The organism is Enterobacter cloacae complex sp. 397G4 (assembly GCF_050031515.1).
GTDB classification, from domain to species: Bacteria; Pseudomonadota; Gammaproteobacteria; order Enterobacterales; family Enterobacteriaceae; genus Enterobacter; species Enterobacter hormaechei_C.
In genome coordinates, this window is record NZ_JBLGWE010000004.1 from 1 (window position 1) to 50,551 (window position 50,551).

Genomic DNA, 50,551 nt, shown 5'->3' on the forward strand with positions numbered 1-50,551 from the left:
GCATATACAGTATAAAGAATCAGTTTTATTCTTCAACACACTGTTTATTATGTTGTAACTACTCCCTACCTTCAGGTTCATGGTTCATTTTGTTAACGGTCTGTTGCTTCACAGCTTTGCTGATAGTCGCCCGGCTACAACCCAGCACTTTTTGAATCTGGCTCCAGGAGCTGCCGCTCGCAATCAGCCTGTTTATGGCGTCATAGCGAGACTGATTAACCTGGCGGCCTTTATACTTCCCTTCCCTTTTCGCCCTGGCGATCCCCTGCTGCTGCCGTTCCCGGCGCTGTTCATAGTCTCGCCTGGCGACGGCGGCCAGCATATCCAGCAACATATCGTTTATGGCCGAAAACATTCGGCTGTCAAAATCATTGTGACCCGATGCGAGCCAGGTTGTCGGAACGTTGACGGCCACAACCCGGATATCTTTCTGCCGGATCATTTTCTTCAGTGTGTTCCAGTCCTCCCCTACCAGGCGTGAAAGCCTGTCCACATCCTCTACCAGCAAGATATCGTTTTGCTGACAATCTTTCAGGAGCCGGAACAACTCAGGGCGTTCAAGCTTAGAACCTGATTCATTTTCAATGTAGTAGTTACAGATGCTCAGGCCGCGCTCGATGGCGAAGGTATTTATCGTGTCCAGGGCGCGTGTTGCATCCTGTTCAGTCGTGGATGCGCGTAAGTAAGCTCTGACAAAGCCTTTCGGTACTGTTTGAGTCATTATAGGGAACCAGTTCATTTTGAGTTAACCAGACACACCCATACAGTACCCATTTCAGTTGGTTCAGGGAAGGCACACTCAAAAAGAACCAGCAAACAGACCCCAGCCCTATAGTGACAACGTCACACTAAAAATTTACAACATAAAGATGATGTAAAGACACACCAAGATTTACACCATAAAGCGCACATAAAGACACAGCAACATTTACCATGTAAAGACACCATAAAGATAAATATATCTTTATTTGTGCTTTACATGGTAAAGCCATTGCATTATAAAGACACTGTAAAGACAAAAGTATCTTTACGAAAAACACACCATGTAAAGACATTCATATCTTTACATGAGCTTTACAACATAAAGAGAGGGATTCTGAAATGGGTAAAATCTTGCTTGTCGTATCAGATAAAGGTGGGGTAGGCAAAAGCACCTACGTGGCTAACACAGGCTCAATGCTGGTCAACAAAGGTAAGTCGGTAATTATCCTGAAGACAGATAAAAACCACGATCTGTTGAGCTGGAACGAAAAGCGGACAGATAACGGCTTACTCACTATCCCGGTTCACGCAGCTTACGGAAACGTCAGCAACGAAATTAAGCGCCTTAGTAAGCTGTGTGAAGTTCTCATTGTCGATTGCCCCGGCCACGACAGCCAGGAGTTCCGTAGCGCCCTGACAGTATCAGATATCGTGGTGACACTGGTTAAGCCGTCCTCTGATTTCGAAAGCGAAACACTGACCAGTGTTACAGAGAAAATCCGCACCGCTCAGAAAGCTAACGCAGCTCTGGAACCGTGGGTGCTGTTCACCAGAATCAACTCAGCGAAACCCCGCCACAGAAAAGCGGCCATTGATCTGGATAAATTACTGCGTTCGGACAACATCTGGATTCAACCTCTGAAAACCCGGATATCCGAGCTGGATGTGTATGAAAGCGCCTGTAATGAAGGGGCAGGGGTACATGACGTTAGCCGGGCATCGAGCCTTTCAACAGCGAAAGCACAGATTGAACTTGTGGCACAGGAAATTGGCATTTTATAGAAATATCAACAATATTCATCGAAATCTTTACATTGTAAATACACCATAAAGATACTATGATATTTACAATTAATGCATACCGTACAAGGGGAAATTTTCATGGCTTTAAAACTAAACCGCCCGAACATCGATGAATCTCAGCAACCAGCAACAAACGCAGAAACCGCGCGTTTTATCTCCGGCGCTACCAGAGCGCCTGTAGCGGGTAAACCAAAGTTGATGAACTTCAGACTGCCAGCGTACTTTGAGGAGATCCTGGAAGCGGAGGCGCAGAGAACAGGCCAGAGCAAGACAACCGTTCTAAAGGCAGCGCTGGCCGCATTCGATAACCTGGAGGAGAACCTGAAAAACCACTGGCTGCTTGAATCTGCAAAATTAGGGTAGCGTTATGGCTAAGAAAAAGAGATATGTTGTGATGGTTAGAGATAAACCAAATACAGCGGCAATCAGCGATTATTAGCCTGGTTAGTATGGTTCGCTAACAGGCATAATAAGGCCGTTGCCTATGACTGCGGAGAATGGATTGTCGAACCATCACATTGGTTAAGAATTGGAAATCCAAAATAGAAAGAAACCTAAGGAAAGAAAAATGTTCATATTCAGATATATTAAAACTCTTATTAATATCTACTTGTTATACATCCAACCGATATTGGGGATGTTCCTTATAGGTATAGGCTTATGGGGGTTCTATGCACCTGATGAGGGAACTTGTACTAATCTCAATATTGAGTTATGCGCTGTATCAGCTATTGATGTTCTGAAGCCTGCTATTTTTGTATTTTTAGGCATTATTACCGTTGCCGGATGGTACTTTACCGAACTTCAGCCGAAGCTAAGGGGGGAGGGCAAGTATATGAAGGTAAAAACAGGTGTAAAACCGGAAGATTTCGTTAAGTAAAAACCGAGCCTAAAGACGTTAACCGTGGGGGATTTATGAATAAATCATGGCTTGAACAACAGGTGCAAAATGAAAAATTAAAAAAAGTACAGGAAGAGAAAAAAGATGGCACTATCCAAAAAGGATTGTACAGGGTTCGTATAAAAGACAAATACAGGTGGGATTTGTGGGAAAATGATTTCAGAGTTGTTATTGCTTATTCGAAAGATGATGCAGAGCTAAAATTTACAGAAATGACAGGTTTTAATGAGCATTACTATATAGAAAGCATTGAAAAAATAGTGCTTTCAGATATAGAAAAAATCTTACTGGAAAACTGAAAAGATAGTTATCCAGAGGTTTAGTTAAATAATGGCGTCAGTTTTTCAACCAGTAGCAGATCGCTTAAACCGTCTAAAGAAACAACTTCTATACCAGAATCAACAAGTGAATCAACTCCACATACTTCACCGAAGCCGATAACCATAATCGGCTTTCGGTCTATCAAATCAAAAATCACCAAAGGCAATATTACACTGTTAATCGCTTCAAACTCCTGAAAAAACATTTCAGAGCCGTATTCGCTGGCAGGAAAAAGAATCTCACTTAATCTCAAACCATAAAAAATATGGTAGTGTTCTTTAAGGTTATCCTTTAAAATATTAACAGCCTTAGAATATTTTTCGTTAATAAACTCTTTAACCTGATATTTCATAACTCTCTCCAACAAGAACCGACTGTAGGTCACCGGGCAAACGTTGCGGAATGGCGTCAGAGACGTCATTTTGCGGCGTTTGCCCTATCCTGCATCGCAGTGAAAAGAACTCGCCTCGTGCGCTATGATTAACCGATGATAAAAGGCTGAAAGAAGCACTGCAAGCCGACTGGATAACATTGTTGCTTCACGGCTGATCATCATTGGTTGCCTCAGTGCTAGTGTGCTTTGCATCAGGAACCAGAAGACGATACCACGGCATTTTTTTGTTAAGCAGCTCCATCAGGGGAGTGGCAAACAAACTCAATCCCCACAGCGTTACGATTACTGGAATCGTGAAATTTTGCGGCGTCCAGAACTGGCGCTCAAGGTGGAACCATGTAACAACACAGAGCATTCCACCAATCCAGAAAATAGCTTTACTGAAAGCCCCCAGGACTGCCAGAGAAATAACAGAGACTAAATGCAGTGCGCCAGCCGTAGCAAGACGTAGATAAAACCAGAACCATTTAGCGTGCCGGATAACCGGGTTACCGTTCGTTTCTCGCAATCGTTTTTTACGTTCCCGGATGATTTCTTTTTTCAGCTTACTTCGTTCGGCTCCCTGCGGAAACTCATATATTTTAGCCATGTTTTGCCTCACTTATTCTTTTTTGGTGGAACGACTTTGTCAAACTCCTCTAAAAATGCCATATCATCTTCCGAAAAGGATGAGGATTTTTCATTTATACTAAACTCAAATCTAAGCATGTGAGCCATTCTCCCTTTTTTCCCAACAACAGAGAAAGATAACTGATTTATTTCCGTTTTCTCAATTATCTCATTAATGCTTTTATTGATAACATCACGAACAAAAAATGAGTATTTAGGATACTTATATTTCTTCTCCCCTTCCTCAATAGTATAAAGTCCCATTTCCTCTTTTAAATCATCCACGGATATATCAAAAGATTTTTTTGAACTATTCTGACTGTAATATTTCCTAATGACTTGATAAAGGTTTGTTGAGTTTACACTGTTCAACAACACAACTGATTTCAATACCTGAGTGGTATATCTATTTTCAGAACCAATCAACTTAGAAAAATATCGCTTAGCTGTATTTGTGAATTTTATCCGTACAGTTGCAAGATGATCGTAATAGGCACAGAATTCTGTTAAGTTTAAATCCAAGCGATCAGGTATTTTATTCTTAGATGATAGTATCCCAAGTTCATCAGCCAAATTTTTTAAATCATCTCTGTTTAAAACTAACGTAGTTGAAGAAAGAACTTTAGCTCCCTCTTTCAGAGCTGCATAAGAGGCATATTTATCTAAAGAAGTAGCTTTTGAAAAAAAGTCAGCATCAACCTCCAAAATATCATCATCTAACATTTCCTTTGTATCAATCTGGCAAAGAGCCAGAAAAAGCACTCTTTTTGCTGAAAGGGAAAGGGATGCAAGAGTTACCCCAACTTCATTTCTATGTCTAACTTTCGTTAATCCCGTTACTGTCTTCACGATAAGCCTCATATAACCTTTCCTATGTAGGCAAATCATAACCCCACAAAGGTTGTAATTCAAGACAACAATACAACCTTTAATTAAAAAACCTCTCACCTTTAGATATGAAGATCTGAGGATCTTCATATCTAAAGATAGCAACAACCGCATGTTTCACTTGATGTTCAGTCAAACTGTGGAAACCGTTAAAAATCTTCTCACCTTACGTGAAAAATCCTCTCATCTTTAGTGAAAAATCTAACTACCTTAACTTAAAAATCTTCTCACCTTACGTGAAAAATCCTCTCACCTTACGTGAAAAATCCTCTCACCTTTAGCAATTTTTTTCCATAATTTTCAGGTAATTGAAGCGAGCTAAGTTTTTAAGTTTTTAAGATCAAGAAGAAAATATAAGGCTTTTAATGCACAGCGTCTGTGGATAACTCAGCATAAATCCAGAGGATAGATCCGTCTGGCCTCCCTGAGCACTGCACCACCAAAAATTGAGCAAATATTAACCTTAGCGCGTAAGTGCTCTATTGAAACCCCGTGGAAATTCCGCTTCCTCGCTCACTCGCGGGCTTCGCCCTGTCGTTCGGTTGCGGCGAGCGGTGTAATCTCTCTAAAAGATCCAGACGGGATCCTTTTCCGATCCAATTCTTAAATGCTCTCAAAAGCCCTCAGAGGCGTTTTAACCGCTTTAACCCGGTCATGGTTCAACGGAGCGGGTAAAATGCGCTTAGAACGTCATACAGCTCGTTTTTAACCTGATCCCTAATCAGGGGGTATAACAGAGGCGGCCAAAAAATCCGGCCTTGCTCGTCAGAGTATCTACCGCGCATTATCCCCGAACGGAAACCCGACCATCACAACACTTGCACAGCTTGCAGCAGTAGCCGGGTTACAGTTCACTCTCAGTAAGCCCAACCACTAACCTTTCAGACAAGCCCCTCATACCGGGGGGATTATTTCTTACGCCAGCAAAATTTCACGACCGGCGAGGATGGCCAAGTGTTTTTTGCTGGCAATTTTCGTGCAGCAGCTGGCGCCCGGATTCATTTTTTGCTGTCAGGCATCAATCGGTTTCAGCAACCCGCCCCGTAATTCGCTGCTAACGCATCTCATAACGCGCAGATACAGCGCCCCGCGCCAGTGTTTCACACTGACCCGGCGTACCGTTCGCAAGCTCACGCGCTAACTGCGACAGGCTAAACATCGTCTGATAGTCAGAAATTGGCCTGGCAGGGGTGAGGGGGGTTATCGCTCTCATTCGGGCTTGTTGGTTCGCCAGTCCTGGCGAACGTCTCCGGCGCGATGTTACGACAGCGCATTATGTAACTACAGTTCGCGCCTCTTTCGGAAATCCCTTCATGCGCGGTAAAGCAATATACATCTTTATGTAATCTTTACAATGTAAAGCATTAAAAATGATTCCATAACCATCATTTGATGGTATAATGAATTTGTTGGTTGGGAATGGTTCCCTGCCAGATTCCAGAAGCCCACACGGGCGGGAGCGAAAAATGAATATTCAGGAAGCATTAAACGTTTTTGGTTTATCCGGTGATCTGACTGAAAAGGACATCAAGGCGGCATACAAAAAAGCGGCTTTAAAATATCATCCAGACCGCAATCCATTGGGTGCCGAGCTGATGAAAGCAGTAAATGCTGCGTTTGATTTTCTCATGGCTAACATTGATAAAATCAATCAGTTTCAAAGCACTGATGAAAACGCACGTTACAACTACGGTGAAGATCTGGAAAAAGTTCTGAATACGCTTTCCGGCCTTACAGGGATTGTCTATGAAGTTATTGGTAATTGGGTCTGGATTAGCGGAGAAACTAAAGAACACAAAGACATTTTAAAGGAAATGGGCTGTAAGTGGGCATCTAAGAAAAAACAATGGTTTTACCGTCCTGAAGAACACAAAAGCCGCTGGAACCGTAAAGAACACAGCATTGAAGAAATTCGTGAAATGTATGGTACAGCGGGTAAACGTAAGGCGTCAGGCTGGACACGTGTAGAAGCAAGCGCATAACCGGAATGGGGGCGAAAGCCCCCTAGAACATGGCAAAGATTGATTCGGAGACACGTTGATGAAAAACAAGACCATAACGGAAGCGGAGCTGATAAACATTTTTGAAAGTTACGGAGCCTACATTTGCCCGGATGAGATCGAAGTTACAGCCAAAGAATGCAATGAAAATGGTTCAGTCTTGCACCGTGGCTTAAACGCAGAAGGATGGGCGCATCTTTTTGCGAAGGAAGAAGCATATCAGCAGGAATGCGAAGCCCAGGAAGCTGCAAGTGATGATGGACACTTTGATGAATAGTCTTAAAACTGCCGTAATTCGATTTACGGCTTTTTTATTGAGTTCAAAAGGCTGAATCGATGAAAGAACAGAAAAATTTCTTTGAACGGTATAAACCGGTGTTTGAAATCGTTTGTCGAATCCTGGGGAACGGCTGGCGTGTAAATCTGCTCGATGATTGCCAGTACAGGATTAAGCTAACCTCACCTGATTTTAAAAATTACTCTATACATATTCGAATGGAGAAAGGAAGGTTAGTTATCATTGGAAGCGTAGATAGTCGCAGCTGGAGAAGTCCTTACCATACTTGCACAGTATCGCCAGAGCGTAACCCTGTAGAAATCGCCGCCGATATTGAAAAGAAAATCCTGTCGGATGCTTTAGATAATGTAGATATGGCGCGAGAGTATGAACAACAGTTACAGCAAAAACGCGAGAAAAAACTGATCCTGAAAGGAATGCTATCTCGTTTAGTGCATCTTGAAAGCTGGCATGGGACATTGACCGGGTTTAAAGTTGAGAATGGGTTAGATGGTAACGTATCAGAACGGGGCGACGGATATGAAATGGTAATTCGTGGCCTGAGTGTAGATCAGCTCATAAAGGTAGCGGGGTTTATTAAACAGCTATGAGGCAAAAAATGAATGAAGTCCTGAGCGACAGGAAAAACAAAGGTAATGTAACATACAGGATTGTTGTGTCTGAAGATGCAACACGTTTGTTTATTGAACTTGAAAAACTGATGAAGGTACGCTCTAAAGAAGCGGATAAAAAAACAACTAAAAAGATTGTTTTCCAAAAATCATTTTATTACGAAGAATTCTCGAACGTTAAAGATGAAATTGATGATCCAATTTTATTGAAATTCTATACAGATACTATTGTGAAGGTACAAAATCATGAGTTTTAAGCCAACACCTGAAGAGGTGAAACAAGCACGTATTAAAGCTGGCTTTACGCAGCAGGAAGCCGCTGAACGGTTTGGTTTTACGTTATCAGCCTGGCAAGCCAAAGAAACATCCGGTAAAACGTCTCGTGGTTTAGCCGCTGGTACGTATGAATTACTTTTGCTCCTGGCTGATGAACATCCAGATTACCAGCTCGTTAAGAGAGAAAAAAATCAGGATAAAGTGACTAAATAAATTGCATTACCATCATATGATGGTATAATTTATTTGTAGGTCGGGAATAGTTCCTTACCATGATCCAGTAGCCCAAACGGGCGGGAGACTAAAATGAACACGTATGTTATCACTTTCCAGGCTTTAAACACTAAGAAAGAAAAAATCACCTGCTCTGCTTTTGTCCATTCAGAAACTCTCTTCCTTGCCGTTCATTCTTTCGAAGATAAAAATCGCGGTCGTGGTTATGTTATCACGTCTGTTAGTGAATTGTTGTCCGAGGAACTGACGGCGAAAAATTCCCTCAAGAAAAATATTAACTTTTGGTTTAATGAGTGTGGTTTAAGTAAATCTGAGGTTATAAACGAAGTAATTAACTGGAAGAATTTCGCATATACCCTTAAAGAACTGGAGGAAGCCAAAAATGAAGCGATAAGAGAACTGCGGAGTTAATCAATTAGGGGTGGTATCAGGTTGTGGAGGCAACCTGATACCGTGACACTCAATTCCCTCGCGAGGAATATAAAATGTCGGAACGCATGTTATCAGCAATACAGACTGTTGAAAAGGGTGGGCGTCCGGTTTTTCCCTTGATGCCATTCTCTGCTTTTCCTGAGTACATGGCATTACTCAGAAAAGCCCTGGAAAAGAAAGAAACAAAAGCACTGATAGAAAAACAGGAGGTGCTATGAAAAAACAGGAGTTTTTAGATTTTATCAGTGCAGAACAGAGGCGGGGAGCTGTCCGGTTTTCGCTGGGATTTAACAGCAAAGGGGAAATTGTATTGCACTGGACTAACGAGGCCGGGTTAAGAGTCTGGAGTATACTAAGCGGTAACAGGGGAAAAAGTCCCAGCCGGGCAAACCGGGAAAGAATGAGTAACCTCCGCCGCTGGCTCCATGATGCCCGGCAGGGCATGGAAGGCGACACACCAGAGGCAGAATAAAATTCCCGTTCCTGAATCGCCGAAGCCCTCCCGTTTACGGGAGGTGCTTTTTTTGTATATTCCGTAAAACAGCGCTCGCGCCCCCTGCCAGGCCATTCGCGTAGCGAATTTATTTCCGCCCAAGTTAGCCGCGAATCCGTTGTCTCCGGTCGCAGACGCACCAGATCACAGCCACGATAGCCTTTCATTTTTTGCATTTCGATGGACGCTGAAGCACAATTTATGTGTGGAGGTAGTTCACTGCGATGCAGGATAGGGCAAACGCCGCAAAATGACGTCTCTGACGCCATTCCGCAACGTTTGCCCGGTGACCTACAGTCGGTTCTTGTTGGAGAGTTTTATGAAAAAAGTTCAATTCAGGATTGAAGAAAGCCAACATGATGATCTACTTGATTGTCTTAAAACACTTTATCCAGATGAACCGGGTTTAACCGTGGCAAAAGGAATGAAGCTGCTTGCCAATGCTTTACTGAAAAGCAAGGTTAAAAATGAAGATGTTAATGTGTCAAAAGACAATGATGATTTTATCAAAACCACAATGTATTTGACAGGGAAACAAAGAACTTTAATAGAGAAAGCGGCTCATCGTCATGGCTGGAATTTATCCAGAGAATGTCGTTATCGAATCCAGACGACACTTGAAAATGAACTTGATTTTTTCGATCAGGAACTTCTGGTGATGAATCGTTGCCGTAATGCAATAGATAAAATAGGGCGAAACTTTCATTATATTATCGTTAATGATAATGCCAGAGTACTTGATAAAGATGGGTTCTATCAGGACGCTGAGCGGTTGAGTTCAGAGATAATGAGTCTCAAAAGTGAGTTTGAAAACTACATTATGTTATGCAAAGGGCGAACTGTTTCTAACAAGGTTGAGGTGTAATCATGGGCGTTTATGTTGACAAGGAATTCAGGGTTAAGCGTAAGTCCTCTGAAGCTGGCCGCAAGTCTGCTTTCGCCCATAAAGTTAAAAATGGTGGTAAAAACTATCAACGCAACGTTCAGGAACGTATCAACCGCAAGGGTGCCAGTAAGGAGGTTGTTGTCAAAATCTCAGGAGGTGCGATTACCCGGCAGGGAGTTCGAAACAGTATTGACTATATGAGCCGGGAGTCAGAGCTGCCAGTGATGAGTGAAAGCGGTCAGGTATGGAAAGGTGATGAGATTCAGGAGGCTAAAGAGCACATGATAGATCGTGCTAATGACCCTCAAAATGTTTTCGATGATAAAGGTAAGGAAAATAAAAAAGTAACCCAAAATATTGTGTTTTCACCGCCTGTATCAGCAAAGGTAAAACCTGAAGATCTGCTTGAGTCTGTCAGGAAAACGATGAACAAGAAGTACCCAAATCATCGTTTTGTGCTTGGCTATCATAACGACAAAAAAGAACATCCACACGTGCATGTCGTTTTTCGTATTCGTGATAATGACGGTAAACGAGCTGATATCAGGAAAAAAGATTTACGGGAAATTCGTACAGGTTTTTGTGAAGAGCTGAAGATGAAGGGCTATGACGTTAAAGCCACTCATAAGCAGCAGCATGGACTTAACCAGTCTATTAAAGATGCGCACAAAACAGCGCCAAAACGACAGAAGGGCGTTTATGAGGTTGTTGATGTTGGCTACGACCATTATCAGAACGATAAAACCAAACCAAAGCAGCATTTCATAAAGCTTAAGACACTGAACAAGGGCGTGGAGAAAACATATTGGGGGGCTGATTTTGGTGAGTTAACCACTCGCGAGAACGTTAAGAAAGGTGATCTTGTTAAGCTGAAGAAGTTAGGACAAAAGGAGGTGAAAATCCCTGCACTTGATAAGAACGGTGTACAGCATGGCTGGAAGACTGCACACAGGAATGAGTGGCAGCTAGAGAACCTGGGGGTTAAGGGCATAGACAGAATCTCTTCATCCAGTAAAGAGCTGGTGCTGAACAGCGCGGAGATGATTAAGAAACAGCAACTCCAGATGAGAAATTTCTCGCAAATAAAACAGTCGATGATTCAAAGCGAACAGAAAGTGAAAATCGGAATTCGTTTAGGATAATTCATACTCTCCGGTAACTTATTGATTAAGATCGATTTATTTATCTTGTTAGCAGAGTTTTTGTAAAAAGTAACTAGCGGTAAAAAATTTAGTTAACTTGACTATAAAATAAGCGCATGGTGATCAATCGATCTGCTTTTTTGTTATCAAATAGCATATGTATCTAGATATAAATAAAATACAAGCACAAACAAAATGAAATGTGTCGTAAATGCGATCTAAAGATCTGCTTGTGTGGTTGAACGCAGCACATGTAGCTGATAAAGTTTTTATGAGATGTAAATTTGTCCTTTTGTTTTTTTTCTCTGATTCGGGGTCATCCGAGTCGAGAGAGCGCCTGAAAGGAAAAACTATGGAATGGTATGTTTTGCAATTCACCACTACGAGATTTGCAGCAGTTTTTGCTCATCTCGAACGCCTGAACTTCTCTTACTTCTGTCCTATGGAGACTGAAAGGTATCGTCGCCCGGATAAGATAATTTCATATCGAGAAAGACGTTTGCCGCTTTTTCCCGGTTATCTTTTTATCCAGGCAGATTTTGAAGAGGTTCATTCCACTACAATAACTGCTATCCCTTACGTACAACGCTTTATCTCATTTGGCGGTGAGCCTTTACCTGTACCAGAAGATGTGATGGCGGAGCTTTTGTACAGACAATCACATACAACAGCTCAGGCAAATCTTTTAAGGAAATCAATTCCACACGATTTTGCTGAAATTCTACTCATGGATAATCCGCAGCAAAGAAGTATGGCTTTCATCCACTACATCACAGAGAGAAGCTTAACCCACAAAATGAAACGGAAGAAAAATGACTGCTACCCGAAAAAAAACCGCAACGAGACGCAAGCCCCAACGTAATACACTCTACCTGCCCTCAGCTTCTCGTGAGGAACTGGATAAAATTGCTCTGGAGATTGGCTATCGCAGGGGGCGACGTATTTCAAGCTCTGGTGTTGTCCAGTACCTCATAAAAAAATATTCCAGCCAGGCTATTGAGGAGCTGATAAACGAAGACGATGAAGACGATGACGACTTCGATGACTAACCATTCAGTCTAAACTTTCCGCGCTGTTCTGGCCGGGAGAAAATCATGTTATCTACTACTGCTTTTGCGGCGCTTGCTTTGCAATGCGCGGCCAGCGTTCATCCCGATACTGCGCATGAAGTTGCAAGGGTTGAATCTGGTTTTAACCCATATGCTATTGCCGAGATAATACCGAAGGTTGAACGTAAGCCCGGTGACAAAGGCGTAGTGTCCTACTTTCCCAAAACTAAGGAGGCTGCACTCCAGATCGTAAATCAAATTGAATCACGAAATCATCGTTACTCAGTCGGTCTTATGCAAATAACGAGTACGAATTTTGCAAACTTCAATACAACCGCTGAGAAAATGTTTGACCCCTGCGAAAATCTCAAGGTTTCAGAGCAAATTTTGGTGGATTGTTATAAACGTGGTGGCGATATTTTACGTGGCCTGAGTTGCTATTATTCCGGCAATCCAGAAACAGGAACTAAACCTGAATCAGATTTTAATAACACCAGTTATATACAGCGCATAGGGTTTAATCCGCCTGATAACAAAAAAAACTGGGTGGTTCCTTCAGTTAAAGATGCAATCAGAAAGGAGAATGTAACACAGAATATCAAACCTAAAGAAGTTACCGTATATCCCCAATATGCCATGCGTGGCACTGTTTTAGATGAAAAGGAAACAAACGATGTTAAAACTCAATAAACGTTATTTAACTCTTTCTGTATTTATGGCTGCATTGATGCTTTGTGTAGCAGAACCCGCCTTTGCTGATGATGTATCCACTAAAACAACTGGCTTCTTGCAGAAGATTATCGATTTTCTGACGGATATCCGTAAGCCAGCAATCACCATCATTGCGCTGGTAATTGGTTATATCGCTATCTTCTCACGCCAGCATGCAGCGTGGATTACGCCTTTAATTATCGGGATTATCATCTTTATTGTTGCGCCATATCTGCCTGACTGGTTAGCGTAATATGTAATAAAAGGGGGCGTAAAAATGAGTACCGTTTTTAAAGGGCTGACACGCCCCGCTTTGATTAGGGGGCTGGGCGTTCCGCTCTACCCCTTTCTTGGAATGTGCGTTATCTGCGTTTTGCTTGGTGTCTGGATTCATGAGGCTATGTATGCCCTCATCCTCCCTGGCTGGTATGCCATCAAGCGAGTTACGAAGATAGATGAACGCTTTTTTGACCTGCTTTATCTGCGAATGCAAATCAAAGGTAATCCTCTGGCAAACAAGCGCTTCAATGCCGTCCATTATGCGGGGAGTTCGTACGACGCAGTCGATATATCGAAAGTGGACAATTTTATGAAGCTTAAAGACCAGTCTTCTCTTGAAGAGTTAATCCCGTATTCATCACACATCACTGATAACCTCATTGTTACCAGAAACCATGATCTACTGGCGACCTGGCAGATTGACGGAGCTTATTTTGAATGTGTAGATGAAGCGGATCTAGCCTTGCTTACTGACCAGCTCAATACGCTGATACGTAGTTTTGATGGGAAACCCGTTACCTTTTATACGCATCGTATTCGGGTTAGAAAAGAAGTGCGACCTGTATTTGACAGCAAGATCCCATTCGTCAACAGAGTGATGAACGATTATTACGAATCGCTTTCGGCGGCTGAGTATTTTGAAAACAAATTATACTTAACCGTATGCTATAAACCGTTCAGCGCTGAAGATAAAGTGACGCATTTTCTTTCAAGGAAAAAGGGTAATAAAAATATCTTCGAAGAACCCATTAATGATATGAATGAAATATGTGGCAGATTGAGCACCTATCTCTCCCGGTTTCATTCCCGTCGTCTTGGGTTATATGAAGAAAATAATATAGTTTATTCAGAACAGCTTACGCTGTTCCAGAAACTGCTATCCGGGCGCTGGCAGAAAGTCAGAGTCACCAATAGTCCGTTTTATACATACCTGGGTGGTAAAGACCTGTTCTTTGGTAACGATGCTGGACAAATCACTGCCTCTGACCATGCCCGGTACTTTCGTTGCATCGAGATCAAGGACTACTTTCAGGAAACGGATGCCGGAATTTTTGATGCACTGATGTATCTCCCGGTTGAGTATGTACAGACTTCCTCTTTAACTCCGATAGACAAGCAGTCTGCAATCAAGGCGCTGGATGATCAGATCGACAAACTCGAAATGACCGATGATGCCGCTAAATCCTTGCTCGCTGATTTGAAAGTTGGTCTCGATATGGTCTCCAGCGGCTATATTTCTTTCGGGAAAAGTCACCAGACACTGATTGTTTACGCAGATTCGCCGGAGCGTCTGGTGAAGGACACCAATATTGTAACGACGACCCTGGAGGATTTAGGGCTGATCGTAACCTATTCAACCTTGAGTCTTGGCGCAGCGTATTTTGCTCAGTTACCTGGTAACTACACGTTACGGCCACGCCTGAGTTCTATCAGCAGTCTGAACTTTGCCGAAATGGAAAGCTTCCATAATTTCTTTACGGGCAAGGAGAAAGGAAATACCTGGGGTAACAACCTTATCACCCTGGGCGGCTCAGGAAATGATATTTATAACCTGAACTATCACATGACTACCGAGCATCAAAATTACTTCGGTAAAAACCCCACGCTGGGGCATACCGAAATTCTTGGTACGTCAAACGTGGGTAAAACGGTAGTGATGATGACTAAGGCTTTCGCCGCCCAGCAGTTCGGAACGCCGGAGTCTTTTCCACCTGAGAGGAAATTAAAGAAGTTAACTACAGTATTTTTCGACAAAGATCGGGCAGCGGAACCCGGTATACGTTCAATGGGAGGTGCTTACTTTCGGGTGAAAGAAGGAGAGCCGACTGGCTGGAACCCTGCGGCTTTGCCACCAACCAAACGAAATATTTCCTTTATGAAAGACCTGGTGAGGCTACTTTGTACGCTTAACAGTGAGCCGCTTGATGATTACCAGAACCGCCTGATTTCTGATGCCGTTGAGCGCCTGATGCAGAGGTCAAACCGCTCTTATCCGATCAGTAAGTTGCGACCACTCATTCTGGAGCCTGATGATACTGAAACCCGGCGGCATGGGCTTAAAGCACGCCTGAATGCCTGGGTGCAGGGAGGGGAATTTGGCTGGGTGTTTGATAACCCGGACGATACGTTTGATGTGGACAACCTGGACGTTTTCGGTATAGACGGAACGGAGTTTCTGGATAACAAAGTACTTTCCAGCGCCGCTTCATTCTATCTCATCTACCGTGTCACCATGCTGGCTGATGGCCGCCGACTCCTTATCTACATGGATGAGTTCTGGCAATGGATTAACAACGAAGCGTTCAGAGATTTTGTTTATAACAAACTCAAAACCGCGCGTAAGCTGGATATGGTGCTTGTCGTAGCGACACAATCGCCGGATGAACTAATTAAATCACCTATCGCGGCTGCCGTTCGTGAGCAGTGCGCAACACATATTTATCTGGCGAACCCCAAAGCGAAACGTAGTGAGTACGTAGACGAGTTGGAAGTGAGAGAACTTTATTTTGACAAAATTAAAGCCATTGACCCGTTATCTCGTCAGTTCCTGGTCGTCAAAAACCCACAGAGGAAGGGGGAAAGTGATGATTTTGCGGCTTTCGCAAGACTGGATTTGGGAAAAGCGGCGTATTACCTACCGGTTCTCAGCGCATCGAAACCCCAGCTTGAACTGTTCGATGAAATCTGGAAAGAGGGTATGAAGCCGGAAGAGTGGCTTGATACCTATCTGGAACGTGCAAACCTGATTTAAGGAATCCCTATGAAAAAGCATATCGTTGCGGCACTTATCGCCTCTGTTACGGTTATTTCTGGTGCTCAGGCTGGTGTTCCCGTTGCCATTGATGCAAACCCTGAATGGGCTGTCGAAGCGCAGCGCTGGACAGAACGCCTCAAACAGTGGCAGGACACCGTGAACCACTACCAGAAACAGATTAATGCCTATAAGCAGGAGCTGCTGACCAAAACGGGCATTCGTGATGTTCAGGGACTGGTGCAGTCTGCGCAATCTGTCAGTAAGGAGCTGGAGAATATTTACGACCAGGGGAACTCCTTCATTGATGATTACATTAAGAACCCGGAAGCCACCCTGTCTGAGCAAGCCAGATCACTACTGGCCGATTATAAGGTGACAAACACCTGTAAGGGGCTGGGATATACGGGCGACCTGGTGCGGGGCTGTGAAGCCTCGTTCCTGTCCCAACTGGCGGGGATCGAGTACGGCAATAAGCTGGAAAGTAAACTGCGTGAAGATAATCAGGAAATGGCCGACCTTATCGACCAGGTGAAGAACGCCCAGGACACGAAAGCCACGCAGGACGCGACAAACGCTGTATCTCTGGCAAGCCTGAAATTTAACAAGCTCAAATTTCAGTATGAAATGTATCGCGATAAGCAGCGCGATCTTGCAGAATACAAGGAGAAAATGTTACAGGCTGCTTTCCAGGAGAAACAATTAGGGGCTGTTAATAAAGAAACTCCAGTTGTTGATTATAAGGCAGCATTTGAGCAGCAGAGTTATGAAATGAACTGAGGGGGCATTTTGAAAAAATATGGATTAGTTGCGGCGTTGGGGCTTACATTCTTTCTTACCGGGTGTGAAGAGGTTAAATCTGTAGACTGGTGGCAGTCTCACGTAGACGATGCAACGAAAAAAGTAGCTGAATGCAAAAAGTCTGGGAGTGATAGCGAAAATTGTAAAAACGCTAAGGAAGGTTTGTTTAGGTATAAGCAATTACATCCTAAGCATGTTGACTATAAAGATGCATTCAAAAATGTATTGGGTAAAGATGGAAGTTAAAAGGAGCCACTATGGCAACTTCTAGGTATTTCCAGGCCGCTCATGACGTTATTGTTAAAACTCTTGACCAGTCTTTGACTGGTCAGTTAGATAACTTTTCTTCAATAGCGTCTCAGTTGGGTAAGTATGGTATTTCCATTTATATATTGTGGTATGCTTATACCACAATAGTTGGGAAGCAAAAAACCGCAGTGCAGGATTTTTTATGGAATCTATGTCGATTCTGGTTAATTCTTGTTTTTGTCAAAAATATGGGGGGGTGGTTAGATAGTGCAACTCAGGCCATTGATGGGCTGAAGGAAACATTTGCAGGAGGTGATCCTTGGAAATGGGTTGACGAGCTTTGGGAGAAAGTTCAGCAGGTAGCTGCATATCTTATGTCCAAAGATACTTCGAAGTATGTGAAAACAGATGGGGCAATCGCATCTTTATTAACATATGCTGGAGGGATAATTGCATTATTGCTAACTTCAATAGTTTATCTCGCCGCCGAAGTTACTATTAAGATACTTACTATTACCGCGCCGTTGTTTATTATTTGTCTTTCATTTGGTTTTTTAAGGCAGATGTTTAATAGCTGGCTTCAGTTAATATTTAGCTCATGCTTCATATTCTTGTTTTGTGGACTGGCAATTAAAGCGGGAATGACGTTCCTTAATGGCATTCTGACAATCTCGATAGCTAACGCAGATGAATTAAATCTGATATCAACAGGTGCTCAGGCCGGGGTTGCAGGTGCATTTATGGCCTGGATTATCTGGCAAGCCAAAACCTATGCTTCCCAGCTCGCAGGGGTAGGTGTTGAAGGCGCGATGCAAGGGGCAGCCGCAATGGGGATTGGTGCTGGCGTGTTCGGCGCTTCCCGTATGGGGCGTAATCTGCTTGGTATGGGTAAAAATGCAGGGATTGGCGCATGGAAAGGCGTTCGCCGTCAGGATGGAGGGTTCAACCAGTCTCCTGGTGTATCCGGTAAGTTGGGGAATCTGACCGGGCAGGGCGTTAATATTGGCGCTAAGAGGCTTCGCCAGGCTGCGATAGATGCGGCGAAAAAGAAATATGGAGGTTAACCGATTTATTATTTAAATCTGTCAACTCTGAGTATTCCGCAGTAAATATTCACTCCTCTATTTAGGTTCTCACATTATGAAACTACTTATCACGGCTATCGTGACGCTTTGCCTTGTCGGATGCCAGGCGTCACATAAACAACCTCCGGTATCCGGAAAAAGCGAACCTGTTAATTCAGCAGAGGTAATGCGCAATGGGGTTTAAACTCTCAGGATTAAAACTTCCCGGTTTTAACAAGAAAAAAGAAGTAACAGACTCTTCAACTACTTTTGAAGAGAAAAATGTATTGATGCAGGAGAAAATGAACCGCATTTATAAATTCGGTGGTATTGCAGGAATTGCCGTAGGTGTGTTGTCTCTGCTGGCACTGAATGGAGCGCTACCGTTAAAGAGTACGGTTGTCGAAGCTTATCTTATTAATGGTGTCACTGGCGTTGCTGAAAGACTGACTTCTGTTAAAAAAGAAAACCTCTCTGAAAATGAAGCGCTGGCGAAATACTTCATTACTCAGTATGTGAAGCGTCGTGAAGGGTATAACTATTTCAGTCTCCAGCATGATTATGATTATGTTCTGTTATACAGCGCTGAGAATGTGGCGACGGATTACAACGCTTTAATCAACGGCAACCAGTCACCAAAGGTTATTTATAATAAAGCGGAAAAAACCGCATCTGTTCAGGATAATCCGTCCGTGATTATCAGTCCGTCATCCCGGCGCGATGATAAGGATATGGGAGCATATATCCGGTTTAAATTAACCATTCGAAATGTCGCGACAGGCCAGGATGATTATGAATACTGGAACGTCCGGTTGACCTACCGTATTGAACCACAGGTCGAAATGGCATCGGGTGACCGAAACAATAACCCGCTTAAATTCGTTGTAACGAGCTATGTACGCGATAAAGAAGTGAAAGGGTGAAAACTATGAAAATGAATAAAGGAGCGCTAATTGTGGCGCTTCTGTTGGTGTCGCACGTCTGCCATGCAGCCGTTACGCCAGCAGCCAGCCGTTTTGATCCCCGTAATCAGATTGTCAGTTATAACCCGCAAAACACGACAGTCATAAACAGTGCGGTTGGCTATACAACCACACTGGTATTTGACGAGGATGAAACGGTCATCAGTGCCAGAACCGGCTTTCCCCAGGGCTGGGAAGTGAACAAAGAAGATAACCTGGTGTATCTCGAAGTGAAGCCCGTCAAACAGACCGTACAGAAGAACAGTACCGATGACAATGGCAACCAGTCTTCAGAGGTGGTCAGTGTAGCCCTTGATCCTGAAAACGACCTGGAACGCTGGCGAACAAACCTGTTTGTTCGCACAACAAAACGTAATTACAGCATGGAGCTGAACGCCCGAACGTTCCGGCAGCCGGATAAGATCGCGTTTGTTGTTAATTACCAGTACCCGCAGGAACGCCGGAAGGAGCAAGCCGAAATCGAGAAGAAACGGATTGAGGCTCTTAACAAGCGGCAGGAGGAGCAGGCAATCAACCGTTCTCTTGAAAATGCGAAGTCGCCCAAGAACTGGGATTACTGGAAGCGGGTAGCTGACGGCAGCCAGTCAATCAGCCCGGATTATGCGTATGACGATGGCCGCTATACCTGGTTTGGCTTCAGCCCCCTGAAGAAAATCCCCAGCGTCTTTGTTATGAGCGGCGAACAGGAAACGCTGACTAACCCGGTAGTCAAAAACAGCGGTAGTTTCACCGTTGTTGGTGTTCCTGTAGACCAGCGCTTTGTTTTGCGTATGGGAAATCAGGTTGTTGGGGTTGAAAACCGGGGCTTTGGCAAAGTCCGTCTTCCGGCAGGAGATACCGTTTCCCCGAACGTTGAGAAAGAGGTGATCCAGTGAGCGAACAGGAAAATAAAATCCCGACCGCTGTAGAAATTGAACAGGCACTACGGGAACGGCATCAGAAAGAAATTGAGCAAAACGATAAAACGGATAAGGGAGATGAAGATGACGGTAAATCAGTAAAACGCCTGGGTATCGAGAAGCTTAAAAAATCGCGTAAGGGGCTGGTGATTATTGTGGCCGCTTTCCTTCTGCTGGCCGCCGGGGTGTCTGTCTACTATATCCCGTCGATTATTCGTGCAATGTCCAGCGGTGATGATAAGCCTGCCAGTAATGCGGTATCTACTGGTTCAGTAAAACGCGCGACAGGACTCAGCGATGATGTTGATCCATTCAACACCAGGGAAGAACCGGCTAAGACGGAAGAACGGAAGGAAAGCAGCGGCAAAGCGGAAACGCCACCGGAAAAAGTACAACAAAACTTCAGTCGTGCGCTGGATGTGGCCTATGGGGGGAGCAGCTCTGCTTCCTCAAATTCCGGTGGTAGCTCATCAACGGCCAGCAATACCAGGAACGAGGGGGACGGCAGTGACAAACAGGCAGAGGTTCAGCCTGTTAATGCAGGGCAACCCGCGCAGCTTTCTAAAATTACGCGCGTTCCTTATGACCCTAACCTTTTCATTCCTGAAAATACCGCGATTAAGTGCTCGCTGGACAGACGATTTATTTCTGATCTGGCTGGCAAGCTGGTCTGTACGATTAATGAGGACGTATACAGTGCAAACAGGAATGTAAAGCTAATTGAAAAGGGAACAGCCGCATATCTGATGTATAAAACGGGCACGTTCAATCATGGTCAGGGAGCCGTGTTTATCGCTGCTACGAAGCTTAGAACACGTAAGGAACCTTTCATTGATATTCCGCTGATTGATACACAGGCGGCGGGAGCGCTGGGTGAGGCCGGGGCTTCAGGCTGGATTGACACACATTTTGCAGATCGCTTTATGGGCGCGATGATGGTTGGCATGATCCCCGATGTGGCACAGGCCGCAAGTGGAGCGGCTAAAAGTAATAAAGACAATCAGACCGACTATACAGCTAACAGTCGCCAGGCTTTTGCTGATATAGCACGCGAAGCGTTTGCAAACAGCGTAAATATCCCTCCAACGCTTTATAAAAACCAGGGGGAAATCATTACTCTGATCGTTGGTCAGGATTTGGATTTCTCCAGCATCTACAAATTAAAAATGGTGGGTACCCGGAGGTAATTTGATAACGCTGGATATCAAAGAGTTTTCAATGCTGTTAGGAATAAGGGAAAGCGAAATATACCATCATATTCGTAAGGGCATACCAATAAATGGCGTTCCTTTCCCCAAACCACTGAAACAAATCAAAACGCATCGATTTAATTACGAAGAAGTCATGCGTTTTATTGAAGATCTTAAAGGAAAAGGTGAATTATGAAGGATGCAGAGAACAGACATATTGTTTATGAAATAATAGATGAATACTTCCACCACTGGCTTAATGAAGTCGATGGTTTAACTGAAATCGCGGTAAATCGGCCTGATGAACTGTTTGTTAAAGTGAGTGGGAAATGGCAGCAGCATGAATTAAAAATGGATTTTAAAGATTGTATGTCATTTGCAGGGGCAATTTCTGATTATCATGATGGTGGGTCGGTTACGCCAGAATATCCCTTACGTTCTGTTACGCTCCCCGGAGGGGAGCGTGTACAAATAGTTATTCCCCCGGCAACGGAACGGGAAACGGTGTCTATTACAATCCGTAAGCCGTCCAGTGTGTTTATCGACCATGATACCTTTGTTAAACAAGGGTTTTACTCAAGGCTAAATCAAGGGGGGAAATTCAGGGATAAAGAAGATGAATTATCTTCAATGTTTAAAGATAATTGTTTTGAACAATTTGTCCCTGAATGCCTGGTTAAGGGTAAAACGATGGTATTTTGTGCCGGAACGGGGGCGGGTAAAACCACCTTTGCAAATGCCTGTCTTCAGTACATACCCCATCATTTACGATGTATTTCAATTGAAGATACAGATGAAGCAAAGTTCAGGTTCCACAAAAATCATGTGAAATTGTATTACCCGTCAGAAGGGGAAAGTAGCACTGTCAGTTCCGCTTCTCTTTTACGTTCTGGTTTTCGTATGAACCCGGACAGAATCCTCATGACTGAGGTTCGCGGCGCGGAAGCCTGGGATTTTCTCAAAGGCTCAAGTTCCGGCCATGCAGGGAACCTTACAACCGTCCATGAGAGCACCCCTGAAGATGCTGTGCTTGGACTGGTTCAACGGTGCTATATGAACCCTGAATGTCAGAATTTGCCTTATAACATTATATTGCGGAGGGTGTTAAGCAACGTCGATGTGATTATGAGTATTAAGTACATCGATGAGGAAGATAACCGATTTGCATCGGGTATTTACTATCGTGATATTCATTTTCAGGAATACTTTGAAAAGCTGAAGGAGTGATTATGTCTCTGAAACTACCCGATAAAGGCCAGTGGGCTTTTATCGGTCTGGTTATGTGTCTTGTGACGTATTATACTGGCTCAGTTGCTGTTTACTTCCTGAACGGAAAAACGCCGCTTTATATATGGAAGAATTTTGATTCCATGCTGCTGTGGCGGATAATAACAGAGAGTAATATACGGACAGATATCAGGTTAACCGCAATCCCCTCTCTTTTATCAGGTATGGTTTCGTCTCTCATTGTGCCTGTTTTTATTATCTGGCAACTGAATAAAACGGATGTTGCTCTTTATGGTGACGCGAAGTTTGCCAGTGATAATGATTTAAGAAAATCGAAACTTCTGAAATGGGAGAAAGAAAACGATACTGATATTCTTGTAGGTGCATATAAAGGTAAATACCTGTGGTATACCGCACCAGATTTTGTATCACTTGGCGCAGGAACCCGCGCAGGTAAAGGGGCTGCAATAGGTATTCCAAACCTGCTGGTCAGGAAACATTCCCTGATTGCATTAGATCCAAAACAGGAACTGTGGAAAATCACCAGTAAGGTACGTGAAAAACTGCTGGGTAATAAGGTCTATCTTCTTGACCCTTTCAACAGTAAAACGCATCAGTTTAACCCGCTTTTCTATATTGATTTAAAAGAAGAGAGCGGGGCTAAAGACCTGCTGAAGCTGATTGAGATCCTGTTCCCGTCTTACGGTCTGACCGGAGCGGAAGCACACTTTAATAACCTCGCGGGGCAGTACTGGACGGGGCTGGCAAAATTGCTTCATTTCTTTATTAACTACGACCCCTCCTGGCTTGGTGAGTTCGGGCTTAAACCTGTTTTCTCAATTGGTTCTGTAGTCGATTTGTACAGCAACATCGACCGGGAGCTGATACTCAGTAAGCGAGAAGACCTGGAGGGAACAAAAGGACTTGATGAAAACGCGCTGTATCATCTGCGCGATGCCCTGACCAAAATCAGGGAGTATCACGAAACCGAAGACGAACAACGTTCGAGTATTGATGGTTCGTTTCGTAAGAAAATGAGTCTGTTTTATCTTCCGACTGTTCGCAAATGTACAGACGGCAATGATTTCGACCTTCGCCAGTTGCGCCGGGAAGATATCACTGTTTATGTTGGCGTTAATGCTGAAGATATGTCCCTGGCCTATGACTTCCTCAACCTGTTCTTTAACTTCGTTGTGGAAGTCACGTTACGAGAAAACCCTGACTTTGACCCGACACTGAAACATGACTGTCTGATGTTCCTGGATGAGTTTCCGTCTATTGGTTACATGCCAATCATTAAAAAAGGTTCGGGTTATATTGCCGGGTTTAAACTCAAACTTCTGACGATTTACCAGAATATCAGTCAGCTTAATGAAATCTATGGTGTTGAAGGTGCCAAAACGCTGATGAGTGCGCATCCCTGCCGGATTATCTACGCTGTCAGTGAAGAAGATGACGCTAAAAAGATTTCGGAAAAGCTGGGCTATATCACCACCAAATCGACAGGTTCAAGCAAGACAAGCGGACGCTCAACGTCGAAAAGCAGTTCAGAAAGTGAGGCGCAGCGCGCCCTTGTGCTCCCGCAGGAGCTGGGAACGCTGGATTTTAAAGAAGAATTTATCATTCTTAAAGGTGAAAACCCGGTTAAAGCTGAGAAAGCCCTCTACTTCCTCGACCCGTATTTTATGGACAGGCTGATGATGGTAAGCCCCAAACTTACCGAGTTAACCGCCTCTCTGAATAAGACTAAAAAAGTATTGGGTGTTAAAGGGCTTAAATATCCTTCTAAAGAAAAAATGCTCTCCGTCGGTGAGCTGGAGTCAGAGGTTTTACTATGAAAAAAATGTTAATGGTCAGTGTCCTTTTTCTCTCTGCCTGTTCCTCTCCGCCTGAACCACCACAGGTTGACTGGGAACAGAATCCTGAAACGGTGAATACACAATTAATGGACTGGCAACCGACATACTCAGTTATTAAATCAGACAAGGTTAATTCATCGTGGGTTAAGGTTATCCATAATTTCAGGCCTGAAAACCGCCTTTACGATGATGCTGTTTTTTATTCTGTTGCACATTCTGATTCAGTGATTGTTGAAACCAGTAACGGAACAGACTTTTTCACAGCTAAAAACTGGTTGAGGGCGAACGGTGCAAACGGTGTCATACAGTATCGTTATAAAATGAACTGTTTTTCTTGCCGGACTACCAGTGTTTATTTATCACGATAACGCCGGATTAATAAAATTCTTGTAATTTTATTGAGCCGGGGTTGAACAACCGCAGGGCGTTAGTTGCCCGTTATCCATGAGGTGTATATGAAAAAGACCGTAACCACGGCAGTGCTGCTTTGTGCGTTCGCTGCCGGAACTGCTCATGCTGAGGAAAAGGCCGACCCGAACGATCCATGTGCAATGGTGTTATGCCTTGCCGGAAAACTTGACGGAAGTAGTCCGGCAGAATGTGACCCGATGTATAAAAGTTTTATGTCAATCAGGAAAAAGAATAAACATGGTTTTTTACCCGATCACACGGCAGATGCCAGAAAGAAAAAACTAAATGAATGTCCTGCGGCTGATGCAGGTACAGTAAGTAAAATTATTTCAAGCTTTGGCCGATTGAAAAACTTTTAATTCTGTTTGATTTAATTCTGATGTGAATACGCAAGTTTCAGGTTTGAGACTGGAACTTGCGAACATTTTTTACAGGGGTGGGAGGATGAAAATTATTAACGTACCTGATGCAAGAAGTGTGAGAATTGCCGGAATTGAAATTATCGATAGTGTCAAATCGGTCGCTTCTGTTTTTACTGAAATTTTGTTGTTTATGGTCTGGTTTCCGGCAATTGTCTATGGGCTTTATCGTTTTGTTATCGTTTTGTGGGATGCTTCCTTAAAGCCGCAATCGCTCATTGAGTTTATTAATTTCATGGTTGAGTTATACAGCTATGTACTTCCTTCGTTGGCTGTTATCGCAGTGGCTTTAGTCGTCGTTTTATCCATTTTTAAAAGACTCTCAGCAATATGGGAGGGAAGAAAGCAATGAGACATTTTTTTAATGTTCTTTCCTTTGCTGTTGCCCTGTTGCCAGCTACATTGTGTGCTGCTCAGATTCAGGGGAAAGTTATTCGCGTTCTCGATGGAGATACCATCGAAGTTAAAACACTACCCGCGAAAATTGTTGTGTATGAAGTTCCGATTCGAGTCCGATTGATAAATATCGATGCACCGGAAAAAAAACAACCCTTTGGTCGCTGGTCAACCAATCAACTTAAAGCCCTGCTGGCAGGGCAATCAGTTACCGTCTCTTATACGCAAACAGATCGCTACGGGCGAGTCCTGGGACGAGTGGTGACAGCGAACGGCACTGAGGCTAACCGCCAGCAAGTGCTAAAAGGGGCTGCATGGGTTTATGACAGGTACAACACCGATAACTCATTACCGGCTCTGCAACGGGAAGCTCAGACACAGAAGCGCGGCCTGTGGGCTGACAGTAATCCCGTTCCTCCGTGGGAGTGGCGTCATAAACAAAACTGACGCGCTTCGCTTGTCCAACCCCTCCTCTGCCTGAAGAAAATCTTCAGGCAACGTCACGGTTTTTAATATACATGGTGCGCATATGGGTAAATTAACTCTGGTAGAGCAGGCTTTACGGCTCCATAAAGAATATTACGGTGAAGATAATTTTGGTACTGTCGTAAAGGATTGTGATTACTATCCTAAAGTGGCAGAGATTTTTATAAACAGAAAGAATCGTAAAATTTATTCGAATCTTGATATCGAACCCGTTGCTTCAACCGTCGTTCATACGGGAAGTAGCCCTGTTATGGCTAAAGCCGGGAGGATTAAAAAGCTTATGTTTAAAGATGGTTCGGGAGCATACCGGATTCATCTTGGTCAAAATGAAGTGGTTCATATTATTCGCTTCATTCTTAACTCTAAAGTCAGAATGGAGTACGCAGTTGGCACAACCAAAAGTATGTCGATGCTTCATAATCTTTGCGAAGCTGGACGCGCTAAATTAAACCGCTCTTTACCCCGTAAAGGTATCTGGAAAATCGGGTGTTACGACGGCGTTTATTATCACGGTAAGGCAAGGAAGGAAGAAATAGAAAACGCTTTACGTTTTTCTGTTCATCCAAAGTTTAATGAGCTGGAGAATGACTTTAATCAGTTCTTTTCGGATATTGATTTCTACACCCGTTATGGTCAGTCAGGAATGCGAAAAGTGCTTTTTACTGGTCCTCCGGGCACAGGGAAAACGACTATCGCAAAAGCTTTGGGGGCAAAATATCAGGATAAATATGTATTTGTTTATGCTGATGATTACTTTAAAGATGTTTGCTATGCCGCAGCTCAAAAGAAAATACCCGTTATCATAATAGCTGAAGAGGTTGATGAACTTTATCGGGCTGATGCCGGAACGTTAAGTTTTCTTGATGGGGCTGATACACCGCGAAATCTTGCCGGGACATATGTTATTTTTTCAACGAACTATCCTAACCGGATTGATCCGCGCATCAGAAAACGCCCTGGCAGAATTGACAGAATCATATCTGTAGGTGCTTTTCGGACTAAAGCCGCTGCCGCTTGTGCCAAAATGTACTTACCAGACGATATAAATATTGACCTTAAAGAACTTGGCGCGGTGCTGGACAGAACGACTCCTGCTGAAATAAAGGAGATAATAAATATTGCTATTGGCATGATTCGCGGAACAAAAAACGAATTAACAGTAGATGTAATCAAGAATGCGCGTGCCTTTTTGAAAGGAACCCTTGACCTTAGTGTGCAGGAGGCAGAAGAAGACATAGAGGAAAGGGAAGAAATCTTTAAAAAGAATGGTGCGCAGCCTGACTATTCAAGTTACCTTGAGGATTGATTAATGAGACTTTTTATTGCAGAAAAACCGTCTTTAGCAAAGGCTATTTTTGAAGGACTGGGCGGAAATCCCAATACAGAAAAGAAAAACGGCTATTTTGAACACGGTTCTGATGTCGTTACCTGGTGTTATGGTCATATGCTGGAGCTTTACGACCCACAGGATTATGACGACAAATATTCCAACTGGCGTTATAGTGATTTACCCATTAAAGCGGTTTATCCGCCAAAATATAAAATCAAGCCTGAATCAGAAGCACAGACCCGCATTATTTTGTCTCTTATCGATAAAGCCGACAGCATCGTTCATTCAGGCGACCCCGATGATGAAGGATGTTTGCTGGTTGATGAGATTCTGGGTTATGCCGGAAACAAGAAACCCGTCCAGCGACTGCTTGTTGCCGACCTCAACCTTGCGCCAGTGCAAAAATCACTGTCGAATTTACAACCTAACGATAAATTTCGCGGTATGACGTTAAGCGCCCTGGCGCGTTCCCTGTGCGATCAGGGTTTTGGCTATAACATGACGCGGGGATGTACATTAAAAGGCCGTGAGAAGGGCTATGACGGCGTTCTGAACGTTGGCCGGGTACAAAGTGCCGTTCTTGGTCTGGTGAACATGCGCACGCTGGCGAACCAGAATCACACAGAAAGCTTTTATTACGATGTATTCGCCAGTCTGTCGATGAACGGGCATCAGATTAAGGCGAAATATCAGACAACAGACGACGATCAGATAGACGAGAAAAAACGCCTGATCTCCGAAGCTCAGGCCGCGCATATTGCCGGACGTGTTACGGGTAAGGATGCTATTGTTACTATCGCGACGACAAAGCCGGAAAATAGCAAGCCTCCGCTTCCGCTTAACCTTTCCACGCTTCAGCAGCTCTGCGCAAAGCGATTTGGTTATTCTGCAAAAGATACGCTCGATGTGATGCAGGGGCTGTATGAAACTCACAAGCTTCTGACCTATCCACGTTCTGACAATCGCTATCTTTCAGATGAGCATTATTACCAGGCCGGAGATATTGCCACTGCTATAGCGGCCACCGTACCCGAACTGGCGTCTGCGATCGTAGATATGGATAAAGGCCAGAAACACAAAGCCTTTAATGCCAGTAAGATTGAGGCGCACCACGCCATCATCCCGACGACAAAAAGCGGAGCCGGTATTCAGCTTAATGAAAAAGAGCGGAACGTTTATAACCTGGTGTCCGTCTACTTTATCGGGCTGTTCTACCCGGATGCGATCCGCAACAAGACGAAAATCCACTTTGATATTAAGGGGGATACCTTTACGGCCACACAGAGCGTTCTGGTACAAAAGGGCTGGGAAGCGCTGGGTAAGGATAGTGATGACGAGGACGAAACCGAAGATGCCGGAACGGACGGTTTTGACCTTTCATTGCTGAAATTTAATGACAGCGGCCTGTGTGAATCGGCAGACGTGGACAAGAAAAAGACTACACCACCTCGCTATTTCACAGAGTCAACGTTACTGGCCGCCATGACGAGTGCGGCAAAATTCATTGATGATCCGGCTCTCAGAAAGGCGCTGGAAGCGAAAGACGAGGGCAGCAGTGATCGTGGCAGTATCGGAACGGAAGCCACCCGCGCGGGTATTCTTGAGAAACTGGCGGCAAATACCGGGCTTATCTCCATCGAAAAAGAAAAGGGGTATTCGGAGCTGGTATGGAAAACCACAAAACAAGGCCAGGAGTTTTGCGCTGCACTGCCTCCTGAAATCACTAAACCGGATATCTCCGCTCTGTGGGCTGAAAAGCAGTCTCAGATCAAAGCCGGAGAGCTGACAGTTGAGGAGTTTATTAAGGAAAATGATGAGTACGTCCAGGGGTTAATCGACGAGCTGGACAGGAACGGAATTTCGATTTCTTCAAATGCCACGCCCTGCCCGGTTTGTAACAACGGTTTCCTGCGTAAGCGTAAGGGGCAAAATGGCTTTTTCTGGGGATGCTCCTGCTACCCTGAATGCAAGACAACATTCCCGGACAAAGACGGCAAACCGGATATGGAAGCAAAATCCAGATCAGAAGGTTCCATGTCCCGGCTCGAAGCCCCCTGCCCTTCATGCAGTAAAGAAATTATTATCCGGCCTAAAGGCTTTTTCTGTTCCGGGTGCGAGTTTAAAATCTGGTCTGAAGTGTCAGGAAAAAAACTGACACAAAATCAGGTTGAGACATTAATCAAAAAAGGTAAAACCGGAGAGATTAAAGGCTTTACCAGTAATAAAACCGGGAAAAAGTTTGACGCTGCAATTGTTTTGCAGGATAAAACTACGGGTAAACTTGGGTTTCAGTTCAGTAAAAAATAAGGATTAACTCGATGAGTGAAAATGAAACGTTTGACGCAACAAAAAAGCTACTCCTGAATATTCGCTCTGTTCGTGTTTTTGCGCGAGAAACCAGCTTTGAACAACTGCTGGAAATGCAGGAAAAGCTTAACGCCGTGATCGAAGAACGTCGTGAAGAAGCAGAGCGTGAGGCAGCAGAACGCGCAGAGCGCGAAAGAAAGCGCCAGGAACTGCTCCAGTTGATTGCCGGAGAAGGTTTTTCACCGGAAGAACTGCTTGGCCTGTCCGAAGATGCGCAAAAAACACGCAAAAAGACGTTGCCAAAAGCGCCGCCTAAATATCAGTTTGATGAAAACGGCGAAACGAAATACTGGTCTGGTCGTGGCCGGACACCAAAACCAATCGACGAAGCGTTAAAAGCTGGCCGTTCTCTTGATGAGTTTCTCATCAAAAAAGATGCTTCCAGCACTGCTGGTGACGAACAGTAATCTAACAAGCCTCTGACACTGCGTCAGAGGCTTTTTTTTAGCAAAAAGGGCGCGGGGGGTTATGGTGAAGAAATCTTTGGATATCTTCGCGGGGATAAGGGAAGTAGTCTCTGATATCTTTGGTTTCTAACTTACCAGTGCAGTGATACGTCTGAAAATAGATCCACTCTGCTATTGTTTTGTAGATGTGATTTCCCATGTTCGCGCTTTGAGAACCATACTGCATGACTTGTGCATCCAGGTCATTACACATCTCCGGCGGAGTGAGTACATGATATGTCCTGCATAACAGCGGGCGGTAATTGTAGATTGAGCATGTTCCCTTCTCAGACAAAAACGGACATTTTGACTCATGCCCGGTCGTAAGCGGGTTGTCTCTGGCAGTAAGTTTACTTGCTTGTGCAATATGTGTTGCCTCAAGCGCGGTTAAATGAACATCCATTTTACAGCACGAAGAGCACCCCTTTTGACAGGAGGTAAACGTGCTCACAAATTCTTTGTTAAAACGATCCAAAAAGGCGTACATCTGTTTTAACTTGAGGTAAATATTACCGGATTGAGTATTGAGTTTATTTATGAGTGCCTTTAACTCATCGAAATACTTATCAGGTACGGGTTTCAGATTGGTATAGCCGGGTAATGTTTCGCCTGGCTCCAGGTGGATCACTGAGTTAGGTTTGATATCCATTGCTTTTGCTTCCTATATTCTTCTCGCGCTGGTTGTTCATTTGACACTAAAACAAGCGTCATACAATGGCAAGGTGTCAAGCCCAGCAGTAAATCACGCTTGCCAGCAAACCAGTTTCCTGCAGCCGGTTTGGCCGTTGATTTTTGCCAGCAATATTACCCGCTCGATGCCCGCCCTGGGCGTGAAATTGCCAGCAAAAAAGATTGCCGCTATCAAAGGTGTGGTTTATATTATCTGTATCGTACGATACAGATAATGGAGAAGCTTAATAGATGACTGAAAAAATCACTGACGAGGAACTGGTAGATTTGTTGGAGGCGCTCAAAAGAGCACATGGTATGGGCGTTTGTTCAAAGGCGGTTAAGCTGGCACAGCGTTGCGCTGATGTGTTCCCTGCTATTGTTGCAGAGTTACAGGAATATCGGAACGCCGCTAAGCGAACTTCAGCATGACAAGAGCCACGGAACGCGCTTACAGCGAGCTACAACAGGCGTTTGATTTCTATAACCAGCGCCTTTTTGACGGCGAACTCCCTGACTGTCTGATTACGTTCCAGCGCGGCAAGAACACAATGGGCTATTTCAGTTACAGGCGCTTTGTTGCTGCTGACGGCAGCGGCAGGATGATTGATGAAATCGCCCTCAATCCTGAATACTTCCCGGTGTACCCGCTTATTGAAGTCATGCAAACGCTGGTTCATGAGCAGTGCCATATGTGGCAGTACCACTACGGCAACCCGTCGCGTAAGACGTACCACAATGCGCAGTGGGCGGCAAAAATGGAAAGTATCGGACTTATGCCCTCCTCCACCGGGAGACCTGGTGGTGCGAAAGTCGGCCAGAAGATTAATGACTATCCGATCCCTGGTGGCCGCTTCCAGCGCGTCACACTGGAACTGTTCCAGGGGCAATTTGCTTTGAGCTGGTTTGATCGCTTCCCTGTCCAGGTCGAACAACAAAAAGATATGACCGCCGTAATAGAGCAATGGCGCGAAACGCTTGCTCTGGCGCATCAAAATGCTGAGGCCGGGATTGATATAGAAGCGGTGCTTTCTATGGCTCTGCTGCCGTCAGTGTCACCGCAGAACGGGAGCCATTCAGATGATATGGCCGGGAGCAATGACAATGATTTGTCAGTTGCAGCATTTGAGGACAAGCCAAAACGAAATAAAGTTAAATATCAGTGTCGCGGGTGTGGCGCTGCCGTGTGGGGCAAAGCCGGACTGAATATTGAATGCGGCGATTGCGAGCTGGCTTTCATCGAAAATTAATTGCCAGCAAATTTTCCCGGTCACATCTGTTGGCCAGTGTTTTTTGCCAGCAAAGTTTCTTCCCGGGTTCGCGCCGGCAGCGCAAAAATGACAGCAAAAGAGGGGTATCATGGGGCATTACACAATCAGAACGAATGACGACGAAGATCAGGCCATTAAAAAGGCGCAGGAAGCGACCGGACAGGCATCAGCCAGCAAAACCTTTATGACGGCTATCCTTGAGCTTCAGCGTAACAGAGACGAGATGGCGCAGCTACGGCGTGAACTGGCGCAGGAAAAAGCGCGGAGTCAGGAGCTGGTATCATCGGTAAAACAATTCCGTTCCAGCCTGAACAATCTGTTTGATCTGGCTGACAACCCTTAAATAACAAGGAGCGAAACGTGCATACCACAAATGCGATTATCCTGTGCCTGGTGTCATATCCCTGCATCGTTGCATGGGTTATCTATAAAAACAGATTTGTCGATTACTTGTTTTTAACTCTGCTTGCTTGTTTGGGGAGCATTTTTTCAGTCGTATTGTATAAACAGCCCGACTACTCATTGACCATATATCAGGCCGTTGCTGTCGGCTATGCTGCCGTGATCATGCCAACGGTGTTAGTTTTGAGTGTCGTTAATATCTTCATGGGAAAAGCAGAGAGAACGTGCAAATGAATACACTGGCTGCACTGGAAAATACGTTTCGTGATATGAGAAAGCATGGCTGCCAAACAGTCATGGTCACGCAGTCTTTAGCTGATTTTGGCCGCTACAGCTATAAACCGCGCCCTGCATTTCAGGACTGGATCGAACGGCTGAAGACTGGCGAACGTCTGCCGCGAGGCCGTTACTTTGTTGGCAAGAAGCCTGGTGGCCGCCTGGTGCTCATTGATGAATTGGGGGGAACATGGACAGAAAAAGTAACAGTGATTCATACCAACGCTGGATGATAGAGAAGGCTGACAAAAGGGAAAGGACGCAAATCAGTATGTCGTTCGTAAAGATGAAGGACGTACTTTTTAACGTGCTGGCTATCGGTACTGTTTTAGCAGCCCTGGTGGTGATCTTTTATGAAGTGCAAAGCAGCTTATAAATTGATGGCCGTTGACAATGAATGTCATACTACCTGACCGGGCAATGCCGGAAGATTTCTTTCACGGGTGATGGTTTGTGATCCCGGCATTGTTCCGGCGCTCTCTCGTAAATTCTCGCGCCCAATCCCCCTCGCAAAACCTCAGAATTCACGTAACGCACCGCGATTTCGGCAACCATCAACCCTAACGTCCTTATGTTGTTGGGTTTGCCGCAGAACAATTTATTCATTTAAAATAGATTTAAACGAAGCGGGAAACCGCAGACGTAAAAAAACCGACTGGTGAGGTCGGCTTTTTTACGGTTCCGGTGCGAGCTGGTAACTCAGCCCGGAAGGGAAACTCTCTACAACTGACAATAGTATGATAATCCGTGAAGCCTGATTATGCAATATGACGGGCAGTGACTGTGCGTTAACGGTTTGCCTGAACGTTAGATAAACGTATAATCAGAGGGTTAGCTCTGTGGTGAGTCTCTCCCTGCATTCCGCTAAATGCGGCATGAACAGGTTCAAAGTCCTGACAGGTAATACAGGTGGTGCTGGTTATCTGTGCTCTGGCAGGAGTGAGACTCTCTACAACTGACAAGACGAAGAGAAGCCGTGGTGACAGGCAGTGTAAGAGCAAGCCACGGTGTCTTTACTCCATTTATGGAGAAAACGGATGATTAACCTGTTAATCATCGTTCTGAGGGCGGTAGCGGCGCTTGCAAACGCGCTGATTGCCATTCTGGAACTGATCCGCCAGTTCATCGACTAATGAACACGGAAACGTAATTAAGGCCGGAGGAACACCACCTCCGGCCTTTAATAAAAATATAGTTTAGTTACAACATTCACTAGTCTGTACTAACCACCACACACCTGACCTTCTGCGCACAAGTTACCTTTAATCACTCCTAAACAGGCATTTCATGAAACTCCCCTGTTCTTGCATCGGTAACAGGGGTCTGACGCTCAGTGGAACGAAAACTCACGTTAAGCAACGTTTTCTGCCTCTGACGCCTCTTTTAATGGTCTCAGATGTCCTTTGGTCACCAGTTCTGCCAGCGTGAAGGAATAATGGCCGAGCATATTGATATGTCCGTGGCAAAGCGGGGAGAGGCGTGCGATATCTTCATCATTCAGTGTTTCACCCTGCGCCCGGAGATGATCCAGGGCTGCCTGCATATAAATAGTGTTCCATAACACGACGGCGTTAGTGACCAGCCCCAGTGTGCCCAGTTGATCTTCCTGACCGTCGGTATATCGTTTTCTTATCTCACCTTTTTGACCGTGACAGATGGCTCTGGCAACGGCATGGCGACTTTCTCCCCGATTAAGCTGGGTCAGAATGCGCCGGCGGTAATCTTCATCATCAATATAATTAAGCAGATACAGCGTTTTGTTGATGCGCCCCACTTCAATGATTGCCTGAGTCAGTCCGGAAGGACGTTCACTTTTCAGCAATGAACGGACCAGCACTGAAACCTGTACTTTGCCCAGCTTCAGGGAGCCAGCGGTCCGGATCATTTCGTCCCACTGAGGGGTTCTAGGGATTTTCCGTCCAAAAACGACAAAGTGCTCTGGAGGCCCCGCCGTCTGTGGCCTCCAGAGGGGTATTACTTTTTTCGAGATCCCTATTTGGGCTCTGTTTGAGTAAGATTTAGTCTTTTTGGGCTAAATCCATGGCATTCGAAGAACGTGTCCAAATCTTGTCCGAGGCAGAACAAGATGAGTTATATGGACCCCCCGCTTTCACCTCCGCCGACCAACGCTTCTTTTTCTCGCTGAACGATAAGGAACTGGCGATCGCTAAAAGCCTCCGTCATCGGGGCCAGCGTTACATGCTGGTGGTACTGCTGGGCTATTTCAAAGCCAAGCCGGTGGTGCTGAATCCCGGCTTTCATCAGATCAAGCAGGACCTCAAATACGTTTATCAAACCGTTCTACCAGGCCCAGGCTGTAGACCCTTTAATCTCACGCCAAAAGAGAACGAACGGATTTACCAACGTGTTTTCCAGCTCTGCAACTACCAGCGCTGGAATGTCAAAGACCATGGAGCGGCGTTGAGAGATTACTTATCCCAGCAAGCCAGAGCCTGGACAGCGCCTAGGCACCTCTTCGATGCGGCCAATGAATATTGTTCGGGGCAGAAGATCGCAATCCCTGCCTACAGCACGCTGCAAAAGATCATCAGTCAGGTGGTGGGAGACGAACAGGAACACATGGCCGCGCACCTTGAGCGTGCAATGTCACGCGGTCTTAAGCAAGCACTGGCGGAGCTCGTGAACGGCACAGGTCCACTGCCGTTCCGACAGTTGCGACAATCGGCTCGTAACTTCACCGGAACCGAGTTGGAGAAAGAACTGATTGTCTATCGCCATATCCAGCATTGGATGCCGGAAGTGGATCTGCTGTTGAGCACGCTATCACTGTCGCAGAAAAATCTGCAACACCTGGCAGAGAAAGTCGACTACTACGGTGCCAAACTGAAACGTCAAACCGTAGGCAGCCAATGGCTGTATTTATTGTGCTATCTTCAAACGCGATGGCAGCAAGCGCTGGAACGTATTGCCGATGGCTTTGTGCATCATGTCAGACAGACCAAACAGAAGGCAAAGGATTATGCGCAGGAAGCGGTGTTTAAGGATTGGCAAAAAGCAGCTAAAAATGTCAGCAAGGCAGCTGAAGTACTGCACCTGTTCATTGATGACAGCATTGATCTGCAACTACCGTTTGCAACAGTAAGACAGCAAGCACTGAGCCTGCTGACCAAAAGGGATCTGGAATCTGTATGTCTCTTCCTGAACGAGCAGCGACGATCGGTCGATGAAGCCATGTGGCAGTACTGCGACGAGAAAGAAAGTCTGCGGAAAGGTTTGCTGCGAGAGTTGTTCCTATGTCTGCGCTTCGAAGGCTGCGACGGCACCCAGCACTTAGCGGCCGCCTTGGCGAAAACACAAAACGAACTCAACGGCCAGGACGCTCAGTTGCAAACTGCCGACACCAGACTCCTTTCCAAAAAATCACGTGAATTCCTGCTGGATGGTGAAGGGAATATCCTGATCGATCGTTATGAGTGGTTCCTCTATCAACAGATTCCTGATCGCCTGAATGGCCAGCTGACGCTGCCTGATATCACTAAATACCGGGCACTCGACGCCGACCTGATCGACGGGGAACATTGGCGAAAAAACAAATATACGCTGCTTCAACAGAGCCATTTTACAAAATTAGCGGAGGAGCCTGAAAAGCTGATCAAACAGATGGCCATGGAATTGGATACCCGTTTGTACGAAGTCGGCGAATATCTTGAACAGGAAGACAACCGGAATATCATCTTGCGTAATCCGCAGGGTAAACGCTTCTGGCGCCTGCCTTCGGCCAGCAAACATCATCTGGTCAACAATCCCTTCTTCCAGCAAATTCCCACAACGGGGATTGCGGATGTACTGCGCATGGTTGATCGTGACACCGGTTTCATTGACTGCTTCGCTCATGTGCTGGGTTCCCAATCCAGAAGCCGTTCCCATGAATATGACCTGTTGGCAATTCTGGTCGGCAATGCAACCAATCAAGGCATTTACGGCATGGCACAGATCTCTGATCGTACCTATGATCAGCTCAGCACTATCCAGGCGAACTATCTTCGCCTGGAAACATTGAATGCTGCTAACGACAACATCAATAACGCGACAGCCAAGCTACCCATCTTCCGGTACTACAACATCCAGGAAGATGTGATCCACGCCAGTGCCGATGGTCAAAAGTTCGAAGCCCGGCGCGAGACCTTCAAAACCCGTTATTCGTCGAAGTACTTTGGCACTCAAAAAGGTGTTTCTGCCATGACCTTGATCGCCAATCACGCTGCGATCAACGCCAGAGTGATCGGCGCCAACGAACATGAATCGCACTACATCTTTGATTTGTTGATGAGCAATACGTCAGACATCATTCCGGATGTGCTCTCAACCGATACCCATGGGGTGAACCATGTGAACTTCGCGTTACTGGATCTGTTCGGATACCAGTTTGCCCCACGCTATGCCCAGGTTGGCAAAGTGATCAATGACATGTTTGATGTCAAGGAAGACAAAGAACACCGAATTCAGCTGTGCTTAAAAAAGCCAATCAATACCCATCGTATTGCGCAGCACTGGGATACCATCCAACGGATTGCAGTATCACTTAAGCAGCGGAAAACAACGCAAGCCACCTTGGTGAGAAAGCTCTCGGAGTACAAGCGCAATCACCCGCTGCTGGAAGCCCTGACGGAATACAATCGCCTGGTGAAAGCGAATTATCTACTGTGCTACATCGATGATGCCAGTTTAAGAAACTATGTTCAGCGCGCGCTGAACCGGGGAGAGGCCTATCACCAACTGCGTCGGGCCGTGAGCAGCGTCAATGGGGATCAGTTCCGGGGCAGTTCAGACGAAGAAATCCAGCTATGGAATGAGTGCGCTCGCCTGGTCACCAATGCCATCGTTTACTTCAACTCCAGGATACTCAGCCAGCTGTTGACCAGCTTCGAATACCAAGGAGATACCAAGAGAATAGATATCGTCAAACAGGCATCCCCTGTGGCCTGGCACAACATTAACCTCAAGGGGACTTACCACTTCGAATTGAGCGAAAAATTGCCAGATCTGGAGGAGCTTATGCGCTCAATCGAGGGATATTTACCCGTCAGCGAAAAGTAATACCCCTCTGGAGGCCACGGACGGCGCGGCCTCCAGAGCACTTTGTCGTTTTTGGACGGAAAATCCCTAGAACCCCATTATGCACGCTTAAAAATAATAAAAGCAGACTTGACCTGATAGTTTGGCTGTGAGCAATTATGTGCTTAGTGCATCTAACGCCGCCATAAACGGCGACAGGGTGGCGCGCCTATTGCGCATAAAATGGCGAAGCCATGCGCAACAGGCGCGGAATCTCTGGCGTCCGGTTTGATGGCTTTGTTATGCAAAGGACTAGTCTTCAATGACGTGTAAACCACGGCGCTTTAAGTCCTCCAACGAATCCAACATTCCCCTTATTAATTCAACAGGATGCCCCTCCCAGTCTTCAACAACGCCAACAATTCTCAAGGGTTCGCAGGTTCTATAGGACTGTGTTGGATTACCGGGAAATCTTTTGTTCGTAAGATTCGGATCGTCTTCGAACGGTCCTGTTGGCTCAACTATGTATATGTAGCCGCGACCCTCGAGGCCAGACAGTGACATAGCAAGTTCAGCTCCCCAAACTGCTGGCTCCATCAAGGCTGAAAAGTAGATGTGCTTAAGAATACGACCGTCCTCGAAATGAGAGATGAACCCTGTGGTTAGCAAGTCACCAATCGCCAAATTGGCTTTGGTTCCATGATAGAACGGTCCTTGCACCTGCTTGTAATTATCATGAGAGATGGGAATCCAATCTTTTACCATTTTAAGACCCTTAATTGTTGGGATTTGGCTGCATAACGCCTGAAATAAGCCGTGCCGCGAAGCGGCATCGGCTTGATTGAATTGTTAGACGGCAAACTCGAGCCAATACTTGTGCAGGCCAACAATATTAGACGAGCACAGCATGGGCATTGCCGCTTTGATCTTCTCCAGTGACCAATTCCACCACTCCATCTCCAGAAGCAATGAAATTTCCTCATCGGTGAAGCGTTTCTTAATCTTCTTAGCGGGATTGCCGCCAACGATAGCGTAAGGCTCCACATCTTTTGTCACCAACGAGCGGCTGCCTATCACCGCACCGTGCCCGATCTTGATTCCGGGCATGACCATTGCCTCAGAGCCGATCCAAACGTCATTGCCAATGACAGTATTACCTGCTTTTTGGAAGGCATCGAGTGCGCTTGAGAATGCAGGTTCTTCCTGCATATAAAAGAACGGGAAAGATGATGCCCAGTCGTACCGATGCCCCTGATTGCCAGCCATGATAAAGGGGTTCTAGGGATTTTCCGTCCAAAAACGACAAAGTGCTCTGGAGGCCCCGCCGTCTGTGGCCTCCAGAGGGGTATTACTTTTTTCGAGATCCCTATTTGGGCTCTGTTTGAGTAAGATTTAGTCTTTTTGGGCTAAATCCATGGCATTCGAAGAACGTGTCCAAATCTTGTCCGAGGCAGAACAAGATGAGTTATATGGACCCCCCGCTTTCACCTCCGCCGACCAACGCTTCTTTTTCTCGCTGAACGATAAGGAACTGGCGATCGCTAAAAGCCTCCGTCATCGGGGCCAGCGTTACATGCTGGTGGTACTGCTGGGCTATTTCAAAGCCAAGCCGGTGGTGCTGAATCCCGGCTTTCATCAGATCAAGCAGGACCTCAAATACGTTTATCAAACCGTTCTACCAGGCCCAGGCTGTAGACCCTTTAATCTCACGCCAAAAGAGAACGAACGGATTTACCAACGTGTTTTCCAGCTCTGCAACTACCAGCGCTGGAATGTCAAAGACCATGGAGCGGCGTTGAGAGATTACTTATCCCAGCAAGCCAGAGCCTGGACAGCGCCTAGGCACCTCTTCGATGCGGCCAATGAATATTGTTCGGGGCAGAAGATCGCAATCCCTGCCTACAGCACGCTGCAAAAGATCATCAGTCAGGTGGTGGGAGACGAACAGGAACACATGGCCGCGCACCTTGAGCGTGCAATGTCACGCGGTCTTAAGCAAGCACTGGCGGAGCTCGTGAACGGCACAGGTCCACTGCCGTTCCGACAGTTGCGACAATCGGCTCGTAACTTCACCGGAACCGAGTTGGAGAAAGAACTGATTGTCTATCGCCATATCCAGCATTGGATGCCGGAAGTGGATCTGCTGTTGAGCACGCTATCACTGTCGCAGAAAAATCTGCAACACCTGGCAGAGAAAGTCGACTACTACGGTGCCAAACTGAAACGTCAAACCGTAGGCAGCCAATGGCTGTATTTATTGTGCTATCTTCAAACGCGATGGCAGCAAGCGCTGGAACGTATTGCCGATGGCTTTGTGCATCATGTCAGACAGACCAAACAGAAGGCAAAGGATTATGCGCAGGAAGCGGTGTTTAAGGATTGGCAAAAAGCAGCTAAAAATGTCAGCAAGGCAGCTGAAGTACTGCACCTGTTCATTGATGACAGCATTGATCTGCAACTACCGTTTGCAACAGTAAGACAGCAAGCACTGAGCCTGCTGACCAAAAGGGATCTGGAATCTGTATGTCTCTTCCTGAACGAGCAGCGACGATCGGTCGATGAAGCCATGTGGCAGTACTGCGACGAGAAAGAAAGTCTGCGGAAAGGTTTGCTGCGAGAGTTGTTCCTATGTCTGCGCTTCGAAGGCTGCGACGGCACCCAGCACTTAGCGGCCGCCTTGGCGAAAACACAAAACGAACTCAACGGCCAGGACGCTCAGTTGCAAACTGCCGACACCAGACTCCTTTCCAAAAAATCACGTGAATTCCTGCTGGATGGTGAAGGGAATATCCTGATCGATCGTTATGAGTGGTTCCTCTATCAACAGATTCCTGATCGCCTGAATGGCCAGCTGACGCTGCCTGATATCACTAAATACCGGGCACTCGACGCCGACCTGATCGACGGGGAACATTGGCGAAAAAACAAATATACGCTGCTTCAACAGAGCCATTTTACAAAATTAGCGGAGGAGCCTGAAAAGCTGATCAAACAGATGGCCATGGAATTGGATACCCGTTTGTACGAAGTCGGCGAATATCTTGAACAGGAAGACAACCGGAATATCATCTTGCGTAATCCGCAGGGTAAACGCTTCTGGCGCCTGCCTTCGGCCAGCAAACATCATCTGGTCAACAATCCCTTCTTCCAGCAAATTCCCACAACGGGGATTGCGGATGTACTGCGCATGGTTGATCGTGACACCGGTTTCATTGACTGCTTCGCTCATGTGCTGGGTTCCCAATCCAGAAGCCGTTCCCATGAATATGACCTGTTGGCAATTCTGGTCGGCAATGCAACCAATCAAGGCATTTACGGCATGGCACAGATCTCTGATCGTACCTATGATCAGCTCAGCACTATCCAGGCGAACTATCTTCGCCTGGAAACATTGAATGCTGCTAACGACAACATCAATAACGCGACAGCCAAGCTACCCATCTTCCGGTACTACAACATCCAGGAAGATGTGATCCACGCCAGTGCCGATGGTCAAAAGTTCGAAGCCCGGCGCGAGACCTTCAAAACCCGTTATTCGTCGAAGTACTTTGGCACTCAAAAAGGTGTTTCTGCCATGACCTTGATCGCCAATCACGCTGCGATCAACGCCAGAGTGATCGGCGCCAACGAACATGAATCGCACTACATCTTTGATTTGTTGATGAGCAATACGTCAGACATCATTCCGGATGTGCTCTCAACCGATACCCATGGGGTGAACCATGTGAACTTCGCGTTACTGGATCTGTTCGGATACCAGTTTGCCCCACGCTATGCCCAGGTTGGCAAAGTGATCAATGACATGTTTGATGTCAAGGAAGACAAAGAACACCGAATTCAGCTGTGCTTAAAAAAGCCAATCAATACCCATCGTATTGCGCAGCACTGGGATACCATCCAACGGATTGCAGTATCACTTAAGCAGCGGAAAACAACGCAAGCCACCTTGGTGAGAAAGCTCTCGGAGTACAAGCGCAATCACCCGCTGCTGGAAGCCCTGACGGAATACAATCGCCTGGTGAAAGCGAATTATCTACTGTGCTACATCGATGATGCCAGTTTAAGAAACTATGTTCAGCGCGCGCTGAACCGGGGAGAGGCCTATCACCAACTGCGTCGGGCCGTGAGCAGCGTCAATGGGGATCAGTTCCGGGGCAGTTCAGACGAAGAAATCCAGCTATGGAATGAGTGCGCTCGCCTGGTCACCAATGCCATCGTTTACTTCAACTCCAGGATACTCAGCCAGCTGTTGACCAGCTTCGAATACCAAGGAGATACCAAGAGAATAGATATCGTCAAACAGGCATCCCCTGTGGCCTGGCACAACATTAACCTCAAGGGGACTTACCACTTCGAATTGAGCGAAAAATTGCCAGATCTGGAGGAGCTTATGCGCTCAATCGAGGGATATTTACCCGTCAGCGAAAAGTAATACCCCTCTGGAGGCCACGGACGGCGCGGCCTCCAGAGCACTTTGTCGTTTTTGGACGGAAAATCCCTAGAACCCCATTATCTAAAAATACTTAATTGTCTTTTAACGTCGCTAAATTTTAAATAAATAAGTGAAGAGTGTTAGTGGAGCCACTGATTTAAAGTTGGCAGAGTAAAACTTGAAGTGCGACATAAACCACCTAATTAATTTAAAGGGTTTATGGAGTATATAAAATTGTCATACCATCATCTTAACTTTGAAGATCGTACTGCATTAATGCTTGAGTCAAGAAAAGAAGGCTTTTCAGCCAGAAAATTTGCTGAACTCATTAAAAGACATCCTAGTACGATCTATCGTGAGCTTAAAAGAAATAGCATCAATGACGTTTATCAAGCTCGATATGCTTCTGATAACACCTTCGCTAGACGTAGACGTGGTCACAGAAAACTCAAAATCGATTCAATCCTCTGGAAATTTATTGTTGAAGCGATCCGTTGTTTATGGTCTCCTCAGCAAATAGCAAAGCGTTTAAAGACATTTCCTGATTTGGATCAAACAATGAATGTAAGCCATACAACGATTTATTCAACGATACGAGCATTACCAAAGGGTGAGTTGAAAAAAGACTTATTATCCTGTCTACGTCATGAAAATAAAAAGCGAAAAGCTAACGGTGAACCTAAAAAAGATTCTATATTACAGGATATTAAAACTATTCATGAGCGCCCAGCCGAAGTTCAAGAAAGAAAAATACCGGGTCATTGGGAAGCTGATTTAATTAAAGGTAAAGACAATAAAAGTTCGATAGCAACACTTATTGAACGAAATACACGGCTCTGTATCTTGGCAACATTACCTGATGCAAAGGCAGAATCAGTGCGCAAGGCTTTAACTGAAGCTCTGAAATATTTACCTGCAGAACTGCGTAAAACGTTGACCTATGACCGTGGACGTGAGATGTCAGAACATAAAATACTCGAAGAAGATTTAGGCATAGATGTATATTTCTGTGACCCACATTCACCCTGGCAAAAAGGCACATGCGAAAATATGAATGGTTTAATTAGGCAATATTTACCTAAAGGGATTGATTTAAATCAGGCAGATCAGCATTATTTAAATCAAGTTGCCATGTCACTGAATACTCGTCCTAGAAAGGCGTTAGATTGGCTTACACCATTAGGGAAGGTGCGAATAAGCGGGGAAATTCTTCTCGGCTGACTCAGTCATTTCATTTCTTCATGTTTGAGCCGATTTTTTCTCCCGTAAATGCCTTGAATCAGCCTATTTAGACCGTTTCTTCGCCATTTAAGGCGTTATCCCCAGTTTTTAGTGAGATCTCTCCCACTGACGTATCATTTGGTCCGCCCGAAACAGGTTGGCCAGCGTGAATAACATCGCCAGTTGGTTATCGTTTTTCAGCAACCCCTTGTATCTGGCTTTCACGAAGCCGAACTGTCGCTTGATGATGCGAAATGGGTGCTCCACCTTGGCCCGGATGCTGGCTTTCATGTATTCGATGTTGATGGCCGTTTTGTTCTTGCGTGGATGCTGTTTCAAGGTTCTTACCTTGCCGGGGCGCTCGGCGATCAGCCAGTCCACATCCACCTCGGCCAGCTCCTCGCGCTGTGGCGCCCCTTGGTAGCCGGCATCGGCTGAGACAAATTGCTCCTCTCCATGCAGCAGATTACCCAGCTGATTGAGGTCATGCTCGTTGGCCGCGGTGGTGACTAGGCTGTGGGTCAGGCCACTCTTGGCATCGACACCAATGTGGGCCTTCATGCCAAAGTGCCATTGATTGCCTTTCTTGGTCTGATGCATCTCCGGATCGCGTTGCTGCTCTTTGTTCTTGGTCGAGCTGGGTGCCTCAATGATGGTGGCATCGACCAAGGTGCCTTGAGTCATCATGACGCCTGCTTCGGCCAGCCAGCGATTGATGGTCTTGAACAATTGGCGGGCCAGTTGATGCTGCTCCAGCAGGTGGCGGAAATTCATGATGGTGGTGCGGTCAGGCAAGGCGCTATCCAGGGATAACCGGGCAAACAGACGCATGGAGGCGATTTCGTACAGAGCATCTTCCATCGCGCCATCGCTCAGGTTGTACCAATGCTGCATGCAGTGAATGCGTAGCATGGTTTCCAGCGGATAAGGTCGCCGGCCATTACCAGCCTTGGGGTAAAACGGCTCGATGACTTCCACCATGTTTTGCCATGGCAGAATCTGCTCCATGCGGGACAAGAAAATCTCTTTTCTGGTCTGACGGCGCTTACTGCTGAATTCACTGTCGGCGAAGGTAAGTTGATGACTCATGATGAACCCTGTTCCATGGCTCCAGATGACAAACATGATCTCATATCAGGGACTTGTTCGCACCTTCCTTAGAGAAATTTGCTCAGCTTGTTGATTATCATATGGCTTTTGAAACTGTCGCACCTCATGTTTGAATTCGCCCCATATTTTTGCTACAGTGAACCAAATTAAGATCATCTATTTACTAGGCCTCGCATTTGCGGGGTTTTTAATGCTGAATAAAAGGAAAACTTGATGGAATTGCCCAATATTATGCACCCGGTCGCGAAGCTGAGCACCGCATTAGCCGCTGCATTGATGCTGAGCGGGTGCATGCCCGGTGAAATCCGCCCGACGATTGGCCAGCAAATGGAAACTGGCGACCAACGGTTTGGCGATCTGGTTTTCCGCCAGCTCGCACCGAATGTCTGGCAGCACACTTCCTATCTCGACATGCCGGGTTTCGGGGCAGTCGCTTCCAACGGTTTGATCGTCAGGGATGGCGGCCGCGTGCTGTTGGTCGATACCGCCTGGACCGATGACCAGACCGCCCAGATCCTCAACTGGATCAAGCAGGAGATCAACCTGCCGGTCGCGCTGGCGGTGGTGACTCACGCGCATCAGGACAAGATGGGCGGTATGGACGCGCTGCATGCGGCGGGGATTGCGACTTATGCCAATGCGTTGTCGAACCAGCTTGCCCCGCAAGAGGGGCTGGTTGCGGCGCAACACAGCCTGACTTTCGCCGCCAATGGCTGGGTCGAACCAGCAACCGCGCCCAACTTTGGCCCGCTCAAGGTATTTTACCCCGGCCCCGGCCACACCAGTGACAATATCACCGTTGGGATCGACGGCACCGACATCGCTTTTGGTGGCTGCCTGATCAAGGACAGCAAGGCCAAGTCGCTCGGCAATCTCGGTGATGCCGACACTGAGCACTACGCCGCGTCAGCGCGCGCGTTTGGTGCGGCGTTCCCCAAGGCCAGCATGATCGTGATGAGCCATTCCGCCCCCGATAGCCGCGCCGCAATCACTCATACGGCCCGCATGGCCGACAAGCTGCGCTGAGCCATGGCTGACCACGTCACCCCCAATCTGCCATCGCGCGATTTCGATGTGACAGAGGCGTTTTATGCGAAGCTGGGCTTTGCGACGAGTTGGAAGGATCGCGGCTGGATGATCCTGCAGCGCGGCGGTTTGCAGCTCGAATTCTTCCCCTATCCTGACCTCGACCCAGCTACGAGCTCGTTCGGCTGTTGCCTGCGGTTGGATGATCTCGATGCCATGGTGGCATTGGTGAACGCGGCGGGAGCCGAGGAAAAAAGCACCGGCTGGCCGCGCTTCAAAGCTCCGCAACTGGAGGCGAGCGGCCTGAGGATCGGCTACCTGATCGATCCCGACTGCACGCTGGTGCGGCTGATCCAGAACCCCGACTGACCGCATGCCCGCGAAAATCAAGATTTGCGGGATCAGCACACCCGAGGCGCTCGATGCGACCATCGCGGCGCGGGCGGACTATGCCGGGTTGGTGTTCTATCCAGCGTCGCCCCGTGCGGTTACGTCGAATGTCGCGGGCGCTTTGACATCGCGCGCAGCTGGCCAGATCGCCATGGTCGGTTTGTTCGTCGATGCGGATGATGCTGTCATCGCCGACGCACTGGTGGCAGCCAAGCTGAACGCGCTGCAGCTGCACGGTTCGGAATCGCCCGAACGCGTGGCCCAGTTGCGCGCGCGGTTTGGCAAGCCGGTGTGGAAGGCGCTGCCCGTCGCCAGCGCCAGCGATGTCGCACGCGCCGCAGCCTATGCCGGGGCGGCGGACTTGATCTTGTTCGACGCCAAGACCCCCAAAGGCGCGCTGCCCGGCGGCATGGGGTTGGCGTTCGACTGGTCGCTGCTGGCCGGATATCGCGGTGCCTTGCCGTGGGGGCTGGCAGGCGGGCTAAATCCGACGAATGTTGCCGAGGCGATTGCGCGCACCGGAGCGCCGCTGGTCGATACCTCCAGCGGCGTCGAAAGCGCGCCGGGCGTCAAGGATACCGACAAGATTACCAATTTCGCCTTTGCGGTGCGCTTGGCCTAAATCGCGTCGATCAATAGGCGTCGTTCAGCGCAAAGATCGGCTTGCGGGTGCGCCACTGCCCTCGGGTGAAGTCGGGAAAATCTAACGTGCGATTGCCCTCAGCAATCGATTGTTCCGACAGAGGCGTGATCGCGCTCCAGGCCAGCGCGTCGTAAATGTCGATTGGCATCGGGGCCTTGGCCTTCAGCGCCTCGACAAAAGCGTGGATCACGAACCAGTCCATCCCGCCATGCCCGGCCCCTGCCGCCAGATCGGCGTAGCGTTTCCATAGCGGGTGATCGTATTTCGCAAACCAGCCCTCGGCAGGCTCCCAGCGGTGCGGCTGTGGGCTCTTGCCCTCCAGATAGATCGACTTGTTGACGTCCATCCACAGCCCCTCGGTGCCTTGCACCCGAAAGCCGAGAGAATAGGGGCGCGGCAGCGAGGTGTCGTGGCACAGCATGATCGTTTCACCATTAGTGCAGCCGATCATGGTGTTGACCACATCACCCAGTGCGAATTTCACCTCGGCGTTGGGATGATCGGCAGAGCCGTTCTTGACGACATAATCATGCAGCCCGCGCGCCTTACAGCCGAAGCCGCCAGCGCCCGCTTCGCCCGGCAACGCGACCTTCAGGGTGCGGGTCTGCGGCGGGTAGCACACGCCGGCATCGGCGCAGCCCTGGTACTTCACGGTCAGGGTGGTCGCGCTCGCGCCGGCCGCGGGCGTGCCGGTGAGGGTGCCGAGCAATTCCTTGCGGTAGGTTTCGACGTCGCCGAAGAATTCGTCGCGGTAGGCCTTGCCCTTCGGCAGCGCCATGGTCGCGCCGGTGAAGGCGGCATCGGCCTTGACCGAGGTGCGGTGCCGGTACAGGTAATAGCCGTCGGCGATCCGCCAGCGCACCTCGATGCGGTCCGGCGCGGTGGCCTGCGCGGACAGGACGAAGACCTCGTCGACCGGCGGCAGTTCGAAGTCCTGGGCGACGGCCGAGGTCGCGGGCAGCGCAAGCAGCAGGGCGAGCCCGGCCAGCCAGCGGCGCAGGCGGATCGTGGATGCGGTCATTGGCTCAGTTTACCGGTCGGCTCTCGGCGGCCAGCCATTGCAGGTATTCGGGCAGGCCGGACGCGGCTTCGACCGCGAGCAGCTCCGGGAGTTCGTAGGGATGCAGTTGGCGCAGGCGTTCCTGCAGGGCGGGGGGCACTGTTGCAAATAGTCGGTGGTGATAAACTTATCATCCCCTTTTGCTGATGGAGCTGCACATGAACCCATTCAAAGGCCGGCATTTTCAGCGTGACATCATTCTGTGGGCCGTACGCTGGTACTGCAAATACGGCATCAGTTACCGTGAGCTGCAGGAGATGCTGGCTGAACGCGGAGTGAATGTCGATCACTCCACGATTTACCGCTGGGTTCAGCGTTATGCGCCTGAAATGGAAAAACGGCTGCGCTGGTACTGGCGTAACCCTTCCGATCTTTGCCCGTGGCACATGGATGAAACCTACGTGAAGGTCAATGGCCGCTGGGCGTATCTGTACCGGGCCGTCGACAGCCGGGGCCGCACTGTCGATTTTTATCTCTCCTCCCGTCGTAACAGCAAAGCTGCATACCGGTTTCTGGGTAAAATCCTCAACAACGTGAAGAAGTGGCAGATCCCGCGATTCATCAACACGGATAAAGCGCCCGCCTATGGTCGCGCGCTTGCTCTGCTCAAACGCGAAGGCCGGTGCCCGTCTGACGTTGAACACCGACAGATTAAGTACCGGAACAACGTGATTGAATGCGATCATGGCAAACTGAAACGGATAATCGGCGCCACGCTGGGATTTAAATCCATGAAGACGGCTTACGCCACCATCAAAGGTATTGAGGTGATGCGTGCACTACGCAAAGGCCAGGCCTCAGCATTTTATTATGGTGATCCCCTGGGCGAAATGCGCCTGGTAAGCAGAGTTTTTGAAATGTAAGGCCTTTGAATAAGACAAAAGGCTGCCTCATCGCTAACTTTGCAACAGTGCCACAATGTGCGTAATGACCCCCCTGACCTCCAACCCGTCCTCATCGTCATCAGGTATAGCCCTGAAGTTATCCAGCTTATCGAGTTCCTGGAGACACCGCTTGGGGTGTAGTCGCAATCGCATGATCCTGAATTCTTGTTCCAGGACACAGAGCACCAAAGACCCGTCAACGGGCGTGCCCCCAAAATCTACTATGAGCAGCGCACCAGGCTTTATCCCTTCCCGGAAAGAGTAGGTATCACTTCGAAAAAAGAATACTCCCGGCGCTCCTGTATTACAGTGCTGATCGAGTGACAGCCTGTTTTCCTGGTAGTCGGTTGCTGGCGATGGAAAACCCATTTTTAACGGCCTCCGTTGGGGTTAAAAAGCATGAATGTCCGGTTCTCTCCTTCCTGAGTGGAAATGTCTTTAAAAACGGTCACGTAGGTTTCAATCCACTGATTTGCTTGGCGACAACTCCAGTGAAAATTAATCAGCGCAAGCTGGCTGACAAAGGCTTCTGTCGTAACTGTCTGACGACCGTTCGGCTCACGCTTAATGCTCGCACGCCAGGCTGAGTCAATTTCATAGTGTCTAGGCATGAAAAACCTCCGATCAATATAGCTGTATGCATATGGGTCTTCCCTTGTTGTGGTGGCTGAAGGCATGATAATGGTGTATTTAATCGCCAGAGGTCACCGCCATGGACGAAAAGTCCCTCTACGCTCATATTCTCAACCTGTCCGATCCGTGGCAGGTAAAGTCCCTTTCTCTCGATGAAAATGCCGGTTCTGTTACTGTCACTATTGAGATCGCTGAAAACACCCGGCTAGCCTGTCCGACCTGCGGTAAATCCTGTTCTGTTCACGATCACCGTCATCGTAAATGGCGCCATCTTGATACCTGCCAGTTCACCACTATTGTTGAAGCCGATGTTCCACGAATTATGTGTCCGGAGCATGGCTGCCTGACGTTGCCTGTTCCGTGGGCTGGCCCCGGAAGCCGGTATACGTTGCTATTCGAATCGTTCGTTCTCTCATGGCTGAAAATCAGCACCGTTGATGCTGTCAGGAAGCAACTTAAGCTCAGTTGGAATGCGGTTGACGGCATTATGACCCGGGCAGTTAAGCGAGGTCTTGCCCGGATAAAAAAGCCATTATCCGCCCGTCATATGAATGTGGATGAGGTCGCCTTTAAAAAAGGACATCGTTACATAACGGTGATCTCCGATCGCGATGGTCGGGCGCTGGCCTTAACGGATGATCGCGGCACAGAGAGTCTTGCCGGCTATCTTCGCACGCTCACTGATGGGCAGTTGCTGGCTATCAAAACGCTCTCAATGGACATGAACGCGGGCTATATAAGAGCAGCGCGTATCCACTTACCCAGTGCGGTTGAGAAAATCGCCTTTGACCGCTTCCATGTGGCGAAGCAACTGGGCGAGGTAGTTGATAAAACCCGTCAGAATGAACATCCGCACCTCCCTGTTGAAAGCCGACACCAGGCAAAAGGAACCCGCTTCCTGTGGCAGTACAGCGATAAGTGGATGACCGAATCCCGGCAGGAAAAGCTGATGTGGCTGCGTGCACAGATGAAGCTGACGAGCCAGTGCTGGGCGCTGAAAGAGCTGGCAAAGGATATCTGGAACAGGCCATGGAGCGAGGAAAGACGGAGTGACTGGCAGAGATGGTTGGCGCTGGCGGCTAACAGTGACGTTCCCATGATGAAAAATGCCGCGAAAACGATAGGAAAAAGGCTGTACGGGATCCTGAATGCGATGCGACACAGTGTCTCAAACGGAAATGCGGAGGCACTTAACAGCAAGATCAGGCTGCTGAGGATAAAAGCCAGGGGATACCGAAACCGGGAGCGCTTTAAACTGGGGGTGATGTTCCACTACGGAAAGCTGAATATGGCGTTCTGAGCCTTCCCACCATGATCGGGGAAGACCCAT

Annotated in this window: 59 protein-coding genes and 3 pseudogenes; 49 read left to right on the plus strand and 13 right to left on the minus strand. The window is 46.9% G+C overall.

Annotated features, from left to right (window positions below; translation table 11 throughout):
* Positions 1-58 precede the first annotated feature (58 nt).
* Complete coding sequence (locus ACQG1Y_RS25685) at positions 59-721, minus strand: recombinase family protein (protein ID WP_001549893.1); 663 nt, start codon at positions 719-721, stop codon at positions 59-61.
* A 380-nt stretch (positions 722-1,101) separates the two neighbouring features.
* Between ACQG1Y_RS25685 and ACQG1Y_RS25690 the strand changes: the two genes are divergently transcribed.
* From ACQG1Y_RS25690 to ACQG1Y_RS25705, 4 genes are all read left to right on the plus strand, one after another.
* A complete protein-coding gene (locus ACQG1Y_RS25690) occupies positions 1,102-1,764 on the plus strand; it encodes a division plane positioning ATPase MipZ (protein ID WP_000516402.1) in 663 nt (220 codons plus the stop codon).
* A 99-nt stretch (positions 1,765-1,863) separates the two neighbouring features.
* Positions 1,864-2,148, plus strand: coding sequence for a CopG family transcriptional regulator (locus ACQG1Y_RS25695; RefSeq protein ID WP_426737449.1), 285 nt, complete (start codon positions 1,864-1,866; stop codon positions 2,146-2,148).
* Positions 2,149-2,353: 205 nt separating this feature from the next.
* The gene (locus tag ACQG1Y_RS25700) at positions 2,354-2,665 is read left to right on the plus strand and encodes a hypothetical protein (protein WP_000469598.1); all 312 of its coding nucleotides are present in this window, start codon (positions 2,354-2,356) and stop codon (positions 2,663-2,665) included.
* A gap of 35 nt (positions 2,666-2,700) precedes the next feature.
* The gene (locus tag ACQG1Y_RS25705) at positions 2,701-2,985 is read left to right on the plus strand and encodes a hypothetical protein (RefSeq protein ID WP_001043731.1); all 285 of its coding nucleotides are present in this window, start codon (positions 2,701-2,703) and stop codon (positions 2,983-2,985) included.
* Positions 2,986-3,005: 20 nt separating this feature from the next.
* Here the strand turns inward: ACQG1Y_RS25705 and ddp1 (ACQG1Y_RS25710) are convergent, their stop codons facing one another.
* The 3 genes from ddp1 (ACQG1Y_RS25710) to ACQG1Y_RS25720 all read right to left on the minus strand — a co-directional run bounded on the left by ddp1 (ACQG1Y_RS25710) (position 3,006) and on the right by ACQG1Y_RS25720 (position 5,012).
* Entirely contained in the window at positions 3,006-3,359 is a 354-nt protein-coding gene (ddp1, locus tag ACQG1Y_RS25710) for a DNA distortion polypeptide 3 (RefSeq protein ID WP_000877224.1), read from the minus strand.
* A gap of 187 nt (positions 3,360-3,546) precedes the next feature.
* Positions 3,547-3,990 (minus strand): hypothetical protein, encoded by a 444-nt coding sequence (locus ACQG1Y_RS25715; protein WP_001074369.1) that lies wholly within the window; start codon positions 3,988-3,990, stop codon positions 3,547-3,549.
* Between the two features lie 8 nt (positions 3,991-3,998).
* A complete protein-coding gene (locus ACQG1Y_RS25720) occupies positions 3,999-5,012 on the minus strand; it encodes a replication initiation protein (protein ID WP_001348704.1) in 1,014 nt (337 codons plus the stop codon).
* Positions 5,013-5,622: 610 nt separating this feature from the next.
* Here ACQG1Y_RS25720 and ACQG1Y_RS25725 point away from each other — a divergent pair.
* The 31 genes and pseudogenes from ACQG1Y_RS25725 to ACQG1Y_RS25875 form a co-directional block, all read left to right on the plus strand.
* Positions 5,623-5,775, plus strand: a pseudogene (locus ACQG1Y_RS25725) (DNA-binding protein); the annotation flags it as partial.
* Positions 5,776-6,364: 589 nt separating this feature from the next.
* Positions 6,365-6,880: a DnaJ domain-containing protein gene (locus ACQG1Y_RS25730; RefSeq protein ID WP_001025390.1), complete on the plus strand. Its 516-nt coding sequence runs from the start codon at positions 6,365-6,367 to the stop codon at positions 6,878-6,880.
* Positions 6,881-6,938: 58 nt separating this feature from the next.
* Positions 6,939-7,175: a hypothetical protein gene (locus ACQG1Y_RS25735; RefSeq protein ID WP_000792381.1), complete on the plus strand. Its 237-nt coding sequence runs from the start codon at positions 6,939-6,941 to the stop codon at positions 7,173-7,175.
* A 59-nt stretch (positions 7,176-7,234) separates the two neighbouring features.
* Positions 7,235-7,786 carry a hypothetical protein gene (locus ACQG1Y_RS25740; protein WP_000662998.1) on the plus strand — a complete coding sequence of 184 codons (552 nt, stop codon included), beginning with the start codon at positions 7,235-7,237 and terminating at the stop codon, positions 7,784-7,786.
* 8 nt (positions 7,787-7,794) lie between these two features.
* Positions 7,795-8,064 carry a hypothetical protein gene (locus tag ACQG1Y_RS25745; RefSeq protein ID WP_001006717.1) on the plus strand — a complete coding sequence of 90 codons (270 nt, stop codon included), beginning with the start codon at positions 7,795-7,797 and terminating at the stop codon, positions 8,062-8,064.
* The gene (locus ACQG1Y_RS25750) at positions 8,054-8,296 is read left to right on the plus strand and encodes a hypothetical protein (protein ID WP_000008707.1); all 243 of its coding nucleotides are present in this window, start codon (positions 8,054-8,056) and stop codon (positions 8,294-8,296) included. Before ACQG1Y_RS25745 ends, ACQG1Y_RS25750 begins: the two co-directional genes overlap by 11 nt.
* 93 nt (positions 8,297-8,389) lie before the next feature.
* Positions 8,390-8,728, plus strand: coding sequence for a hypothetical protein (locus tag ACQG1Y_RS25755; protein ID WP_001099725.1), 339 nt, complete (start codon positions 8,390-8,392; stop codon positions 8,726-8,728).
* A gap of 74 nt (positions 8,729-8,802) precedes the next feature.
* A complete protein-coding gene (locus tag ACQG1Y_RS25760) occupies positions 8,803-8,967 on the plus strand; it encodes a hypothetical protein (protein WP_000004083.1) in 165 nt (54 codons plus the stop codon).
* Positions 8,964-9,221 carry a hypothetical protein gene (locus ACQG1Y_RS25765; protein WP_004199355.1) on the plus strand — a complete coding sequence of 86 codons (258 nt, stop codon included), beginning with the start codon at positions 8,964-8,966 and terminating at the stop codon, positions 9,219-9,221. Before ACQG1Y_RS25760 ends, ACQG1Y_RS25765 begins: the two co-directional genes overlap by 4 nt.
* Before the next feature lie 340 nt (positions 9,222-9,561).
* A complete protein-coding gene (ddp1, locus tag ACQG1Y_RS25770; protein WP_001348698.1) occupies positions 9,562-10,107 on the plus strand; it encodes a DNA distortion polypeptide 1 in 546 nt (181 codons plus the stop codon).
* Positions 10,108-10,109: 2 nt separating this feature from the next.
* Entirely contained in the window at positions 10,110-11,270 is a 1,161-nt protein-coding gene (gene mobP1, locus ACQG1Y_RS25775; protein ID WP_004199101.1) for a MobP1 family relaxase, read from the plus strand.
* A 352-nt stretch (positions 11,271-11,622) separates the two neighbouring features.
* On the plus strand, positions 11,623-12,132 hold the full coding sequence (locus ACQG1Y_RS25780; RefSeq protein WP_000455437.1) for a transcription termination/antitermination NusG family protein: 510 nt from the start codon (positions 11,623-11,625) through the stop codon (positions 12,130-12,132).
* A gap of 232 nt (positions 12,133-12,364) precedes the next feature.
* Positions 12,365-13,009 carry a lytic transglycosylase domain-containing protein gene (locus tag ACQG1Y_RS25785; RefSeq protein WP_426737452.1) on the plus strand — a complete coding sequence of 215 codons (645 nt, stop codon included), beginning with the start codon at positions 12,365-12,367 and terminating at the stop codon, positions 13,007-13,009.
* A complete protein-coding gene (locus ACQG1Y_RS25790) occupies positions 12,993-13,283 on the plus strand; it encodes a TrbC/VirB2 family protein (protein WP_000916156.1) in 291 nt (96 codons plus the stop codon). Before ACQG1Y_RS25785 ends, ACQG1Y_RS25790 begins: the two co-directional genes overlap by 17 nt.
* Before the next feature lie 24 nt (positions 13,284-13,307).
* Positions 13,308-16,061: a VirB3 family type IV secretion system protein gene (locus ACQG1Y_RS25795; protein WP_015060057.1), complete on the plus strand. Its 2,754-nt coding sequence runs from the start codon at positions 13,308-13,310 to the stop codon at positions 16,059-16,061.
* A 9-nt stretch (positions 16,062-16,070) separates the two neighbouring features.
* The gene (locus tag ACQG1Y_RS25800) at positions 16,071-16,841 is read left to right on the plus strand and encodes a type IV secretion system protein (RefSeq protein WP_000716326.1); all 771 of its coding nucleotides are present in this window, start codon (positions 16,071-16,073) and stop codon (positions 16,839-16,841) included.
* A 9-nt stretch (positions 16,842-16,850) separates the two neighbouring features.
* Positions 16,851-17,108 (plus strand): EexN family lipoprotein, encoded by a 258-nt coding sequence (locus ACQG1Y_RS25805; protein ID WP_000759841.1) that lies wholly within the window; start codon positions 16,851-16,853, stop codon positions 17,106-17,108.
* An 11-nt stretch (positions 17,109-17,119) separates the two neighbouring features.
* Positions 17,120-18,175: a type IV secretion system protein gene (locus ACQG1Y_RS25810; protein WP_000235886.1), complete on the plus strand. Its 1,056-nt coding sequence runs from the start codon at positions 17,120-17,122 to the stop codon at positions 18,173-18,175.
* A gap of 194 nt (positions 18,176-18,369) precedes the next feature.
* Complete coding sequence (locus tag ACQG1Y_RS25815) at positions 18,370-19,098, plus strand: virB8 family protein (protein WP_004199085.1); 729 nt, start codon at positions 18,370-18,372, stop codon at positions 19,096-19,098.
* 5 nt (positions 19,099-19,103) lie between these two features.
* Complete coding sequence (locus ACQG1Y_RS25820; protein ID WP_000783386.1) at positions 19,104-20,033, plus strand: TrbG/VirB9 family P-type conjugative transfer protein; 930 nt, start codon at positions 19,104-19,106, stop codon at positions 20,031-20,033.
* Entirely contained in the window at positions 20,030-21,244 is a 1,215-nt protein-coding gene (gene virB10 / locus ACQG1Y_RS25825; protein WP_001295060.1) for a VirB10/TraB/TrbI family type IV secretion system protein, read from the plus strand. Before ACQG1Y_RS25820 ends, virB10 begins: the two co-directional genes overlap by 4 nt.
* A gap of 1 nt (position 21,245) precedes the next feature.
* Positions 21,246-21,443: a DNA-binding protein gene (locus ACQG1Y_RS25830; RefSeq protein ID WP_000629109.1), complete on the plus strand. Its 198-nt coding sequence runs from the start codon at positions 21,246-21,248 to the stop codon at positions 21,441-21,443.
* Positions 21,440-22,474, plus strand: coding sequence for a P-type DNA transfer ATPase VirB11 (virB11, locus tag ACQG1Y_RS25835; protein WP_000650512.1), 1,035 nt, complete (start codon positions 21,440-21,442; stop codon positions 22,472-22,474). Before ACQG1Y_RS25830 ends, virB11 begins: the two co-directional genes overlap by 4 nt.
* 2 nt (positions 22,475-22,476) lie before the next feature.
* Positions 22,477-24,312, plus strand: coding sequence for a type IV secretory system conjugative DNA transfer family protein (locus ACQG1Y_RS25840; RefSeq protein ID WP_000053822.1), 1,836 nt, complete (start codon positions 22,477-22,479; stop codon positions 24,310-24,312).
* On the plus strand, positions 24,309-24,701 hold the full coding sequence (locus tag ACQG1Y_RS25845; RefSeq protein WP_000738524.1) for a cag pathogenicity island Cag12 family protein: 393 nt from the start codon (positions 24,309-24,311) through the stop codon (positions 24,699-24,701). Before ACQG1Y_RS25840 ends, ACQG1Y_RS25845 begins: the two co-directional genes overlap by 4 nt.
* Positions 24,702-24,788: 87 nt before the next feature.
* On the plus strand, positions 24,789-25,103 hold the full coding sequence (locus tag ACQG1Y_RS25850) for a TrbM/KikA/MpfK family conjugal transfer protein (protein WP_000754496.1): 315 nt from the start codon (positions 24,789-24,791) through the stop codon (positions 25,101-25,103).
* 85 nt (positions 25,104-25,188) lie between these two features.
* Positions 25,189-25,515, plus strand: coding sequence for a hypothetical protein (locus tag ACQG1Y_RS25855; protein WP_004208538.1), 327 nt, complete (start codon positions 25,189-25,191; stop codon positions 25,513-25,515).
* Positions 25,512-26,006, plus strand: coding sequence for a thermonuclease family protein (locus tag ACQG1Y_RS25860; RefSeq protein ID WP_001215543.1), 495 nt, complete (start codon positions 25,512-25,514; stop codon positions 26,004-26,006). The genes ACQG1Y_RS25855 and ACQG1Y_RS25860 overlap by 4 nt, the downstream gene beginning before the upstream one ends.
* An 82-nt stretch (positions 26,007-26,088) precedes the next feature.
* Positions 26,089-27,351 (plus strand): AAA family ATPase, encoded by a 1,263-nt coding sequence (locus ACQG1Y_RS25865; RefSeq protein ID WP_000517490.1) that lies wholly within the window; start codon positions 26,089-26,091, stop codon positions 27,349-27,351.
* 3 nt (positions 27,352-27,354) lie between these two features.
* Positions 27,355-29,682, plus strand: coding sequence for a type IA DNA topoisomerase (gene topB, locus ACQG1Y_RS25870; protein ID WP_004199098.1), 2,328 nt, complete (start codon positions 27,355-27,357; stop codon positions 29,680-29,682).
* Positions 29,683-29,693: 11 nt separating this feature from the next.
* A complete protein-coding gene (locus ACQG1Y_RS25875; RefSeq protein ID WP_001293458.1) occupies positions 29,694-30,149 on the plus strand; it encodes an H-NS family nucleoid-associated regulatory protein in 456 nt (151 codons plus the stop codon).
* A 37-nt stretch (positions 30,150-30,186) separates the two neighbouring features.
* On the opposite strand, the gene ACQG1Y_RS25880 is transcribed toward ACQG1Y_RS25875, so the two are convergent.
* Positions 30,187-30,837, minus strand: a complete 651-nt coding sequence (locus tag ACQG1Y_RS25880) for a YkgJ family cysteine cluster protein (protein WP_000351937.1) — start codon at positions 30,835-30,837, stop codon at positions 30,187-30,189.
* 272 nt (positions 30,838-31,109) lie between these two features.
* Here ACQG1Y_RS25880 and ACQG1Y_RS25885 point away from each other — a divergent pair, with 272 nt between their 5' ends.
* The 6 genes from ACQG1Y_RS25885 to dqlB all read left to right on the plus strand — a co-directional run bounded on the left by ACQG1Y_RS25885 (position 31,110) and on the right by dqlB (position 33,939).
* Positions 31,110-31,289, plus strand: coding sequence for a hypothetical protein (locus ACQG1Y_RS25885; protein ID WP_023408316.1), 180 nt, complete (start codon positions 31,110-31,112; stop codon positions 31,287-31,289).
* Positions 31,286-32,107, plus strand: a complete 822-nt coding sequence (locus ACQG1Y_RS25890) for a SprT-like domain-containing protein (RefSeq protein ID WP_000196235.1) — start codon at positions 31,286-31,288, stop codon at positions 32,105-32,107. Before ACQG1Y_RS25885 ends, ACQG1Y_RS25890 begins: the two co-directional genes overlap by 4 nt.
* A gap of 109 nt (positions 32,108-32,216) precedes the next feature.
* Positions 32,217-32,471 carry a hypothetical protein gene (locus tag ACQG1Y_RS25895; RefSeq protein WP_000510385.1) on the plus strand — a complete coding sequence of 85 codons (255 nt, stop codon included), beginning with the start codon at positions 32,217-32,219 and terminating at the stop codon, positions 32,469-32,471.
* Positions 32,472-32,488: 17 nt separating this feature from the next.
* Positions 32,489-32,764 (plus strand): hypothetical protein, encoded by a 276-nt coding sequence (locus ACQG1Y_RS25900; RefSeq protein ID WP_000557557.1) that lies wholly within the window; start codon positions 32,489-32,491, stop codon positions 32,762-32,764.
* Complete coding sequence (locus tag ACQG1Y_RS25905; protein ID WP_001093608.1) at positions 32,761-33,039, plus strand: hypothetical protein; 279 nt, start codon at positions 32,761-32,763, stop codon at positions 33,037-33,039. Before ACQG1Y_RS25900 ends, ACQG1Y_RS25905 begins: the two co-directional genes overlap by 4 nt.
* Positions 33,040-33,843: 804 nt before the next feature.
* Positions 33,844-33,939 (plus strand): DinQ-like type I toxin DqlB, encoded by a 96-nt coding sequence (gene dqlB, locus ACQG1Y_RS25910; protein WP_000609145.1) that lies wholly within the window; start codon positions 33,844-33,846, stop codon positions 33,937-33,939.
* Between the two features lie 251 nt (positions 33,940-34,190).
* Here dqlB and ACQG1Y_RS25915 read toward each other — a convergent pair.
* Positions 34,191-34,703: pseudogene (locus ACQG1Y_RS25915) on the minus strand (Tn3 family transposase); the annotation flags it as partial.
* Between the two features lie 143 nt (positions 34,704-34,846).
* Between ACQG1Y_RS25915 and ACQG1Y_RS25920 the strand changes: the two are divergent.
* Positions 34,847-37,864 carry a Tn3-like element IS3000 family transposase gene (locus tag ACQG1Y_RS25920; protein ID WP_004199413.1) on the plus strand — a complete coding sequence of 1,006 codons (3,018 nt, stop codon included), beginning with the start codon at positions 34,847-34,849 and terminating at the stop codon, positions 37,862-37,864.
* Between the two features lie 270 nt (positions 37,865-38,134).
* Here the strand turns inward: ACQG1Y_RS25920 and ACQG1Y_RS25925 are convergent, their stop codons facing one another.
* Both ACQG1Y_RS25925 and ACQG1Y_RS25930 read right to left on the minus strand, forming a co-directional pair.
* A complete protein-coding gene (locus ACQG1Y_RS25925; protein ID WP_001749986.1) occupies positions 38,135-38,587 on the minus strand; it encodes an NAD(+)--rifampin ADP-ribosyltransferase Arr-3 in 453 nt (150 codons plus the stop codon).
* An 84-nt stretch (positions 38,588-38,671) separates the two neighbouring features.
* A pseudogene (locus ACQG1Y_RS25930) lies at positions 38,672-39,094 on the minus strand (CatB-related O-acetyltransferase); the annotation flags it as partial.
* 142 nt (positions 39,095-39,236) lie between these two features.
* On the opposite strand from ACQG1Y_RS25930, the gene ACQG1Y_RS25935 reads away from it, so the two are divergent.
* Together ACQG1Y_RS25935 and ACQG1Y_RS25940 are read left to right on the plus strand one after the other, a co-directional pair.
* Positions 39,237-42,254 (plus strand): Tn3-like element IS3000 family transposase, encoded by a 3,018-nt coding sequence (locus ACQG1Y_RS25935; protein WP_004199413.1) that lies wholly within the window; start codon positions 39,237-39,239, stop codon positions 42,252-42,254.
* A 219-nt stretch (positions 42,255-42,473) separates the two neighbouring features.
* Positions 42,474-43,475 (plus strand): IS30 family transposase, encoded by a 1,002-nt coding sequence (locus tag ACQG1Y_RS25940; RefSeq protein ID WP_023408311.1) that lies wholly within the window; start codon positions 42,474-42,476, stop codon positions 43,473-43,475.
* 108 nt (positions 43,476-43,583) lie between these two features.
* On the opposite strand, the gene ACQG1Y_RS25945 is transcribed toward ACQG1Y_RS25940, so the two are convergent.
* Positions 43,584-44,564: an IS5-like element IS5 family transposase gene (locus ACQG1Y_RS25945; protein WP_000019402.1), complete on the minus strand. Its 981-nt coding sequence runs from the start codon at positions 44,562-44,564 to the stop codon at positions 43,584-43,586.
* Between the two features lie 234 nt (positions 44,565-44,798).
* Here ACQG1Y_RS25945 and ACQG1Y_RS25950 point away from each other — a divergent pair, with 234 nt between their 5' ends.
* From ACQG1Y_RS25950 to ACQG1Y_RS25960, 3 genes are read left to right on the plus strand one after another with little or no spacing between them, the layout of a single operon-like run.
* Entirely contained in the window at positions 44,799-45,611 is an 813-nt protein-coding gene (locus tag ACQG1Y_RS25950; protein WP_023408309.1) for a subclass B1 metallo-beta-lactamase NDM-5, read from the plus strand.
* Positions 45,612-45,614: 3 nt separating this feature from the next.
* Complete coding sequence (ble, locus tag ACQG1Y_RS25955; RefSeq protein ID WP_004201167.1) at positions 45,615-45,980, plus strand: bleomycin binding protein Ble-MBL; 366 nt, start codon at positions 45,615-45,617, stop codon at positions 45,978-45,980.
* A gap of 4 nt (positions 45,981-45,984) precedes the next feature.
* A complete protein-coding gene (locus ACQG1Y_RS25960; RefSeq protein WP_004201168.1) occupies positions 45,985-46,623 on the plus strand; it encodes a phosphoribosylanthranilate isomerase in 639 nt (212 codons plus the stop codon).
* 10 nt (positions 46,624-46,633) lie between these two features.
* On the opposite strand, the gene ACQG1Y_RS25965 is transcribed toward ACQG1Y_RS25960, so the two are convergent.
* Both ACQG1Y_RS25965 and cutA read right to left on the minus strand, forming a co-directional pair.
* Positions 46,634-47,665: a protein-disulfide reductase DsbD domain-containing protein gene (locus ACQG1Y_RS25965; protein WP_004201169.1), complete on the minus strand. Its 1,032-nt coding sequence runs from the start codon at positions 47,663-47,665 to the stop codon at positions 46,634-46,636.
* A gap of 4 nt (positions 47,666-47,669) precedes the next feature.
* The gene (cutA, locus tag ACQG1Y_RS25970; protein ID WP_023408307.1) at positions 47,670-47,804 is read right to left on the minus strand and encodes a divalent cation tolerance protein CutA; all 135 of its coding nucleotides are present in this window, start codon (positions 47,802-47,804) and stop codon (positions 47,670-47,672) included.
* Positions 47,805-47,862: 58 nt separating this feature from the next.
* Here cutA and ACQG1Y_RS25975 point away from each other — a divergent pair, with 58 nt between their 5' ends.
* Positions 47,863-48,567 carry an IS6-like element IS26 family transposase gene (locus tag ACQG1Y_RS25975; protein WP_001067855.1) on the plus strand — a complete coding sequence of 235 codons (705 nt, stop codon included), beginning with the start codon at positions 47,863-47,865 and terminating at the stop codon, positions 48,565-48,567.
* 33 nt (positions 48,568-48,600) lie between these two features.
* Here ACQG1Y_RS25975 and ACQG1Y_RS25980 read toward each other — a convergent pair whose 3' ends face one another.
* Positions 48,601-48,957 carry a S24 family peptidase gene (locus ACQG1Y_RS25980; RefSeq protein WP_004199403.1) on the minus strand — a complete coding sequence of 119 codons (357 nt, stop codon included), beginning with the start codon at positions 48,955-48,957 and terminating at the stop codon, positions 48,601-48,603.
* 2 nt (positions 48,958-48,959) lie between these two features.
* Entirely contained in the window at positions 48,960-49,199 is a 240-nt protein-coding gene (locus ACQG1Y_RS25985) for a hypothetical protein (protein WP_001549892.1), read from the minus strand.
* Positions 49,200-49,300: 101 nt separating this feature from the next.
* Here ACQG1Y_RS25985 and ACQG1Y_RS25990 point away from each other — a divergent pair, with 101 nt between their 5' ends.
* Entirely contained in the window at positions 49,301-50,521 is a 1,221-nt protein-coding gene (locus ACQG1Y_RS25990) for an ISL3-like element ISKox3 family transposase (RefSeq protein ID WP_000343760.1), read from the plus strand.
* The last annotated feature ends 30 nt before the right edge of the window (positions 50,522-50,551 follow it).

What these genes read in the sequence shown, in the direction of transcription:
- ACQG1Y_RS25685 (WP_001549893.1), bottom strand. Translation starts at nt 721, where the DNA reads ATGACTCAAACAGTACCGAAAGGCTTTGTCAGAGCTTACTTACGCGCA.
- ACQG1Y_RS25690 (WP_000516402.1), top strand. Translation starts at nt 1,102, where the DNA reads ATGGGTAAAATCTTGCTTGTCGTATCAGATAAAGGTGGGGTAGGCAAA.
- ACQG1Y_RS25695 (WP_426737449.1), top strand. Translation starts at nt 1,864, where the DNA reads ATGGCTTTAAAACTAAACCGCCCGAACATCGATGAATCTCAGCAACCA.
- ACQG1Y_RS25700 (WP_000469598.1), top strand. Translation starts at nt 2,354, where the DNA reads ATGTTCATATTCAGATATATTAAAACTCTTATTAATATCTACTTGTTA.
- ACQG1Y_RS25705 (WP_001043731.1), top strand. Translation starts at nt 2,701, where the DNA reads ATGAATAAATCATGGCTTGAACAACAGGTGCAAAATGAAAAATTAAAA.
- ddp1 (WP_000877224.1), bottom strand. Translation starts at nt 3,359, where the DNA reads ATGAAATATCAGGTTAAAGAGTTTATTAACGAAAAATATTCTAAGGCT.
- ACQG1Y_RS25715 (WP_001074369.1), bottom strand. Translation starts at nt 3,990, where the DNA reads ATGGCTAAAATATATGAGTTTCCGCAGGGAGCCGAACGAAGTAAGCTG.
- ACQG1Y_RS25720 (WP_001348704.1), bottom strand. Translation starts at nt 5,012, where the DNA reads ATGCGGTTGTTGCTATCTTTAGATATGAAGATCCTCAGATCTTCATAT.
- ACQG1Y_RS25730 (WP_001025390.1), top strand. Translation starts at nt 6,365, where the DNA reads ATGAATATTCAGGAAGCATTAAACGTTTTTGGTTTATCCGGTGATCTG.
- ACQG1Y_RS25735 (WP_000792381.1), top strand. Translation starts at nt 6,939, where the DNA reads ATGAAAAACAAGACCATAACGGAAGCGGAGCTGATAAACATTTTTGAA.
- ACQG1Y_RS25740 (WP_000662998.1), top strand. Translation starts at nt 7,235, where the DNA reads ATGAAAGAACAGAAAAATTTCTTTGAACGGTATAAACCGGTGTTTGAA.
- ACQG1Y_RS25745 (WP_001006717.1), top strand. Translation starts at nt 7,795, where the DNA reads ATGAATGAAGTCCTGAGCGACAGGAAAAACAAAGGTAATGTAACATAC.
- ACQG1Y_RS25750 (WP_000008707.1), top strand. Translation starts at nt 8,054, where the DNA reads ATGAGTTTTAAGCCAACACCTGAAGAGGTGAAACAAGCACGTATTAAA.
- ACQG1Y_RS25755 (WP_001099725.1), top strand. Translation starts at nt 8,390, where the DNA reads ATGAACACGTATGTTATCACTTTCCAGGCTTTAAACACTAAGAAAGAA.
- ACQG1Y_RS25760 (WP_000004083.1), top strand. Translation starts at nt 8,803, where the DNA reads ATGTCGGAACGCATGTTATCAGCAATACAGACTGTTGAAAAGGGTGGG.
- ACQG1Y_RS25765 (WP_004199355.1), top strand. Translation starts at nt 8,964, where the DNA reads ATGAAAAAACAGGAGTTTTTAGATTTTATCAGTGCAGAACAGAGGCGG.
- ddp1 (WP_001348698.1), top strand. Translation starts at nt 9,562, where the DNA reads ATGAAAAAAGTTCAATTCAGGATTGAAGAAAGCCAACATGATGATCTA.
- mobP1 (WP_004199101.1), top strand. Translation starts at nt 10,110, where the DNA reads ATGGGCGTTTATGTTGACAAGGAATTCAGGGTTAAGCGTAAGTCCTCT.
- ACQG1Y_RS25780 (WP_000455437.1), top strand. Translation starts at nt 11,623, where the DNA reads ATGGAATGGTATGTTTTGCAATTCACCACTACGAGATTTGCAGCAGTT.
- ACQG1Y_RS25785 (WP_426737452.1), top strand. Translation starts at nt 12,365, where the DNA reads ATGTTATCTACTACTGCTTTTGCGGCGCTTGCTTTGCAATGCGCGGCC.
- ACQG1Y_RS25790 (WP_000916156.1), top strand. Translation starts at nt 12,993, where the DNA reads ATGTTAAAACTCAATAAACGTTATTTAACTCTTTCTGTATTTATGGCT.
- ACQG1Y_RS25795 (WP_015060057.1), top strand. Translation starts at nt 13,308, where the DNA reads ATGAGTACCGTTTTTAAAGGGCTGACACGCCCCGCTTTGATTAGGGGG.
- ACQG1Y_RS25800 (WP_000716326.1), top strand. Translation starts at nt 16,071, where the DNA reads ATGAAAAAGCATATCGTTGCGGCACTTATCGCCTCTGTTACGGTTATT.
- ACQG1Y_RS25810 (WP_000235886.1), top strand. Translation starts at nt 17,120, where the DNA reads ATGGCAACTTCTAGGTATTTCCAGGCCGCTCATGACGTTATTGTTAAA.
- ACQG1Y_RS25815 (WP_004199085.1), top strand. Translation starts at nt 18,370, where the DNA reads ATGGGGTTTAAACTCTCAGGATTAAAACTTCCCGGTTTTAACAAGAAA.
- ACQG1Y_RS25820 (WP_000783386.1), top strand. Translation starts at nt 19,104, where the DNA reads ATGAAAATGAATAAAGGAGCGCTAATTGTGGCGCTTCTGTTGGTGTCG.
- virB11 (WP_000650512.1), top strand. Translation starts at nt 21,440, where the DNA reads ATGAAGGATGCAGAGAACAGACATATTGTTTATGAAATAATAGATGAA.
- ACQG1Y_RS25840 (WP_000053822.1), top strand. Translation starts at nt 22,477, where the DNA reads ATGTCTCTGAAACTACCCGATAAAGGCCAGTGGGCTTTTATCGGTCTG.
- ACQG1Y_RS25845 (WP_000738524.1), top strand. Translation starts at nt 24,309, where the DNA reads ATGAAAAAAATGTTAATGGTCAGTGTCCTTTTTCTCTCTGCCTGTTCC.
- ACQG1Y_RS25850 (WP_000754496.1), top strand. Translation starts at nt 24,789, where the DNA reads ATGAAAAAGACCGTAACCACGGCAGTGCTGCTTTGTGCGTTCGCTGCC.
- ACQG1Y_RS25855 (WP_004208538.1), top strand. Translation starts at nt 25,189, where the DNA reads ATGAAAATTATTAACGTACCTGATGCAAGAAGTGTGAGAATTGCCGGA.
- ACQG1Y_RS25860 (WP_001215543.1), top strand. Translation starts at nt 25,512, where the DNA reads ATGAGACATTTTTTTAATGTTCTTTCCTTTGCTGTTGCCCTGTTGCCA.
- ACQG1Y_RS25865 (WP_000517490.1), top strand. Translation starts at nt 26,089, where the DNA reads ATGGGTAAATTAACTCTGGTAGAGCAGGCTTTACGGCTCCATAAAGAA.
- topB (WP_004199098.1), top strand. Translation starts at nt 27,355, where the DNA reads ATGAGACTTTTTATTGCAGAAAAACCGTCTTTAGCAAAGGCTATTTTT.
- ACQG1Y_RS25875 (WP_001293458.1), top strand. Translation starts at nt 29,694, where the DNA reads ATGAGTGAAAATGAAACGTTTGACGCAACAAAAAAGCTACTCCTGAAT.
- ACQG1Y_RS25880 (WP_000351937.1), bottom strand. Translation starts at nt 30,837, where the DNA reads ATGGATATCAAACCTAACTCAGTGATCCACCTGGAGCCAGGCGAAACA.
- ACQG1Y_RS25885 (WP_023408316.1), top strand. Translation starts at nt 31,110, where the DNA reads ATGACTGAAAAAATCACTGACGAGGAACTGGTAGATTTGTTGGAGGCG.
- ACQG1Y_RS25890 (WP_000196235.1), top strand. Translation starts at nt 31,286, where the DNA reads ATGACAAGAGCCACGGAACGCGCTTACAGCGAGCTACAACAGGCGTTT.
- ACQG1Y_RS25895 (WP_000510385.1), top strand. Translation starts at nt 32,217, where the DNA reads ATGGGGCATTACACAATCAGAACGAATGACGACGAAGATCAGGCCATT.
- ACQG1Y_RS25905 (WP_001093608.1), top strand. Translation starts at nt 32,761, where the DNA reads ATGAATACACTGGCTGCACTGGAAAATACGTTTCGTGATATGAGAAAG.
- dqlB (WP_000609145.1), top strand. Translation starts at nt 33,844, where the DNA reads ATGATTAACCTGTTAATCATCGTTCTGAGGGCGGTAGCGGCGCTTGCA.
- ACQG1Y_RS25920 (WP_004199413.1), top strand. Translation starts at nt 34,847, where the DNA reads ATGGCATTCGAAGAACGTGTCCAAATCTTGTCCGAGGCAGAACAAGAT.
- ACQG1Y_RS25925 (WP_001749986.1), bottom strand. Translation starts at nt 38,587, where the DNA reads ATGGTAAAAGATTGGATTCCCATCTCTCATGATAATTACAAGCAGGTG.
- ACQG1Y_RS25935 (WP_004199413.1), top strand. Translation starts at nt 39,237, where the DNA reads ATGGCATTCGAAGAACGTGTCCAAATCTTGTCCGAGGCAGAACAAGAT.
- ACQG1Y_RS25940 (WP_023408311.1), top strand. Translation starts at nt 42,474, where the DNA reads ATGGAGTATATAAAATTGTCATACCATCATCTTAACTTTGAAGATCGT.
- ACQG1Y_RS25945 (WP_000019402.1), bottom strand. Translation starts at nt 44,564, where the DNA reads ATGAGTCATCAACTTACCTTCGCCGACAGTGAATTCAGCAGTAAGCGC.
- ACQG1Y_RS25950 (WP_023408309.1), top strand. Translation starts at nt 44,799, where the DNA reads ATGGAATTGCCCAATATTATGCACCCGGTCGCGAAGCTGAGCACCGCA.
- ble (WP_004201167.1), top strand. Translation starts at nt 45,615, where the DNA reads ATGGCTGACCACGTCACCCCCAATCTGCCATCGCGCGATTTCGATGTG.
- ACQG1Y_RS25960 (WP_004201168.1), top strand. Translation starts at nt 45,985, where the DNA reads ATGCCCGCGAAAATCAAGATTTGCGGGATCAGCACACCCGAGGCGCTC.
- ACQG1Y_RS25965 (WP_004201169.1), bottom strand. Translation starts at nt 47,665, where the DNA reads ATGACCGCATCCACGATCCGCCTGCGCCGCTGGCTGGCCGGGCTCGCC.
- ACQG1Y_RS25975 (WP_001067855.1), top strand. Translation starts at nt 47,863, where the DNA reads ATGAACCCATTCAAAGGCCGGCATTTTCAGCGTGACATCATTCTGTGG.
- ACQG1Y_RS25980 (WP_004199403.1), bottom strand. Translation starts at nt 48,957, where the DNA reads ATGGGTTTTCCATCGCCAGCAACCGACTACCAGGAAAACAGGCTGTCA.
- ACQG1Y_RS25985 (WP_001549892.1), bottom strand. Translation starts at nt 49,199, where the DNA reads ATGCCTAGACACTATGAAATTGACTCAGCCTGGCGTGCGAGCATTAAG.
- ACQG1Y_RS25990 (WP_000343760.1), top strand. Translation starts at nt 49,301, where the DNA reads ATGGACGAAAAGTCCCTCTACGCTCATATTCTCAACCTGTCCGATCCG.